The following is a 56,264-nucleotide window of genomic DNA, read 5'->3' on the forward strand; positions in this document are numbered from 1 at the left end:
CCTGGAGCCTCACGAAGAACGACAAGACCTACTCGGTCTGACGCCAGCCGGGCACTGTCGACCGCGGCGAGAGGCCGCGGTTTCTTTTTGGCGTCGCGCCCGTGCGCGACGCCTTGCCCGCTGCCCGATGCGAGAGAGGGAGTGACCCATGACCGGATTCGAACCGGGCCTGCTCGACAAGCTGTTCGATGACGACTGGCGCGGTCCGGCTTCGCCCGTGCTGCGGCACTTGTCGCTGGACGAGGTCAAGAACATGGTCGCGCGCGACCTCGAATCCCTGCTCAACACGCGCATGGCCTTCAACGACGCCAAGCTCGAGGCCTACCCCGAGTGCCGGCGTTCCGTCATGACCTACGGCCTGAGCGATTTCTCGGGCCTGAGCCTGGCAAGCCACTACGACCGTTCGTTCATCTGCCGCTCGCTGGAGCAGGCCATCGCCCGCCACGAGTCGCGCCTGCGCGATGTCTCGGTGACGCTCGAGGTCGACGGCCAGACCAGCACCAACATGCTTTTCTTCGGAATCACCGCCTTGCTCGTGCTGCCGGAGTTGGCCGAGCCGGTGAACTTCGACGCCATGCTGCAGCCCACGACGCTGCAGTACTCCATCACCCGCGGCACCGGCAAGAGCCGGTACGCCTAGCGCAACGACCCGCGCCGCACCCACGTACGCACGCACCACACCATGGACGAGTTGCTGCCCTTCTACGAACGCGAGCTGGCCTTCCTGCGCGGCTACTCGCAGGAGTTCGCCAAGGGCTACCCGAAGATCGCCGCGCGCCTGGCCATCTCCGCCGACAGCAGTGAAGACCCGCACGTCGAGCGCATGATCCAGTCGTTCGCGCTGCTCACGGCCCGCATCAGCAAGAAGCTCGACGACGACTATCCCGAGCTGACCGAAGCGCTGCTCGAGGTGATGTACCCGCACTACCTGCGGCCCTTTCCTTCGTGCTCCATTGCGCAGTTCGACGCCGGCGGCGCGGCGCTTGCCAAGCTCAGCAAGCCCGTCACCATCGCGCGCGGCACCGAGCTCACCTCGCAGCCGGTGCGCGGCGGCGCCTGCCGTTTTCGCAGCGTGTATGACGTCACGCTGGCGGCGGTGCAGGTGTCCAACGTCGTGTACCACTCGGTGGTCAACGCGCCCGCGCAGGCCTCGTTGCCGCGCAACGCCACGGGCTGCCTTTCGGTCACGCTCGAGGCCACCGGCGAGCAGAAGTCGCTCGGCACCCTGGCCCTCACGCTGGCGCGCCTGCGCACCTTCATCGACGCCGAGCCTTCGCTGGCCACGGCGCTGGCCGACGCGATCTTCCTGAAGACCGCCGCCGTCTTCGTGGAGCCCGAGCGCAGCGGAAAGTGGACGCTGGTGCAGGGCGAGGCGCTGCACCCCGTCGGTTTCGACGAGGCCGATGCGCTCATCGAACTGCCGGCGCGCTCGCACCCGGCCTACCGGCTGCTGAGCGAGTATTTCGCGTTCCCCGAGAAGTTCAATTTCGTCGACATCGACCTGGCGAACGCGATGCGCCACATCGGCTCGTGCCGCTCGATCACGCTGCACCTCGTGATGACCGGCGTGCGCGCCGACTCGCCCACGGCGCGGCTGCTCGAAGGCGTGTCCAGCCGCAACCTGCGGCTGGGCTGCACGCCCGTCATCAATCTCTTCAAGCAGCGCAGCGACCCGATCCGCGTCACGCACGCTGCGGCCGCGTACCCGGTGGTGGCCGACGCGCGCCGCGCCTTCGGCTTCGAGGTCTACAGCATCGACTCGGTGAAGCTCGTGAAGCAGACCGCCGAGGGCGATGCCTACATCGAGTTCCGCCCCTTCTACTCGCTGCACCACGGCGAGCATCCGAAGGAGGCCGAGCACTACTGGTTCGCGCGCCGCAATGAACTCGTGGCGCAGCGCAGCCCGGGCTACGAGACCGAACTCTCGATCGTCGACATCGACTTCCAGCCCTCGCTGCCGCAAACGGAAACGCTGAGCATCGACCTCACCTGCACCAACCGCGACCTGCCGCATTCGCTGGCCTTCGGTCTGCCCGGCGGTGACCTGTTCATCGAAGGCAATTCGGTGGCGCGCTCGATCCGCATGCTGCGTCGCCCGACGCAGACGCTGCGCATGCCGCGCGGCAAGGGCGTGCAGTGGCGGCTGGTGTCGCACCTGTCGCTCAATCATCTGTCGCTGGCCACCAGCGGGCTGCCGGCGTTGAAGGAAATGCTGCGGTTGTACGACCTGGGCCGCTCGGCCGTATCGGCGCGGCAGATCGAGGCCATCACCGCCATCGAGCAGCAGGCCACCACGCAGTGGTTGCCCGGCAAGCCCTTCGCGACCTTCGTGCGCGGCATCGAGCTTCGGCTCACGGTCGACGAGACCGGCTTCGTGGGCAGCAGCCTGCAGGCCTTTGCCCGCGTGATGGACCATTTCTTCGGACTCTATGTGCACCTGAACAGCTTCACCCAGCTGGTGATCGTTTCGGCGCGCGACAAGGAGGAGCTGGTGCGATGCAAGCCCCGCAGCGGCGAATCGATCCTCCTGTAGCCGAGAGGCTGCTGAACGAACCGTACCGCTTCGAGTTCTTCCAGGCGGTGCGGCTGATCGAGCTCATGCTGCTCAAGCGGCAGGAGCGCGATGTGCATCAGCGCCTGGTGCCCGGCGAACGCATGGTGCCGCGCTGGGTGCGCTTTCGCAGCTCCACGAGCCTGAACTTCCCACCCAGCGAGATCGAGGCGCTGGCGGTGCGCGACGCCATGGGCGAGCTGATGTCGGGCACGCAGCTGTGCGATCCCCCGGTGACGGCCGAGGACGACCACGGCCTGGGCCGCATCGAACTCACGCCCGCGTCCTTCGGCATGCTGGGCGTGTCGGGCGCCTTGCCCATCGTCTACACCGAGATGCTGATGCGCCGCGAGCAGCATCTGCGTGACAGCTCGGCGCGCGCGTTCCTCGACGTGTTCAGCAACCGCGCCGCCGCGCTCTTCTACGCGGCCTGGCGCAAGTACCGCCTGCCGCTGCACTACGAGCATGAGCGCAGCCGCGCCTACCTGCCGGTGCTGCTGTCGATGGCCGGGCTGGAGCACACGGCCCAGCGCGATCCGCTGACCGACGGCACGGGCACCGTGTTCGACGAAACCGTGGCCGGCTACGCGGCGGCCGTGCGGCACCGGCCGATGTCGGCCGCCTACCTGCAGCGCGTGCTGTCCGACTACTTCCGCAGCCACATCCGCATCGAGCAGTTCCTGGGCAAGTGGTACGACATGCCCGTGCAGCAGCGCTCCAGGCTGGGCGAGGGCAACGTGAGCCTCGGCCAGAACGCGATGGCGGGCGAGCGCATCTGGCAGCGCGACCTGCGCATCCGCCTGTGGATCGGCCCGCTCAAGCGCAGCGCGCTGCGCGAATTCTTTCCGGGCCGCGCGCATGCGAAGGCCCTCGAAAAAATGCTGGCCCTGCTGGCCGGCGTGACCTGCGAGTACGAGGTGCGCCTGATCCTGGCGCGCGAGGAAGTGACCGCCGTGCAACTGAGCGACAGCGGCGGCAGCCACCTCGGCTGGGACAGCTTCATCACCACGAGCGAGGCCGAGGCCGATCGCAGCGACACGCAGTACGAGCTTCAGCCCCTGCAGTGACCTTTCAACGAAGAAGACCGACAGACCACCACCACCGTTCATGAGCACATCGCTGAAAACACTGATCACCAAGCTCAACGGCAGCGCACGCATGGCCACGCAGCGCGCCGCCAACCTGTGCCTGGCCCACGGCCATTACGAGGTGGACCTGGAGCACCTGTTCCTGGCGCTGCTCGAGCAGACCGACAACGACCTGGCGCGCGTGCTGCGCGCCAACCGCATCAGCGCCACTGCGATCCAGTCGGACCTCGAGCGCGAGATCCAGACCTTCAAGAACGGCAACACGCGCACGCCGGTGTTCTCGCAGCACCTGCAGCAGCTGTTCCAGCAGGCGTGGCTGCTGGCCTCGCTCGACGCGCACGCGGCGCAGATCCGCTCGGGCCACCTGCTGCTCGCGCTGCTGACCCAGCCCGACCTCGCACAGCTCGCGCAGCGCGGCTCGCCGCTGTTCGCCAAGATCCGCCTCGAAGACCTGAAGCACGACTTCGACAAGCTCACCGACGGTTCGAGCGAAGCGGCCGAAGCCGGTGCTTCGGGCGCCGCCGCCGAGGGCGACGCGCAGCAGCCCGCGGCCGACCCGCTGGCCGCGGGCGTGCCCGGCAAGACGCCCGCGCTCGACCAGTTCACCACCAACCTCACACAGCGCGCAAAGGACGGCGCGCTCGATCCCGTGATCGGCCGCGACACCGAGATCCGCCAGGTCATCGACATCCTGATGCGCCGTCGCCAGAACAACCCCATCCTCACCGGCGAGGCCGGCGTCGGCAAGACGGCCGTGGTCGAAGGGCTGGCGCTGCGCATCGCCGCGCAGGACGTACCCGAGTCGCTGCGCGCCGTGGCGCTGCACACGCTCGACATGGGCCTCTTGCAGGCCGGCGCCAGCGTGAAGGGCGAGTTCGAGAACCGCCTGAAGAACGTGATCGCCGAAGTGAAGAAGAGCCCGCACCCGATCGTGCTCTTCATCGACGAGGCCCACACCATGATTGGCGCGGGCGGACAGGCCGGGCAGAGCGATGCGGCCAACCTGCTCAAGCCCGCGCTCGCGCGCGGCGAGCTGCGCACCATCGCCGCCACCACCTGGGGCGAGTACAAGAAATACTTCGAGAAGGATGCGGCGCTTGCGCGGCGCTTCCAGGTCGTGAAGGTCGAGGAGCCCAGCGAAACGCTGGCCGCCGCCATGCTGCGCGGCATGGTGCCGCTGATGGAGAAGCACTTCAACATCCGCGTGCTCGACGAAGCCATCACCGAGGCCGTGCGCCTGTCGCACCGCTACATCAGCGGACGGCAACTGCCCGACAAGGCGGTGAGCGTGCTCGACACCGCGTGCGCGAAGGTGGCGCTTGGCCAGAGCGCGACACCGGCGCTGATCGAAGAAGCGCATCGCGGCCTCGAACGCATCGAAGCGGAGAGTGCCGCGCTGGTGCGCGACACCGCAGCCGGTGGGCGCCATGAAGCGCGCCTGGCCGAACTGGCGGAAAAGAAGAGCGCGCTGCAGGCCGAGCTGGCCGCGAGCCAGCAGCGCCTGGCCGAAGAGAACGCGCTGGTCGAGCGCATCCGCGCACTGCGTGCGCAGCGCGACGAGTCGACTGCACAGCCCGAGGCCGCGCCCGCCGCTGCGGAGAAGGCCCCCGCCCGCACCGCAAGCCGCAAGAAAGCCGTTGCCGCCGCAGATCCCGCACGCGACGAGCTCGATGCGCTGCTCGCCGAACTGCGCGCATTGCAAGGCACCACGCCGATGGTGCCGCTGCAGGTCGACGGCCATGTGGTCGCCGAGATCGTTTCCGCATGGACCGGCGTGCCGCTGGGCCGCATGGTCAAGGACGAGATCAAGACCGTGCGCAGCCTCGACACGCTGCTGGCCGAACGCGTGATCGGCCAGGACCATGCACTCGCCGCAGTGGCCCAGCGCGTGCGCACCGCGAGCGCGCGCCTGGAAGATCCCAACAAGCCGCGCGGCGTGTTCATGTTCGTCGGCCCGTCGGGCGTCGGCAAGACCGAGACCGCGCTCGCGCTCGCCGACATCCTCTACGGCGGCGAGAAGAAGCTCATCACCATCAACATGAGCGAGTACCAAGAGGCGCACAGCGTCTCGGGCCTGAAGGGCTCACCGCCCGGCTACGTGGGCTATGGCGAAGGCGGCGTGCTCACCGAGGCCGTACGCCGCCAGCCCTACAGCGTGGTGCTGCTGGACGAGGTCGAGAAGGCGCACCCCGACGTGCTCGAGATGTTCTTCCAGGTGTTCGACAAGGGCATGATGGACGACGCCGAGGGCCGCGAGATCGACTTTCGCAACACGCTGATCATCCTCACCTCGAACATCGGCTCGTCGCAGATCATGCAGGCCTGCCTCAACAAGGCCGACGACGAGCGCCCCGCGCCCGACGCACTGGCCGAGGCACTGCGCCCCGCGCTCATGAAGGCCTTCAAGCCGGCCTTCCTGGGCCGTATGAAGGTGGCGCCGTTCTATCCGATCACCGATGCGGTGCTGGAGCAGATCATCGCGCTCAAGCTCGGCCGCATCCGCGACCGCATCGCGACCAATCACAAGGCCGTGTTCGAGTGGGACGACGCGCTGGTCGAGGCCGTGCTCGCGCGCTGCACCGAGGTCGACTCGGGCGCGCGCAACGTCGACCACATCCTCAACGGCACCTTGCTGCCCGAGATCGCCGAGGCCGTGCTCACGCGCATGGCCGACGAGACGCCGCTGGCGAAGATCAAGGCCAGCTGCGGCAAGGGCGGCGAGTTCCGCTACCGGATCACCTAGGCGCGGCGGCAACGCATCGGCGCGTGTCCACGGGAGAACCAGAACAATGACGACGACCCTCACATCGGCTTCGCTCGGCGGGCTCCTGCGCGCGGGCACCACACAGCGCGAGCGCCTGCTGGTGCTGCACACACCGCTGGGCGAGAACAAGCTGCTGGCCGAGCGCCTGGAAGGCGTGGAGTGCATCGACGACGGCGGCTTTCGCTTCGAACTCACCGCACTGAGCGACGACGCGCACATCGAACTCAAGACCCTCATCGGCCAGGGCGTGCGCCTGGACCTGCAGACCGCGCAAAGCCGCACCGAGCTGCGCCCCTTCCACGGCCATGTGAGCCAGGCCGAGTGCGTGGCCAGCAACGGCGGCATGGCGCGCTACCGGCTCGTCATCGAACCCTGGATGGCCTTCCTGCGCTACCGCCAGGACAGCTGCCTGTTCCAGCACCAGAGCGTGTTCGACATCGTCGATGCCGTGTTCGGGCGCTACCAGGGCCAAGGGCAACTCGCGCCGCAATGGCGCTGGGAGATCGCCCAGCGCGACATCTACCCCGTGCGCGGCATCACCACCCAGTACCAGGAGAGCGACTTCGACTTCGTCGCGCGCCTGCTCGCCGAGGAAGGCCTGTACTACTGGTTCGAACATGCCACGGGCAAGGAAGGGGCACTCGGTAGCCACACCCTCGTCATCGCCGACCACGCCGGCGCCTTCCGCGCCAACGCACAAGCCACCATCCGCTTTCACCGCGCCGATGCCAGCGAGCGCGAAGACACCATCCAGCAGTGGCGCGGCCACCGCCAGCTGCACACCAACAGCCTGGCGCAGCAAAGCTGGGACTACAAGAGCGTGAGCGCGCGCCCCGTGCAACAGCAAAGCCGCGCCGCCGGCCAGCGCACGTTGCACTGGAGCGACGACCCCGGCGCCTATGGCTGGGAGACCTCCGCGCAGGGCGAGCGCCTGCTGGCCAACGCCCTGCAGGCCCTGGAGCTGCGCAACAAGCGCTTCGAAGGCCGCAGCGCCGTGCGCACCCTGGCGCCCGCCACCACCTTCACCCTGAGCGGACACGACCAGCACGACAAGGACAGCGAGCAGGACCGCCGCTTCGCCGTGCTCTCTGTGCGCCACATTGCGCGCAACAACTTCGACGAAGACCTGAAGGCCGGCATCGGCGAGCGACTGGGCCTACCCGACATCGCCACTGTGTTCGATGCGGAAGCTCGCAGCGGCAATGCCGACGCGAAAGCAGACACCGTCACCCACTACCGCAACGAGTTCACCACCGTGCGCGCGGCCATTTCCTACCGCCCCCTGAGCCTGGACGGCCACGGCCAGCGCATCCACCCCAAGCCCAGCGTGCACGGCAGCCAGAGCGCCATCGTCATCGGCGTGGGTGGCGCCGATGCACCCGTGCACACCGAGCGCGACCACCGCATCAAGGTGCAGTTCCACTGGCAGCGCGGCAGTGCGTCCAGCGCACGCCAGTCGCGCACCGACGGCCAGGACAACGCCCCCGCTTCCGATCGCCTGGGCGCCTGGGTGCGCGTGGCCGCCAGCGCCGCCGGCGACAACTGGGGCCACATGAGCCTGCCGCGCGTGGGCCAGGAAGTGCTGGTCGAGTTCCACCACGGCGACATCGACCGCCCCGTGGTCGTCGCCGCGCTGTACAACGGCGCCGGCCAGGTCGACGCCCCCCACAACCAGAAGTCGGCGGGCGCCGCCCAATCCACCGGCAATGCGCCCGCGTGGTTCGCCGGCGAAGGCAAGGGCGCCAAGGAGCAGGCCCACAACGCCGTCTTCAGCGGCATCAAGACCCAGGAACTGAGCGCCAGCCAGAGCGGCGACGGCGGCTACAACCAGCTCGTCTTCGACGACACCCCGGGCCAGGGCAGCACCAGCCTGGCCACCACCCAGGCCAGCAGCAGGCTGCACCTGGGCCACCACAAGCAGCAGGACGACAACGCGCGCGGCACCGGCCGCGGCCACGGCGCCGAGCTGGCCACCACCGCGCAAGGCGCCATCCGCGCCGGCGCCGGATTGCTCGTGAGCGCCTATGCCCAGCCGAACGCCAAGGGCGCGTTCATGGCCAGCCGCGAGGCGCAGCAGCAGACGAAGCAGGCCGAAGAGCTCGCCACTTCATTGGCCCAGAGTGCGCAGACGCAGAAGGCGCAGATTCAGGGGGAAGGTGCTCCTGGCGAACTGCCGGCGATCGCAGCGTTGAAGCATGTGGCTGAAGTGTTGGAGGCGAAGCAGGAAGGCGGTGCAGCCAGCACGGGCAATGGATCAGGCGGAGACATCAAAGCCACCGAAGGCGGCCACGGCAGCGTCACCGCGTACAGCGAGCCGCACCTGCAGTTCAGCGCGCCGATGGGCATCGGCTTCGTCACGCCCAGGGAAGTGATCGCCGTGAGCGGCCAGCACACCGCCATCGTCGCTAGCCAGGACATAGATGTACCCGCGCAGGGCCAGATCGCACTGAGCGTGGCCAAGGGCGTGAGCCTGTACACGCTGGGTGCGAAGGCAGGAGAAGGCAGCGAGCCCAACCAGGAGCGCGGCATCGCGCTGCATGCGGCCAGCGGCAAGGTGAGCGTGCAGAGCCAGACCGGCCCAACGAAGATCGCGGCGGACAAGAAGGTGACGATCGCCAGCACGGTCAAGGACGTGGCCGTGGAAGCGCCCAAGCACGTGCTGCTGACCAGCGCCGGGGCGTACGTCAAGCTGGAGGGCTCGAGCATCAAGATCCATGCGCCGGGGAAGGTGACGTTCAGGGGGATGCATAACTTTGTGGGGCCAATGGGGGACAAAGCGACCAACAGCGTGGGCAAGGCGGAACTCGAAGGGTGCGCATTGCGCATGAGCGCCGCATCGGCAGGTGGCGGTGCCGTCGTTGCACGATGAACATGGCCAGTGATTTGTCCGTTGATGCGCTGCGCCGTCTGTCGGAACGGTTGTTCTCGCTTGGCAAGGGCCATGGCCATGTCCTTGCCCTGATCGATCGCTTCAATCCCGTCCCGGAGGAGATCGCCGCTTCAATACAAGAAGCCCCGCTTGGTGACGAGGAACAGTCCGCGTTGCACGACCCGATCTTTGGGGAAGCCGGGCAACTGGCCCCGCAACTGCTGCGTTTGACGGTGCAGCACATGGCACTTTTAGACGTATTGGCGGGTGCCGCCGTGCGGGCTGCGATGGATCCGGAGCAGCCTGAGGCTTGCATGTGCGGATTTCTCGTGGCGCCGGCACAGCCTGTTGGGCGTGTAGCTGCGCACCTCAGTCGTCAATTCGATCCAGTGACGCACGACGGGCGCAAGATATTCCTGCGGTTTCATGACCCGCGCGTTCTTCCCCGGCTGTGGGATGTGTTGGACGCCGAGCAGCAAGGCAACCTGCTCGGCCCTATCGCTCGGTGGATTCTGGTCCGCAGGGATGGAGAGATCGCGGAATTGCAGGCATCGGGCGCGAAGGTTGACGGCCGACGTGTTCGCCTCTCGCTTACAGAACGCGTACTGAACGATGCACTTCGTATTGAAGCGCTGAACCTTTCCCTCCGGTCGCTCCGCATGGGGGGGCATGTGGTCCCTCTCGGTGATGACGACAAGATCGTTCGTGCAATCGCGCAAGCTCAAGACTTGGGGTTGGTCACGATCGAAGATTTGGCCGCCTACGCGGCGTTGGCTTGGCTGTGGCCGGAAGGGCCCGAGGCCATGAAGGCTCACGGGCAGGTCATTGCGGGTGTCTCACTGGCACAGAAGGGCGTGCCATTTCGGGACTACGCCAGCGAGCGCCTCTTGCCGATCATTCCATCAGATTCGAAGCTATGACGACACCCAAGAAGGATTGCAAGTTTTGCGACAAGCAGGGCGTTTGGATCTATCCGTTGCGCTATGCCGTGGCAGTAGCCGCCAATCCGGCCAACCTGAATCCCATTCCGGGAGGGCTGCCGGCCTCACTTGGCCAGAACGTGACGGATATCGCATTGGGTGCCAATGCGAGGTATACCGCGCGTGTCGTCCGAGGTGGCTACATCTATGCCCTGATCGAGCGCAGTGGGGTCCGGTATTGGCAGGCCTATCTCGTGGTGGAAGACAGTCTCCTCTACCAGTTCGATCCCGAGAATCCACCCAAGCAACCTGTCGAGTTCAGCTGCGAGCGAACCAGTTGCGGTATCGGCGCCAGCGTGATCTCCATCGACAAGGTCACCGACGTTGCGGCTGTGTGGTTGATGTTTTCGCCCAGCCTCCTTACGAAGGCCAAGCTCGACGAATACAAGACGAATGCCGATGAGTATGCGGCCAAGGGCAAGATGCAGGTCTTCGACGTCAAGGCGTGGGCAACTGTGGGAACGATGCAAACGCACATGCTGACGCCCGCGCATCTCAAGACAGATGTCCCGGAGTTCATCCTGTATGCGCAGGGAAAGGAAGCACTGACGAGCCCCTTGGGGTTGGTCATGAAGGAACAGATGTTTCCTGCGATCAGCGCAGCATATGCAGGAACGCCTCCGAAACCAGATGGTGCAGAAAACGGCTACCTGGGTGTCCTGGCGCAGCGGCTTGCCGCGCAAAAGGCCATGGTTTGCGTGCTCTTCGATCACATCGGGATCGCACAAGAACTCAACGATTTCCGCAACGCGCCAATGGAGGGTGTGGAGCACTATCTCTCGATGGTCGACAAGTACGGCGCCAGCAATCTGCAGCGTTTGCAGGTGTATGAGGCCATCCGCGAGATTGAAAACGGGATGAAGACGGGGGTGGTCACCAGTACCCAGAAATTCCAGGATGACCACCGGCAGTGGAGTGACGGTCGGATGAATCAGCAGCTGGAGTTCGCCAAGCGCCTCCGTGCGGAAGGACGGGTCGAGGATGCGGTGGCCATCGAGAAAGACGTGGAAAGCAAACGCGCGGTGCGAGAGCTGAACTACAAGCAGCATCTCGAAGCTGCGCGAAGGGATGCCCAGGAAAAATGGGAGAAAGACTACGCAAATCGCCTCGATCTCGAGGAGATGTCGCTGTTTGACAGGACGCTCAAAAGGCACACGCAGGCGGCGTCCGATGCAGCCGTTGCGCGGGCAGGCGATCACCTGAAATGGTTCGAATCGGATCGCTTGGTGAGTGCATTCGACATGTTCGATCCAGCGAATTCACCGTCGGGCTACGACTTTGCCGTTCAATCGGCCATCTGTACCTTGGGGCTCTCCGGATGCAAGGTGGGCGAGGACAAGATTGATGCGTGGTTGAAAGCATCGTCAATCGAACGCAAGAACCTGTACTCGCGTGGGATCTACTACAACCAGGACACGTTGATCGCCGAAGTGGCGACTGCGAACCAGCAGATCAAGGAGGCTGTCGGTCAGGTCGACTATGCCTCGGCCTTGACGACGGCGGTCATGCTCAAGGCAACCAAGGGCTTGGTCGACGGTTTCAAAAAAATTGACTCCGCCTTTGATGAGTGGGCCCGAAATCAAACCCAGGGCGACACGTCGACCAAGGAGGGGTTCTCGAAGAAATGGGCCAAAGGCCTTGAGATTGTGCTTTACCACAAGGCCTCCGACATGACCCGTGCGGTGTTTCGAGCCGGCCTTGGCGGCGCTTTCGACAAAGTGTTGACTGCTGTCTTGAGCGGCCAGTTGTATGCGCGCTTGCGCGCGACCGTTGGAACGTTGGCCTACGAAGAGCTGATGCTGTCGCTCCCGAAGGAATCCCTCGCGGCGAACGCAAGAGCCCGGGCACATCGCCGTGCCGAAGGCAGAAGGGCCGACAAAGCCGCGGCAGGCGCGGCCAAGGTCGTGGGCCAAGTAGATGGCTCCTTGGAAGCCCTGGTGGCTGATGCGCAGGAGAAAGCCCGTGCCAAGGTGCAGCTTTCCCTGAAGGAGATTGAAGGCAACAAGAACCTGCCGACCAACAACTATCACCAAGCGCGTATTGGGGTGCTGCTGGGCTGCATCGAAATGATTGCCCTTGGCGAGAAGCTCACCCACTTTGAATGGGGAACAAAGGGCGCACTTGAGGTAGGTGGCTCCGTGATGGCGGTAGGAAGCATCGTGTTGGACACTTACTACTCAAGTGCCAAGTCGATCAGAGAAATAAAGCCGTACAGCTCTATCAGTGCCATCAAGGATGGAGCAGATATTGTGCGCGGCGGGTTCAAGTTTGGCGCAGCGTTTTTCGGATTTGGTGCGGGGCTTTGCAGTGCATACCTCGATTGGATGAAGTTCAAGGATGAACGAGACCATGTCATGAAAGCACTTTACGCTATTCGCTCCGGGACTGGCTTCATTAGTGCTGGATTAACGATTGTGGCAGGAGTTTCATACACCCAGCCAATTCTTGGGCGCATGGCCAAGGGCTATGCAGAGCATACGATTCGCTACCGATTTCTTGCCGCCGCTGGCAGGGCCGTAGGCGTGTTGGCTGCTCGTGTTCGATTGCTCGTATGGGTCGCCCGCATCAATCTTGTGGGATTGATTTTGACAGGAATTGAGATCGGTTATTTGCTGCTAAGGGACGACGATCTTCAAAACTGGTGTGAGAAGTGCGTCTTTAGAAAGGAAAAAACTTCACGGAACTGGCTAGGCCGCCAAGTGACGGGTGAGTACTTCCAAGAGGGCGCAGTACAAGAGTTGACCGAGCTTGAGAAGGCCGTACAGGCTATTGGTGCTGGAGGCTAACTGTGACCAAGAGAGATCAGAAGAACGATGACATCGAGTCAAGGATGATCCTCCTTGAGGGGGTTCTTCGTGAACTTCATCTTGGAGAAGGCCGCGAGAACTTATTGCAGAAAATTGACAACCACTATCGAGGGAAAAGCGCTCTTGCCGGGGCGGCCGTAGCGGCTGGGGATCTTTTCGGCCAAGCTGCAAATGCGGCCATGCTGGCGATGTACGACGGGGAGGCCACGCAGAATTTTGCGTGTCTTATTGACGGGCAAGTCGTTTGTGGCCAGTTCGCGGGAGCTCAGTTGTTGAAAGAGGGAAATTGCGTACGGATTGCGGCAGAGCGGAATGGCGATGTGATCGTGGCGCGCGGCATCTTGGATGAAAAGCAGGGGCTGGTCTGGGTTGAGCATTCTTGGGGAGGTGCTGCAGAGATGCTCGCAAATTGGAAAATTTCTCTATGGTGCTTCGGCCTTGCGTATGTGCCCTTGACGCTTTTGAGTTGGTTTCAGGGGGCGGGAAGTTGGAGTTTTTTGGAGTTCCAACTCTTTATCGTCGCGGCTCTCGTATTGCTTTGCGGTGGCCTCGCCCTTTGGGCGAATAAGGACATGCAAACACTTTCTGCTCCTTCAACAGAGGTTTTCCGCCTGCTCGGTTTTGCCTTGCCAGAGAGAGTGAATCTAAACAAATATCAGATCTCGCTTGTGGAGTCACGAAAGCGTATGAGGCTGATTTCTGCGAAGCGGAAGGCGTTGCGCGAAGGAACCTTCACGTTGCCACCAAAGGCCCCCATTTTGAACGTGTCATCCGAGCAACTCAGAAATACACACGACTACAAGCAAGCCATTGAGGATGGCAAGCTTTCAATGGCATCGACGGGGTCATGAGATTCGCGGCCCAGGAAGCCTGTTGCCCAAGGCCAAGAAGCCCGGTTGTGAAGTTGACTGGGTTCGACACAAGCAGCGACCGGCCCTGCCGGCACTGATACCAGGGAGGTGGATCACCATGTCATCAGGTACGTCAAACAGCGTCATGCAGACCTACGGCGCCACGCCATGGAAGCTCGAAGGCCTGAACGTCGCGCGGCTGTCGGAGCAGGCGCGGCTCATCAAGCTGCAGCTGCCCGCATCGGCACCGCAGAACGCGGTCGTCGTCGAGCGCTTCACCGGCACCGAAGGCATCAACGAACTCTTCGACTTCTCCATCGACACCCTCGCCACATCGAGCGAGTTCGATCCCTTCGCGCTGATCGGCGAAGAGCTGAGCCTGCGCCTGCTGCTGGCCAATGGCAGCTTTCGCACCTGGCACGGCTACCTCACGACGGTCGATGCGCTGGGAGGTGACGGTGGCCTGGCGCGCTACCGGCTGCACCTGCAACCGTGGCTCGCCGCGCTCGGCCTGCGCCGCGACAGCTTCGTGTACGCTGCCAAGAACGTGCAGGACATCGTCAGCGAGGTGTTCGCCGACCACACCACCGCCAGCTTCACTTTCGAAGTCACGCAAGAGATGCCTGTGCGGCCCACCTGCGTGCAGTACCGCGAGTCGGACCTGGCCTTCGTGCTGCGCCTGCTGGCCGAAGAAGGCCTGAGCTTTCGTTTCGAACATGAGCAGTCGACAGGGAGTGAGGGAGACGCAGGCTCTGCGAACAACAGCGCACCTTCGCACCACCGCCTGGTGATCTTCGACCGTGCGGCAACCCCGCCCGACTGCGCCTTGTCGCAGATCCGCTTCCACCGCGTCGACGCCACCGAATCGACCGACACCATCACCGCGTGGAGCAGCCGACGCCAGGTCGCCACCAATGCCGTCATGCGCAACGCGTGGGACGCCAGCATGCTGCAAGCCCCTACCGGCGCGGTGCAAAGCGCACTCGCCATGGGCGACGTGCCCGTGCTGGAGCACTACGACGGCGCCGGCGCCCAACGCTATGCCGACAGCGCCGCCGCCGCCCGACGTGCCGAGCAACAGCTGGTGGCGTTCGAGTCGCGCATCAAGCGCTACGGCGCGGCAGGCAGCGTGCGGCAACTCGGCGCGGGCGAGCGCTTCACGCTCACACAGCACGACCGCTACGAAGGCAACCAGTTCCTCGCACTGCGCGTGCGCCACGAAGCGGCCAACAACCTCGGCTCGCAGGCTGCGCAGGTGCTCGAGGCTGGCGAACTCGAGAAGGGCAGCTACCGCAACAGCTTCGAAGCCCAGCCGGCCGAGGCGCAGGTCGTGCCGCTGTGGCAGCCCAAGCCCACAGCGCCTGAGGCCATGGTCGCGCTCGTGGTCGGCGCAGATGACGACGAAGCCCCCACCGCCGTGCACACGCAGCGCGACCATCGCGTGCAGGTGCGTTTCCATTGGCAGGCCCAGCGTACGGCGCAGCAACAACAAGGACCGGGGCAAGGCCAAGGCCAAGGCAGCCTGGTGGCCGCCGGTCGCCATGCGAGCAACCGCCAGTCGGTCTGGTTGCGCGTGGCCGCCCCCGTGGCCGGCCCGAACTGGGGCGCGCACCACCTGCCGCGTGTGGGTTCCGAAGTGCTCGTGTCCTTCATCGAAGGCGACATCGATCGACCAGTCGTCGCCCAGCAGCTGTACAACGGCCAGGACCTGCCGCCCTGGTCGGCCGGCACCGATTCGTCGGCCAACCATGCGGGCGTGCTCTCAGGCTGGCACAGCCGCGCGCTCGATGGCAGCGGCTACAACCAGTGGATCGCCGACGACGCCCCCGGCCAGGTGCGCACCCGCCTGGCCAGCTCGCACGCGGCGAGCCAGTTGAACCTGGGTCACCTCAACGCCCAGTCGCCCGACGAGAGCAGCCGCGGCGCCTGGCGCGGCAGCGGCGCCGAGCTGCGCTCCGACGCCTGGGTCGCCACGCGCGCCGGCGAAGGCCTGCTGATCTCCACGTTGGCCCAGGAACGCGCGGCGGGCAGCGTGCAGGACACCACCAGCGTGCGCGGGCAGCTCGCGGGCGCGCTGCGCGAGGCGCAGAAGCTGTCTGATGCGGCCGGTGGCGCCAAGGCGCTGGCGTTGAATGCCACGGCGCTGCTGCAGCCGCTGATCGACGACATCGATCCGCAGAAGAACGGCCATTACCCGGGCAACGTCAACGGACAGGATGCGCGTGAGCCGAAGGGTGGGAACGGCGGCGATGGTGCAGGAGCGCGTGAAGGGCAAGACCCCGTGCCTGCCTTCGCGCGCCCACTCATGGTGCTCGATGCGGCCATGAGCCTGAACATGGCCACGCCTGCCAGCGCCACCGTGTTCGCGGGCGAGGCCATTCACTGGACCGCGCAAGCGCAGGCTCATCTGGCGGCGGGCAAGACCGTGGGTTTGGCGGCTGGCAAATCGGTGGGCCTGTACAGCCACGAAGGCGGCATCCAGGTCATTGCGCAAGAGGGGCCGGTGAGCGTGCAGGCGCACACCAACGAACTCGAATGGCTGGCCAAGGAAGGCTTCACGGTCACCAGCAGCAACGACGAGATCCATGTGCTGGCACAGCAGAAGATCACGCTCAAGGGGGGGCAGACGAGCATCGAGCTGGACGGGGCGAACATCACTTTGAAGATGCCGGCACTGCTGGATATCAAGGGGACGAGCAAGAGCTTTGTGGGGCCGAAGGGGAGCCCGGCGGAGTTGCCCTACCTGCCCGTCGGCGCACTGACGGAAACATCGCCTGACCTCGAACTGCACTACACCTACGACGACCTGACACCGGTGGTGCAGGCCACCTACAAGGTGACCTTCGATAGCGGTGCCGTGCTGCAAGGCATGCTCGATCAGGACGGCTACAAACTGCTGCGCGGGGTGCCCAAGGGCGGTTATCGCGTCGAATATGGGGAAGACGCGCGAGACTGGAAAGCGCCTCCGCTGACCAGGAACGATGCAGAGTTTCAAAAGCAGGACGTGAAGGACCAGGGCGTTGCCCTGATCGAAAAGGCGCTGGCCACAGAACCTCCGATCGGCGGCTGGACATCGGGAGAGGGAGAAAGCGCATGAGCGGAACGCGTGGCGAAATCGAGCGCTTCTTTCGTACGCTGCTGCTGGGCGACTTCGAGGAAGACCAGCACTTCGGTGCCCAGATCGTCGGCGGGCTGATCTCGCTGATTCCGATCCTCGACCAGGTGATGGATGCGCGCGACATCACGGGCACCCTGTTCAAGATCAATCAACGCGGAGGGTTCGACAAGGCCAGCTCGGATCAGCTGGTCAACCTGGGCTTTGCAGCGTTCGGCGCCATCCCTGAAGTGGGCAGTGCGTTCAAGACCGTTTTCAAGCCGCTGTGGAGAGAGCGTCGGGCCGTCAAGGGCGCGGTTCACAGCGGCCTGCAAGCCGTGGAAGGCCTGCTGGGATTGGGCAAGGGCGGCGCGATCAAATGGATACGAAAGGAGCTCCTCGGCAAGTGGGTGGCGCGCAGCAATGAGGCGATCCAGAAAGTCGATCTTGCGATGAACTCCTGCATCGAACTGCTCGAGTTCATTGCGACTGCGAGCGGCTGGAAAGACTGGATGATTCCCGACCCCGTGCAAAAGCTTGCCAGGGAACTGTTGCCCAGCCTGAAGAAGATGCGCGGCCAGATTCGGGCCCCGCTGCAGCGCGCCAGCAAGGAGATCTACGAATTCCTGGAAGACCTGCTGGGTGAGCAGGCCGCAGCCATCGTCATGGCGGCGGGGCAGCGCGCGGTGACCGCATCAGCCAATCCGGGCACGCGAGCCAGGGCCGGGCACAACGCGGCCGAGCTTCATCCGCGTGGCAAGGTGCCGCCGCGGCAGACAAAGCAGACTGTGGGGGGGCGCGCAGAGACTGATACCAGGAGGGGAGGTGGGCCGGTTCATACCGCGAAGCAGCTCTTGCGCAAGACGTTCAAGAATCTGGCCAGCCAGGAGAAGGGTCTGGTGGGCGAGCATATGGCCGATTACCACGAGGCGAAGCGGTTGCGCGGGAGTTGGCCGCACGACAAGCTCAAGGGGCAGTGGTCGCCCGCGACCGTCCGAAAGCTCAACGTAGACAAGAGGCCGGTCAATCTGCGGCTGATCGACCTCCCGAAGGTGAATCATGCGGGGCTGGATGCGGTATGGCAGCACGGCGCGAACTACACCGTGACCGAAGCCAAGGCCCGAGAGAGCATCGGGGCGGCCTACGGGCTAGGAAAGTTCCTCGTCAGCAAGGGCAAGATGCCCAAGGTCACAGGCCTGAGTCCCGATCATGAGCTGCTGCACTATCTGTTGAGCGACAGTCAAGATAAGCGAGGGGTGGAATTCAAGATGGTGCAGATGTCCAAGGAGTGGGTGACCGACAGAGCCCCTGCTGAAGGCCTTGATCGCGCAGCCGGGAATGCGATCAAGGCGTATGCGGCCGCGCGTCGTGTCGTGCTTATCACTTTCGAGTCAGAGGGGGCTCTCGACCACGCCGAAGCTCTGACGGACATCCATATGGGGAAGCCGGATGCTCAGGTTCATCCGCACACCCAGCACGGCATCACACGTGAGTGGGAGGCCACTGCAATTGACGCAGTGGTGAAGGCTCGTGAGCGTGCGCGGCAGGCCAAAACCGGGACATCGCAACGCGATGGAACTGCAGGCAACAAGCCCGCAAAACCCACCAAGCCCACCAAACCTCGCAAATGACGAGAAATATCGCCAACTTTAGAAATTGATAACTCCGCGTCATGACCGCTCACCAATTCCGCGCCAAGAGAAGACAGAAATTCCTGACGGAGCAGTACTACCTCCTCAATATCTTCGATCTCGCAGAGAGTTCAAAAGCTTATGCGCAGGGAGTCGTCAACCTTCGTGCACGAGGCGACCTCGAGCCTGCTGGTCAAGGCGGCATATTCAAGGATCAACTCAATCTCTTGAAGCTTCGCTACACCGCGGGTGATGCCATCGATGAGCTGAAGCCGGTCTATGCAGATGTATTGAAGGCGCTGGGCGAGTGGAACGATGCCTACCGTGTCTATATCAAGGCATTGGCGGTTGAGTCGGGCGAGGAGCTGAGCGACTACGGAACGCCTTTGGATTTTGACGACTTGTCTCACTTCCAACTGGCGATGGATGTGGTCAGCCTCGGAGTCCTCCTGGGTGATGGGGATGCGCTGCGCCAGATCGCGAAGTGGCTCCAGCAACATCGCGGCACCGACCTGCTATTCGAGTCCTTGATCGAGCCAGCTGTCTCGGACCCGCGAGACAACACGGACTTCTTTCATGTCAGCCCTTACGATCCGCTGATCGATGCCTTCTACACGGTTGAGACGCCTGACGAAGCGAGTGCAAAGGTCAAGGAATATCTCGACGACTGGTACAAAAGCTTCGAAGGTGCGCCTTGGCATGACGGGCACTTGCATGCTGTCGAAGGCGAGTACATGCCGTACTACGGCTACTGGTCCTTCGAAGCTGCCGCCGTTTGTGTGATTCACGATATCGACGACAGCACATTTCGAAATCACCTTCTGTACCCGAAGGATCTTGCCGACTGGGCACGCACGAATCACTCGCTGGCCCGCCTCAAGCCGGGCGCGTCGAAGGCGGAAGGTTCGGACTCGCGTTCGAACCGCGTGCCCGGTGGCGAGCCTTGTCCCAAAGCAGGCTGGTGGCTGACGCCTGCCAAGGTTGGAAGTCGTCGCTACTTCAAGGTTGGTGAAGTCATGCCCAACGTCAAAGGGAGCAGCTATGGCTCCACTTTCTGGCAGTGGGACATCGACCAGTCTTCCCCGAAGCTTTGACGGTTGGATCGGGGTGACAAAGAATTCGATGCCACGCGGGCAGTTCGGCTCAAAAATTGGGACTGAGTTGCGTGATGAGCGAACCGCGAGGTCTGTCGTGAGAGAATTTCGCGTCAAGAGCAGGCAAGCTTTTCTGAAAGAGCAGGACTACACACTGAATTTGAAGGTGTTCAGTTTCCTGATGTCTGAGTCGGAAAAATCGCTCTTGCAGCGGAAAGCTGCAGGTGATCTCGAACCATTCGGAGAGGCGGGAAGATTCAAGGACGTCCTGGATATTCTCAAGCTCAACTACACCGCTGGCTGTTCCATCGAAGAGTTGATCCCCCTGTATGGGGAGGTGATGACAGCCTTGGGTGAGTGGCATACAGCCGAGCAAGAGTATTCCGAATGGCTCGCAAAAAAGCGCGAAGAGGACCTTCGCCTTGATATGACGCCATTCGAATTCGAGGATCTCTATCACTTCCAAATCGCCATCGATGTCGTGAGCTTGGGGGTGCTGCTGGGTGATGGCGATGCACTTCGCCAAAGCGCCCTTTGGATGCAAAGTGCACGAGGGACCGATTTGCTTTTTGAGTCGCTCATCGAGCCAGCAGTCCCTGACCCACGAGACAACGCGGATTTCTTCCATGTCAGCCCCTACGATCCGCTGATCGATGCCTTCTACACGGTAGAGACGCCTGACGAAGCGAGTGCAAAGGTCAAGGAGTATCTCGACGGCTGGTACAAGAGCTTCGAAGGTGCGCCTTGGCATGACGGGCATTTGCATGCTGTCGAAGGCGAGTACATGCCCTACTACGGCTACTGGTCGTTTGAAGCCGCTGCTGTCTGCGTGATCCACGGCATCGACGACAGCACATTTCGCAATCACCTTCTGTACCCGAAAGACCTTGCCGACTGGGCACGCACCCACCACTCGCTGGCCCATCTCAAGCCGGGCGCGCCGAAGGCGGAAGGCGCTGACTCGCGCCCGAACCGGGTGCCTGGTGGCGAGGTTCGGATGGTCAAGTGCCGCAGTATTTCGTGCAAAGCAAGGGCAAGAGCTTCTATCAGCGCAGTACTACAAGCTCAATATTCGATGGCTCAATCTCTTGATCGAGGAGAACAACAAGCTTGATTCGAGCGGAATCACTGTGGATGACGTCGAGTTCGCCGGAGTTTTGGGGAGCACGTTCATAGAGCGACTCAACATCTTGAAGCTCAAATACACCGGTGGGTGCACTGTTGAGGAACTGAACTCTCTATACGCAGATGCAGTCAATGCCTTGGTTCAATGGCACGACGCATATCGCAGCCATATCAAAGCGTTGGCCCTTGAGTCAGGTGATGATCTGCGCGAAGACGGAACCCCTCTTCATTTTGAAGACCTTTACCACTTTCAATTGGCGATCGATGTCATCAGTATTGGGGTGCTCCTGGGTGCCGGTGATGCCATCCGGCAAGTTGCCCATTGGACGGAGCGCTATCGGGGAACCGATCTGCTTTTCGAATCCTTGATCGAGCCAGCCATCTCGGACCCGCGAGACAACACAGACTTCTTTCATGTCAGCCCGTACGACCCGTTGATCGATGCCTTCTACACGGTTGAGACACCTGACGAGGCAAGTGCAAAGGTCAAGGAGTATCTCGACGGCTGGTACAAGAGCTTCGAAGGAGCGCCTTGGCATGATGGGCATTTGCATGCTGTCGAAGGCGAGTACATGCCTTACTACGGCTACTGGTCGTTCGAAGCTGCCGCTGTCTGCTTGATCCACGGTATCGACGACAGCAGCTTTCGTGATCACCTTCTGTACCCCAAGGACCTTGCAGACTGGGCGCGGGCCAATCGCTCGCTGGAGCGTCTCGAGTCAGGTGCCTAGACTGAGACAAGGATAGGTCCCATTGGGCTGTATCGAGAGCCGAGCAAAGAAACAGTCCCATGTGGCTCTACCTCCATCACACCGCCTCCGACCTCATCGACCTGGACCCCGCAACCGGCCATTGGCGCCCGATCGACGACGCCGAAAAGCCGCCGGGTGCCGCGGTGCTCGCCGATCTCCCTGTCAAAGGCGGCTACACGATCGAGAACGACAAGCGCTACTACAGCTACTGGACGCCCGACGAGAAATTCGTTTTTCGCAGTGACGACGGCGCCGTGTTCGAGATCTGCCAGAAGCGCGGCGATGGCTCGGTGGTCATGCTCCCGCCGGTCCTTCGGTGCGAGATCGCGCCTTCGCGGTATGGCGATGGGCGCTTGCGGCAGGGCTTCAGCCAATTCCGGCTGATGGATGCCGCGACAGGCCAGGTTCTCTTCGAACTGGACTACAACGCCGAGCGCTATCAACGTCTGTACCAGTCCGACTTCACTGCCGCTGCGGCGGAGCAGGATCTGTCCGATTGGGATTTCTTCATCGCCTTGCAAGGTGCCATCGAGATCTTCGCGGAGCGCGCCGCGTCCGGTCGCATCGCGTTCGCCGCGGAGGCCGATGGTTCGGCGCAGGTCCAAGGGCAGCGCATGCGCCGCGATGAGCTGCTGTTTGCGGACACCGGCCAGAAGTGCCCGCGGTCGGGCATCTGGGCCTGCCTGACGGATCTGCGGGTGAGCGTGGCTGTCACGCAGGGCGAGCCGATGCCCTCGAACGGGGGGCGGCCGGAGCAATGGGTCTGGAGTCGCTCCGACTGATTGGAGTCCTGCCCGCGTCGCCCGCGACTTTTAACCCCGCCTCAGCCGGGTCACATGCCCTTGCGCATAATTGACGCAAGCTATGACTCTCACCGAACTCAAATACATCGTCGCAGTCGCCCGTGAGCGGCATTTCGGCAAGGCGGCCGAGGCCTGTTACGTGTCCCAGCCGACGCTTTCGGTGGCCATCAAGAAGCTCGAGGACGAACTCGAGGTCAAGCTCTTCGAGCGCAGCGCCGGTGAAGTGACCGTGACGCCGCTCGGCGAGCAGATCGTCCAGCAGGCGCAGAGCGTGCTCGACCAGGCCGCCAGCATCAAGGAGATCGCCAAGCGCGGCAAGGACCCGCTGGCCGGTCCGCTGAACCTGGGCGTGATCTACACGATCGGCCCGTACCTGCTGCCCGACCTGGTGCGCCAGGTGATCGCGCGCACGCCGCAGATGCCGCTGGTGCTGCAGGAGAACTTCACGGTCAAGCTGCTCGAGATGCTGCGCGCCGGCGAGATCGATTGCGCGATCATGGCCGAGCCCTTTCCCGACACGGGCCTGGCGATGGCGCCGCTGTACGACGAGCCCTTCATGGCGGCGCTGCCCGCGAAGCACAAGTTCGCCGACCGCGAGTCGATCACCTCCGAAGAACTGCAGAGCGAGACCATGCTGCTGCTGGGCACGGGCCACTGTTTCCGCGACCACGTGCTGGAGGTGTGCCCCGAGTTCGCGCGCTTCTCGAGCAACGCCGAGGGCATCCGCAAGAGCTTCGAAGGCTCGTCGCTGGAGACCATCAAGCACATGGTGGCCTCGGGCATGGGCGTGACGCTGGTGCCGCGCCTGTCGGTGCCGGCCGAAGCGCTCAAGCCAAAGGTCAAGGGTCGCAAGGAGCCCGAGCAGATGGTGTGCTACCTGCCCGTGCGCGATGCGCAGGACCGCGACCCGCCGATGCGCCGCGTGGTGCTGGCCTGGCGCCGCACCTTCACGCGCTACGAGGCGATCGCGGCGCTGCGCAACGCGATCTACGCGTGCGAGCTGCCGGGCGTCAAGCGACTCTCCTAGAGTGCTGTCCGCGATTCGGGGCCTCGGCCTACGTGCGGGCTGTTTGGGATCGCTGATCGCTGGGATAGAGTGAAGCTGTTGCGAAGCCGCCTGCCGGCTTTCAGAATTTCGGTGTCGTTCACCCAACTTCAAGAAAGACCTCTCCGCCATGGCCAAACCCTCGAAGAAGACCAAGTCCCCGTCGCCCGCTGCTTCCGCCGGCAAGGTGCCCAAGAAGGGCGGCGCCGTCGTCGCGCAGGAGTCGGGCAGCCGCAACGCGCCGCTGATCAACATCGGCATCGAGCGGCAGGACCGCGCAGCGATTGCCGAAGGCCTGAGCCGCGTGCTGGCCGACACCTACACGCTGTACCTCACGACCCACAACTTCCACTGGAACGTGACGGGGCCGCACTTCAACTCGCTGCATGCGATGTTCATGACGCAGTACACGGAATTGTGGGGCTCGACGGACGTGATCGCCGAGCGCATCCGCGCGCTGGGCCACTACGCGCCGGGCTCGTACGCCGAGTTCAGCAAGATCGCCACCGTGCCCGACGTGCCGCAGAACCCGCCGAAGGCGATGGAGATGGTGCGCATCCTCGTGAAGGGCCACGAAACGGTGTCGCGCATCGCGCGCGAGTTCATCCCGGTGGCCGAAGAGGCCGGCGACGACCCGACCGCCGACATGCTGACCGCACGCTGCACGGTGCACGACCAGACGGCCTGGATGCTGCGCTCGCTGCTCGAGGACTGACGTCGTCCCGATCTCCCGGCACCTGATGATGTGCCGGGAGCCCCTTCAAGAGCGGCACAATGGCCGCTCTTTTGACGTCTGCCGCCTTGTTGTTCGCATGCCTCTCGCCCGCCGTTTTGCGCTCTACCTCGATCTCATCCGCTGGAACCGGCCGGCCGGCTGGCTGCTGTTGCTGTGGCCCACGCTGGGCGCACTCTGGTTCGCGGCCGACGGCTGGCCCGGCTGGCATCTGCTCGTGGTGTTCACGCTCGGCACGTTCCTGATGCGCAGCGCGGGCTGCTGCATCAACGATGTGGCCGACCGCGATTTCGATCGCCATGTGAAGCGCACGGCCCAGCGGCCCGTGACCAGCGGTGCGATGTCGGTCAAGGAGGCGCTGGGTCTGGGGGCGGTGCTGGCGCTGATGTCTTTCGGGCTGGTGCTCACCACCAATCGCACGACGGTGCTGTGGTCGTTCGCGGCCCTGGCGATCACGCTGATCTATCCGTTTGCCAAGCGCTTCGTGTCGATCCCTCAGGCGGTGCTGGGCATCGCCTTCAGCTTCGGCATCCCGATGGCCTTTGCCGCGGTGCAGTCGACGGTGCCGGCATTTGCCTGGTGGCTGCTGGCGGGCAACCTGTTCTGGGTGCTGGCCTATGACACCGAGTACGCGATGGTGGACCGCGACGACGACCTGAAGATCGGCATGAAGACCTCGGCCATCACCTTCGGCCGCCTGGATGTGGCGGCGGTGATGGCGAGCTATGCGATCTTCCTGGCGGTCTGGATCTGGGCCGGTACCAGCCGTTCGCTGGGGGTGCTCTTCTATCTGGGGATCGCCGCGGCGGCGGCTCAGGCGCTCTGGCATTGGCGCCTGATCCATGACCGCACGCGCGAGGGCTGCTTCAAGGCTTTCCGCGAAAACCACTGGCTGGGCTTCACGGTGTTTGTGGGCATCGTGGCTGGCTACACCGTCCGGTAACCAGCCGGCTCACCGGCTCAGCCGCGCCCGAATTCCTCGCCCAGCTCGGCCGCGCGCTTCTGCGCGGCGCGGATCGCGGTCTTGAACTGCCCTTTCACGTCGGCGGCTTCGAGTGCGCTCAGGGCCGCGTAGGTCGTGCCGCCCTTGGAGGTCACGCGTTCGCGCAGGACCGACGGCGGCTCGGTCGCGCTGTGGGCCAGCGCCGAGGCGCCGGTGAAGGTGCCGATGGCCAGTCGCTGGGCCTGGTCGGGGCTGAGGCCCATCTCGACACCGGCTTCGGTCATCGCCTCGATGAAATAGAACACGTAGGCCGGGCCCGAGCCCGACAGGGCGGTCACGGCATCGAGCGCGGGTTCGGTGTCGACCCAGATCAGCTCGCCGGTCGGCGCCAGCAACTGGCCGACGCGCGCACGGTCGGCGCCTTCGACACCCGGCCGCGCGAACAGCCCGGTCATGCCCTTGCCCACCAGGGCCGGCGTGTTGGGCATGGCGCGCACCACGCGCTCGGTGCCGAGCCAGCGGGCGATGCTGTCCGACGGAATGCCCGCCGCCACGCTCAGGTGCAGGGCGTCACCGGCGAAGGCGCGCACGGGGCGGGCGGCTTCCGCGAAGGTCTGTGGCTTGACCGCCCACACCACCACGGCGCAGCGCGAGAGGGCCTCCGTGGCCTCGGCCTGGGCCACGATGCCGAAGGACTGGGTCAGCTTGGTGCGGGCGTCCTCGAAGGGCTCGACCACCTCGAAGTTATCGGCCGCGGCGCCTTGCTGGATCAGGCCGCCGATGATGGCGCTGGCCATGTTGCCGCCGCCGATGAAGGCGATGGGGGGCAGGGGGCCCGGCGCGGTGCGGGGCAGGAAGGTCACGGCGATGGTCATGGTCGGTCGGTGTAGGCGAAGGCGGCGAACTGCGTCACTTGCAGCGGGTTGAAATTGTCGTCGCTCACGACCACCAGCAGGCGGCGGCCGTCGGGCAGCAGCGGGCCCCAGCACATGCCTTCGCTGTTGTCGAGGCGCGACAGGCCGAGGGTGGCGAAATCGGCCACGAGCGTCTTGGCGGCGGGGCGGTGGTTGCCGGGCGAGAGGGCGTCGATGGCGAGCACGTCGTCGGCGGCCCGGGTGTCGATCTCGTACAGGCGCAGCGAATTGCCGGCGCCCGTGGCGTAGGCGCGCTCCAGCACCAGCATGCGGTGGGCGTCGAGCATCAGGACCTCGCTCACGCCGTTGTCGGCGTAGGTGCCCGGCACGAGCGGGCGCAGCGGGATGGCGTCGGGCACGTAGGCGATCTGGCGCACGGCGTGGCCGGTCGACAGGTCGACCTGGGTGAAGCGGCAGGGGCCGCCGGGGGTGGAGGTGGTCGGGACCGGGCCGTCCTGGATGAGGGCGTTTTCCATCGCGATCCAGGCCGAACGGTCGTCGGGCGTGAGGGCCAGGCCTTCGAAGCTCAGGTTGTCGCGCGGGCCGCGGCGCTGGGTCGGGTCCGGTGCGAACATCGCCGGCAGCGCGAATTCGCGCAGGAAGCGGCCGTCGCGGCCTGATTCATGCAGCGCAGGGCCGAAACCGCGGGCGATGTCGCCTTCGCTCGTCCAGAGCAGGGTGCCGGTCGAGGGGCGCAGCCGCAGGGCTTCGGGGTCGGGAACTGGCAGGCCGGTGACCGCCTGGCGCCGCCCCGGCCACGGGCCGCCGCCTGGGCGTTGCAGCTGAACAACGCCGGTCGGCTCGGGGGCGACGTCGGTCGGAAGGAGCCATTGCGCGGTGTAGCAGCGCACAGGCGCCAGGTCCGACCGATCATCGCTGAGAAGCAGGTACTCACCTTTGATCGGGTCGTAGTCGATGCCTGACAGGCCGCCCGCCGTGGTGTTCTCTATGGAGCGTCGATGTGCCCAGCGGGCTTCCGCCAGGCGCTGCAGCCGGCCGGTGTCCGGAGCCGGCGGTGCCGCACTGCGGCATCCGCCGAGGCCGAATCCCAGCCCCAACAGGCCCGCGCCGCCCACCAGCACGCGTCGGCGCAGCGGCGAAGACGGCGGAACGGGGGGGTGAATAGGGGCGCGCACGCCACAAAGTCTAGCGGCAGCCGGTGATGGTGTAGTAGGGCAGTTGACATCCCTTGAGTTGGGTGCCACAATCGCGGGCTTCGCTTTCAAAAGGCGAAGCTTTCAGCCCAAAGCGGAAGCGTCTCGAGTGGTTCGAGGCGTGGACGACGGGCCCAAGACTGACCGCGGCGTTTCCCTCCTGGAGGCGCATCGGTACAAGTTGGGAATATCAAGAAATGATCCAAACTGAATCCCGGCTCGAAGTGGCCGACAACACGGGCGCGAAATCCGTCCTGTGTATCAAGGTGCTCGGTGGCTCCAAGCGGCGTTACGCCAGCGTGGGCGACGTCATCAAGGTCAGCATCAAGGAAGCCGCTCCGCGTGGTCGCGTCAAGAAGGGCGAGATCTACAGCGCAGTGGTGGTCCGCACCGCCAAGGGCATCCGTCGCGCCGACGGCTCGCTCGTCAAGTTCGACGGCAATGCCGCCGTTCTGCTCAACGCCAAGCTGGAGCCCATCGGCACCCGCATCTTCGGACCGGTCACGCGCGAACTGCGCACCGAGAAGTTCATGAAGATCGTGTCGCTGGCCCCCGAAGTTCTCTAAGGACACAACGCCATGAACAAGATTCGCAAAGGCGACCAGGTCATCGTGTTGGCCGGTCGTGACAAGGGCAAGCGCGGCACCGTGTCGCTGCGCGCAGACGACTCGCATGTGATCGTCGACGGCATCAACCTCGTCAAGAAGCACACCAAGCCGAACCCCCTCAAGGGCACGACCGGTGGCATCGTCGAGAAGGCCATGCCGATTCACCAATCCAACGTGGCGATCTTCAATGCCGCGACCGGCAAGGCCGATCGCGTGGGCATCAAGATCTCCGAAGGTGCTGACGGCAAGCGCGTCGCGGTTCGCGTCTTCAAGTCCAGCGGCGACGAAATCAAGTTCGCCTAAGAGGTACTCACATGGCACGTCTCCAACAACACTATCGCGAAAAGATCGCGAAAGACCTGACGGAAAAGTTCGGCTACACGTCGCCGATGCAAGTTCCGCGTCTCACCAAGATCACCCTGAACATGGGTGTGGGTGAAGCAGTCGCCGACAAGAAGGTCCTCGACAACGCCGTCGCCGACCTGACCAAGATCGCTGGCCAGAAGCCCGTGGTCACCAAGTCGAAGAAGGCTATTGCCGGCTTCAAGATCCGCGAAAACCAGCCGATCGGCTGCATGGTCACGCTGCGTGGCGTGCACATGTACGAGTTCCTGGACCGTTTCGTCACCGTGGCCCTGCCCCGCGTGCGTGACTTCCGTGGTATCTCGGGTCGCGCATTCGACGGCCGCGGCAACTACAACATCGGCGTCAAAGAGCAGATCATTTTCCCTGAGATCGAATACGACAAGGTCGACGCCCTGCGCGGTCTCAATATCAGCATCACGACGACGGCCAAGACCGACGAAGAAGCCAAGGCGCTTCTCGCTGGCTTCCGTTTCCCGTTCAAGAACTGAGGTGATCTGTGGCTAAAGCATCTTTGATCCAGCGCGAACTCAAGCGCGACAAGCTGGTTGCCAAGTTCGCTGCGAAGCACGCAGAACTGAAGGCAGCTTCCAACGACGCGAAGAAGAGCGACGAAGAGCGCGCAGCGGCCCGCCTGGCCCTGCAGAAGCTCCCGCGCAACGCGAACCCCACGCGCCAGCGCAACCGTTGCGAAATCACCGGTCGCCCCCGTGGCACCTTCCGTCAATTCGGTCTGGCTCGCGCCAAGATCCGCGAACTGGCTTTCAATGGCGACATCCCCGGTGTCACCAAGGCCAGCTGGTAAGCCAGGCAGGAGCAAACAACATGAGCATGAGTGATCCCATTGCCGACCTGCTGACGCGTATCCGTAACGCGCAGATGGTGGCGAAGCCCACCGTGTCGGTCCCGTCTTCGAAAGTGAAGATCGCGATCGCACAAGTCCTGAAGGACGAGGGTTACATCGACGGTTTCCAGGTCAAGACCGAAGCCGGCAAGAGCGAACTTGAAATCTCGCTGAAGTACTACGCTGGCCGTCCGGTCATCGAGCGCATTGAGCGCGTGAGCCGTCCTGGCCTGCGCGTCTACAAGGCCAGCACTTCCATTCCGCAAGTCCAGAACGGCCTCGGCGTTGCGATCGTCACGACCCCCAAGGGCGTGATGACCGACCGCAAGGCGCGCGCCACCGGTGTCGGCGGCGAAGTTCTGTGCTACGTCGCCTAACCGAGACATCGAGGAGTTACTGAAATGTCCCGAGTAGGAAAAATGCCGGTCACCATCCCCGCAGGCGTGGATGTGTCGATCAAGGAAGACCAGATCAGCGTCAAGGGCACGGGCGGTACGCTCAGCCTGGCTCGCAATGCGCTGGTGAATGTCGTCAACAAGGACGGCAAGCTGAGCTTCGAGCCCGCCAACGAATCGCGTGAAGCCAACGCGATGAGCGGCACGGTTCGCCAGCTGGTGAACAACATGGTGGTTGGCGTGACCAAGGGCTTCGAGAAGAAGCTCAGTCTGGTCGGCGTCGGCTACAAGGCTGCAGCGTCCGGCGCCAAGCTGAACCTGCAAGTCGGTTACTCGCACCCGGTCAACATCGACATGCCGCAAGGCATCACGGTGACCACCGCGACCCCGACCGAAGTCGTGATCAAGGGTGCCGATCGCCAACGCGTCGGCCAGATCGCTGCTGAGATCCGCGCTGTTCGTCCGCCAGAGCCCTACAAGGGCAAGGGCATCCGCTATGCGGACGAGAAGATCGTGATCAAAGAGACCAAGAAGAAGTAAGGGGCAGCAAAATGATGTTGACCAAAAAAGCACAGCGTCTTCGCCGCTCGCGCCAGACCCGCATCCGCATCGCGACGCAGGGCGTGGCCCGCCTCACGGTGAACCGCACCAACCTGCACATCTATGCCACCGTCATTTCCGACGACGGCACCAAGGTGATCGCAACCGCATCGACCGCCGAAGCCGAAGTGCGCGCAGCACTCGGCGCCTCGGGCAAGGGTGGCAATGCCGCCGCTGCCACCGCCATCGGCAAGCGCATCGCTGAAAAGGCGAAGGCTGCCGGCGTCGAGAAGGTCGCTTTCGATCGCGCAGGTTTCGCCTACCACGGCCGCGTCAAGGCGCTGGCCGAGGCAGCCCGCGAAGCCGGTCTGCAGTTCTAATCGGACACGAGATTCAAAATGGCAAAGATTCAAGCAAGAACGCAGAACGAAGGTCCTGAGGACGGTTTGCGCGAGAAGATGATCGCGATCAACCGCGTCACCAAGGTGGTGAAGGGTGGTCGTATCCTCGGTTTCGCAGCGCTGACCGTGGTCGGTGACGGCGATGGCCGCGTCGGCATGGGCAAGGGCAAGTCGAAGGAAGTGCCGGCTGCCGTGCAGAAGGCAATGGAAGAAGCCCGTCGCAACCTGTTCAAGGCTCCGATCAAGAACGGTACGCTGCACCACCAGGTGCAAGGTCACCACGGTGCTGCCACCGTCGTGATGTACCCGGCTCCCAAGGGTACCGGCATCATCGCCGGCGGCCCGATGCGCGCCGTGTTCGAAGTCATGGGCATCACCGACATCGTGGCCAAGAGCCATGGTTCGTCGAACCCCTACAACATGGTTCGCGCCACGCTCGACGGGTTGAAGAACTCGACGACCGCCGGCCAGGTGGCTGCCAAGCGCGGCCTCACCGTCGAAGAAATCTTCGCCTGAGCGCAAGCTCTCGCAAGGCTGAAGGAAGCATTCAAATGACGCAACAACAAACCCTCAAGGTGCAGCTGGTGAAGAGCCCGATCGGCACCAAGGAATCGCATCGCGCGACCGTGCGTGGCCTCGGCCTGCGCAAGCTCAACAGCGTGAGCGAGCTGCAAGACACGCCCGCAGTGCGCGGCATGATCAACAAGATCAGTTATCTGGTCAAAGTTCTGTAAGAGAGACTGATATGGAACTCAATGGCATCAAGCCGGCAGCTGGCGCCAAGCACGCCAAGCGTCGCGTCGGCCGCGGTATCGGTTCCGGCCTGGGCAAAACCTCGGGTCGCGGTCACAAGGGCCAGAAGTCGCGCGCAGGCGGTTTCCACAAGGTCGGCTTCGAAGGCGGTCAAATGCCGCTGCAGCGTCGTCTGCCGAAGCGTGGCTTCAAGTCGCAACTGCTGAAGTACAACGCCGAAGTCACGCTGACTGCTCTCGAGCAGCTCGGCCTGGCCGAAGTCGATGTCCTGGCACTGAAGCAAGCCGGCCTCGTGGGCCAGCTCGCCAAGGTCGTCAAGATCATCAAGACCGGCGAACTCACCAAGGCCGTCAAGCTGACGGGCGTGGGTGCGACCGCTGGTGCCAAGGCTGCGATCGAAGCAGCCGGCGGCAGCCTCGCCTGATCACCATCGGACTGAAAGAAGTTCTTCGTGGCAACTAACGCGGCAACGATCGCAAAAACAGGCAAGTTCGGCGACCTTCGTCGTCGGCTGGTCTTTTTGCTGCTCGCGCTCGTGGTCTATCGGATTGGCGCGCACATTCCTGTGCCGGGTATCAACCCGGACCAGCTGGCAGCGTTGTTCCAGGGCCAACAGGGCGGCATTCTGAGCCTGTTCAACATGTTCTCGGGCGGAGCGCTGTCGCGTTTCACCGTGTTCGCGTTGGGGATCATGCCGTACATCTCGGCGTCGATCATCATGCAGCTGATGACCTACGTGCTTCCCAGCTTCGAGCAATTGAAGAAGGAAGGCGAGGCCGGTCGCCGCAAGATCACGCAGTACACGCGCTATGGCGCGCTTGGCCTGGCTCTGTTCCAGTCGTTCAGCATCGCAGTGGCCCTCGAATCGTCGGCCGGTCTGGTGATCGCCCCCGGTTTCGGCTTCCGCCTGACCGCCATGGTGAGCCTGACTGCTGGTTCGATGTTCCTGATGTGGCTCGGCGAACAGATCACCGAACGCGGCCTGGGCAACGGCATCTCGATCCTGATCTTTGCAGGTATCGCGGCTGGTCTTCCGGGCGCCATCGGTGGCTTGGCTTCGCTGGTGACGACCGGTGCGATGAACCCCATCGTCGCGCTCTTCATCATCGCTGTCGTGGTGCTGGTCACCTACTTCGTGGTGTTCGTGGAACGCGGTCAGCGCAAGATCCTCGTGAACTATGCGCGACGCCAGGTTGGCAACAAGGTCTACGGCGGTCAGTCGTCGCACCTGCCCCTGAAGCTGAACATGGCTGGTGTGATTCCTCCGATCTTCGCGTCGTCGATCATTCTGCTGCCGGCAACGGTGGTGGGCTGGTTCAGCGCCGGTGACGGTGGTTTCCGCTGGATCAAGGACATCGCCAGCGCACTGCGCCCGGGCGAGCCGATCTATGTGCTGCTGTACGCTGCCGCGATCGTTTTCTTCTGCTTCTTCTACACGGCACTCGTGTTCAACAGCAAGGAAACGGCCGACAACCTGAAGAAGAGTGGTGCGTTCATTCCAGGCATTCGCCCGGGTGACCAGACCGCTCGCTATATCGACAAGATTCTGGTTCGCCTGACGTTGGCCGGCGCGGTGTACATCACCTTCGTTTGCCTGCTGCCCGAGTTCCTGATCCTGAAGTACAACGTCCCGTTCTACTTCGGTGGTACCTCCCTGCTGATCATCGTGGTCGTCACGATGGACTTCATGGCCCAGGTGCAAAACTACATGATGTCCCAGCAGTACGAATCGCTGCTGAAGAAGGCGAACTTCAAGACATCGTAGGGCCGTGAGTTTCAGTATTGAGAATTTGGGTGTGGGCGGTGTACCGCCACGTTAAACAGTTTTAGGAGAATGAAATGAGAGTTTCGGCTTCGGTCAAAACCATCTGCCGTAATTGCAAGGTCATCCGCCGTAAAGGTGTGGTGCGTGTGATTTGCACCGACCCGCGCCACAAGCAGCGCCAGGGTTGATTGAAGAGTATTAGAGGACGCACATGGCACGTATTGCTGGCATCAACATCCCGCCGCACAAGCACGCTGAAATCGGCCTGACCGCCATTTTCGGTATCGGTCGCACCCGCGCCCGTCAGATCTGCGAAGCGAGCGGCATCGAATATTCGAAGAAGATCAAGGATCTGACCGACGCCGATCTCGAGAAGATCCGCGACCAGATCGCTCTGTTCACGATCGAAGGCGATCTGCGTCGCGAGACGACGATGAACATCAAGCGTTTGATGGACATCGGCTGCTATCGCGGCTTCCGTCACCGTCGCGGCCTGCCGATGCGCGGCCAGCGCACGCGCACCAACGCCCGCACCCGCAAGGGTCCGCGCAAGGCTGCGCAGTCCCTGAAGAAATAAGGATAGACAAGCATGGCTAAAGCACCTGCAAACAACGCCGCACAGCGCGTTCGCAAGAAGGTTCGCAAGAACGTTGCGGACGGTATCGCCCACGTGCATGCCTCGTTCAACAACACCATCATCACGATCACCGATCGCCAGGGCAACGCCCTGTCGTGGGCTTCGTCGGGTGGCCAGGGCTTCAAGGGCTCGCGCAAGTCGACCCCCTTCGCTGCGCAGGTCGCTTCCGAAGTGGCCGGCCGTGCTGCTGTCGAACAAGGTATCAAGAACCTCGACGTCGAGATCAAGGGCCCTGGCCCCGGTCGCGAGTCGTCGGTGCGCGCACTGGCTGCGCTCGGCATCCGGATCAATTCCATTGCCGACGTGACGCCCGTTCCGCACAACGGCTGCCGTCCCCAGAAGCGTCGCCGCATCTGATCGTCAGTCCGCAAGGCGCAGCCAGCTTTCGAGCGGCTGCGCATTTGTTTTTTCACTAAGCCCACCGCCATCGGCACCTCCGCCGACGGCTCCCGCAGGCAACTGCGGCAGATGACACCAAGGAAATACCGTGGCACGTTACCTCGGCCCCAAGGCCAAACTTTCCCGCCGTGAAGGCACCGACCTGTTCCTGAAGAGCGCCCGCCGTTCGATCCAGGACAAGGCCAAGTTCGACTCCAAGCCCGGCCAGCACGGTCGCACCTCGGGTCAGCGCACCTCCGACTACGGTCTGCAGCTGCGTGAGAAGCAGAAGGTCAAGCGCATGTACGGCGTGCTCGAGAAGCAATTCCGCCGCTACTTCGAAGAAGCCGATCGCCGCCGTGGCAACACCGGCGCCAACCTGCTGTTCATCCTCGAGTCGCGCCTGGACAACGTGGTCTATCGCATGGGCTTCGGCTCGACGCGCGCCGAAGCACGCCAGCTCGTGTCGCACAAGGCGATCACCGTGAACGGCCAGTCGGTCAACATCCCGTCGTACCTGGTCAAGACCGGTGACGTGATCGCCGTGCGCGAAAAGTCGAAGAAGCAGAACCGCATTGTCGAAGCGCTGCAACTCGCCCAACAAGTCGGCATGCCGGCCTGGGTCGATGTGAACGCCGACAAGGCCGAAGGCACCTTCAAGAAGGTCCCGGATCGCGACGAATTCGCAGCCGACATCAACGAATCGCTGATCGTCGAACTGTATTCGCGTTGATTTTCTCTACCCGCCTGCGCGTCCTTGCGCCGGCGGGAGATTGATATTGTTGTTCACGTTCCTGTTCCGCACTCTGTTGCGGATCAGGCGCTTCACCAGCCTTACCGGTGTAACGAGCCGGGGGTATTGAGAGGAAGTCTGCATGCAAACCACCCTGCTGAAACCCAAGACCATCCAGGTCGAGCAACTTGCCGCCAACAAGGCCAAGGTCACGCTCGAGCCTTTCGAGCGCGGCTACGGCCACACGCTCGGCAACGCGCTGCGTCGCGTTCTGCTGTCGTCCATGGTCGGCTACTCGGCCACCGAAGTCACGATCGCTGGCGTTCTGCATGAGTACTCGTCGATCGACGGCGTGCAAGAAGATGTCGTCAACATCCTGCTGAATCTCAAGGGTGTGGTGTTCAAGCTCCACAACCGCGACGAAGTCACGCTGAGCCTGCGCAAGGACGGCGAAGGCCCGGTCCTCGCATCGGACATCCAGACCCCGCACGACGTCGAGATCATCAACCCTGACCACGTGATCGCGCACCTGTCGCAAGGCGGCAAGCTCGACATGCAGATCAAGGTCGAAAAGGGTCGCGGCTACGTGCCCGGCACGATGCGCCGCTATGCGGACGAGCCGACCAAGTCGATCGGCCGTATCGTTCTCGATGCGTCGTTCTCGCCCGTGAAGCGCGTGAGCTACACCGTCGAAAGCGCCCGTGTCGAACAGCGTACCGACCTGGACAAGCTGCTGGTCGAGATCGAAACCAACGGTGCCATCAGCGCCGAAGATGCGGTTCGCGCATCGGCTAAAATTCTGGTTGAACAGCTCGCCGTGTTTGCGCAGCTCGAAGGCGGCGAACTCGCTGCATTCGATGCACCCGCCCCGCGCAGCGCCCAGCAATTCGATCCGATCCTGCTGCGCCCTGTCGACGAACTCGAACTGACGGTGCGTTCGGCCAACTGCCTGAAGGCCGAAAACATCTACTACATCGGTGATCTGATCCAGCGCACCGAGAACGAACTGCTCAAGACCCCGAACCTGGGTCGCAAGTCGCTCAACGAAATCAAGGAAGTGCTCGCCTCGCGCGGTCTCACCCTTGGCATGAAGCTCGAAAGCTGGCCGCCGGCTGGTCTCGACAAGCGTTGATTTGAATTTTTGAAAAATCGGCCCCCTGAAAAGGGCCAGTGCACCGGACAGTACCTGATACGGCTGTCTGTTTTTATAAAGTAAAGGAAAGCACCATGCGTCACGGACACGGACTCCGCAAACTCAACCGCACCAGCTCGCACCGCCTCGCGATGCTGCAGAACATGATGAACTCGCTCATCGAGCACGAAGTCATCAAGACCACGGTCCCCAAGGCCAAGGAACTGCGCCGCGTCATCGAGCCGATGATCACCCTGGCCAAGAAGCCCACGCTCGCCAACAAGCGCCTGGCTTTCGACCGCCTGCGTAACCGCGACGCCGTCGTGAAGCTCTTCGGCGAACTCGGCCCGCGTTTCGCAGCGCGTCCGGGCGGCTACACCCGCATCCTGAAGATGGGCTTCCGCGTGGGCGACAACGCCCCGATGGCGCTCGTCGAGCTGGTCGACCGTGCTGAAATTAAAGATGCAGCCGCCGAGCAAAACGCTGCTGAATAAGCTATAATTTAAGTCTGCCGCGCGATGGAGCAGCCTGGTAGCTCGTTGGGCTCATAACCCAAAGGTCGCAAGTTCAAATCTTGCTCGCGCAACCAAATTAAAGGCCCTTTGAGAAATCAAAGGGCCTTTTTCTTTGGCCAAATTCTTTTGGTAATTTCCGGTCGAAATTCGATCAAGAAAAAGCCCTCGCGAAGAGGGCTTTTCCGTTTCTGGGCCGGCCTCGCAAGAGACCGGCTCGAGACCGTGCGCAGCAGTAGCGCGTGAGGAGCCGGATCAGTCCGGAATGACCGCCGTCACCTCGATCTCCACCTTCGCACGGTGCTCCACCAGCGCCGCGACCTGCACGCAGGTCATCGCCGGGAAGTTGCGGCCCAGTGCGTCGCGGTAGACCGGGCCGAGCTCGGACAGGCGACGGCTGTATTCGTCGCGGTCCGTCACGTACCAGGTCATGCGCACCATGTGTTCAGGGGCAGCACCGGCTTCGCGCAGCACCTCGGCGATGTTGCGCAGCGCCTGGCCGCACTGGTCGATAAAGTCGTCGGACTCGAATTGCTGCTGGGCATTCCAGCCGATCTGGCCGCCGACGAACACTTGCGTGCCGCGCGCGGCGATGCCGTTTGCATAGCCCTTCGGGGGCAACCAGCCCGGGGGCTGAATGATCTTGTTCGTCATGATGGTGTCTCGCTGTTGAGTTGTCTCAATTTGAAGCGCTGGAGTTTGCCGGTTTCGGTGCGCGGCAGCGCCGTCACGAACTCGATCTCCCGCGGGTACTTGAAGGGGGCGATGGTGGCTTTCACGTGGTCCTGGAGGGCCTTCACCATCGCGGCGTCGCCGGTGTTGCCGGGCTTGAGCACGCAGAAGGCCTTCACGATCATGCCGCGGTCGGTGTCAGGCTTGCCGATCACGCCGCACTCGGCCACGGCCGGGTGCTTGAGCAGCGCGTCCTCGACCTCCGGGCCGCCGACGTTGTAGCCGGCGGTGATGATCATGTCGTCCGCACGCGCCTGGTAGAAGAAGTAGCCGTCGTCGTCCTGCACGAAGGAATCGCCGGGGTAGTTCCAGCCGTTCTTCACGTAGGCCGCCTGGCGCGGATCGTCGAGGTAGCGGCAGCCGACCGGCCCTTGCAGGGCGAGCTTGCCGACCGTGCCGCGCGGCACTTCGTTGCCGTCGTCGTCGACCACCTTGGCCGTGAAGCCTGGCACGGCCTTGCCGACGGCACCGCGGCGCACGTCGTCGCCGGCGGCCGAGATGTAGATGTGGAACACCTCGGTGCCGCCGATGCCGTCGAGCATCTCGATGCCGGTGGTCTCCTTCCAGAGTTGGCGCGTGGCGTCGGGAAGCGCCTCGCCTGCGCTCACGCAGATGCGCAGGCTCGGCGCCCCGTGCTGCCGGACGAAGGGCGCCATCTGGCGATAGAAGGTGGGCGCGGTGTAGCAGATGGTCGCGCCGACCTCGTTGATGAGCTTCACGAGCGCCTCGGGCGAGAACGCTCCCTCGGGAAAGTACACCGACGCGCCGGCCCACATCGGGAAGATCAGCAGGCCGCCGAGCCCGAAGGTGAAGGCCAGCGGCGGTGTGCCGACCACGATGTCGTCGCTGCGCGCGCGCAGCACGTGGCGTGGCCAGGTCTGGCACATGGCGACGACGTCGCGATGCGTGGTGACGGGCGCCTTGGGCTTGCCCGTGGTGCCTGAGGTGAACGCGAGCAGCGCGATGTCGTCGGCCGCCGTGGGGCAGGCCCGGAACACGCCGCTCTTGCCTGCGGCGCGCGCCGACAGCGAATCGGGTGCGTCGGGCTGGTTGAAGGCGATCACCGTCGCGAGCACGGGGTGCGCCTGTTGTGCCGTCACCAGCTCTTCGAGCAGGCGGCCTTCGCACAGCGCGGCCACAGGCTGCGATTTCTCGATGATCTCGCCCAGCTCCTTGGCGCGCAGCAGCGGCATCGTCGCCACGGCGATCAGTCCGGCCTTGACCACGGCGAGCCACGACAGCGCCATCCACACCGAGTTGCCGCCGCGCAGCAGCACGCGGTTGCCGGGCACCAGCCCGAGATCCTCGATGAGCACCTGGGCGATGCGGTTCACCTCGACGCCCGCCTGGGCGTAGGTGAGCACGCCGGCGGGCGAGCGCAGCATCGGCTTGTCGCCGAAGCCCTTGGCGACCGCCTTGTCCAGCAGCTCCTCGACCAGGTTCAGCTGGTCGGGAAACTGCAGCTCGGGCAGGTCGTAGCGAAAGACCGGCAGCTGCTCGGGTGGCGGCAGGCGGTCGTGAACGAAGCGATCGACTTGGGCAGACACGGTTTCACCCCCGCAGAACGGATTTGCCGATGATCAGTTGCTGGACTTCCGTCGCGCCTTCGTAGATGCGCAGCGAGCGGATGTCCCGGTACAGGCTTTCGATCTTGGTGCCGACCTTCACGCCGAGGCCGCCGTGCATCTGCAGCGCCATGTCGATCACGCGGCTCGCGTTTTCGGTGGCGCACATCTTGGCCATGGCGGCGGCAGCCGACACGTCGCCGACCGCCGGGGCACCACGGCGCTCGGCGTCGTCGCGCATCCAGGCGGCGCGATAGGTCAGCAGCGCGGCGCTGTCGATCAGCGCGGCCATCTCGCCGAGCTTGGCCTGCGTGAGCTGGAAGTCGGCGAGCGTCTGGCCGAACATGCGGCGGCCCTTGGCGTGCGCGATGGCTTCGGCGAGCGCGCGACGGCCCATGCCGAGCGCGGCCGCGGCGACCGATGCGCGGAAGATGTCGAGCGTGCGCATGGCGAGCTTGAAGCCACCGTTCAGCGTGCCCAGCTGCGCTGTGCGCGGCACGATGCAGTTGTCGAAGCGCAAGGTGGCCAGCGGGTGCGGCGCCATCACGTCGATGTGCGCAGAGGTGTCGAGCCCCGGCGTCGTCGCGTCGACGATGAACACAGTGATGCCGCGCGTGCCGGCCGTGGGATCGGTCTTCGCGAACACGCAGTAGAAGTCGGCGATGCCGCCGTTGCTGATCCAGGTCTTCTCGCCGTTCAGACGCCAGCCGTCGGCGGTGGGCTCGGCGCGCATCGCCATGGCTGCGACGTCGGAGCCGGCCTCGGGTTCGCTGAGCGCGAAGGCCGCGATCTTCGCGCCCTTGCCGACGGCCGTGAGGTACTGCGACTGCTGCTCGGGCGTGCCGTCGAGCGTGATCGCGCCGCTGCCCAGGCCCTGCATCGCAAACGCGAAGTCGGCCAGTGGCGAGTGGTAGCCGAGCGTTTCGCGCAGCAGCACGAGTGCGCGCGAATCGAGGCGCTCCAGCGCGCCGCCGGCACTGCCGGGCACGGCATAGCGCAGCCAGCCGCCGTCACCGAGGCGGCGCACCCATTCGCGGCAGGCGGCGCGGTCGTCGCGCTCGTCGATCTCCTGGGCGGCGCACCAGGCCAGCAGGTCGTTGGCGAGCGCGCGGTGCGCGTCGTCGAAGAACGGCAGCGCGAGGTGCGCGGTCGAAGGTGGGGCGGGGATCTTGGTCATCATGCGCGTCAATCTCCGCCGAACACCGGCTTGCGTTTGGCCGCGAAGGCCTCGTAGGCGCGCTTGAAGTCCTCGGTCTGCATGCAGATGGCTTGTGCCTGCGCTTCGGCCTCGATGGCCTGGTCGATGGTCATCGACCATTCCTGCGACAGCATCGTCTTGGTCATGCCGTGCGCGAAGCTCGGGCCTTCGGCCAGGTCGCGCGCGACCTTGGTGGCGGCGTCGAGCAGCGAGGCGCTGTCGTGCAGGCCGTTGAAGAAGCCCCAGGCCTGGCCTTCTTCGGCGGTCATGGCGCGGCCGGTGAACAGCAGCTCCGAAGCGCGGCCCTGGCCGATGACGCGGGGCAGCAGCGCGCAGGCGCCCATGTCGGCGCCGGCCAGGCCCACGCGGGTGAACAGGAACGCGGTGCGCGTGGCGGGCGTGCCGTAGCGCAGGTCGCAGGCCAGCGCGATCATCGCGCCGGCACCGGCGCACACGCCGTCGATTGCGCCGACGATGGGCTGCGGGCAGTTGCGAATGGCTTTGACGAGGTCGCCCGTCATGCGCGTGAACTCGAGCAGCTCCGGCATGCGCATGCCGGTCAGCGGGCCGATGATCTCGTGCACGTCGCCGCCCGAGCAGAAGTTGCCGCCCGCGCCGGTGACGACGATGACCTTCACGTCGGTCGCGTAGGTCAGCGCGCGGAACAGGTCGCGCAGCTCGGCGTACGAGTCGAAGGTGAGCGGGTTCTTGCGCTCGGGGCGGTTCAGCGTGATGGTGCCGACGCCGGCTTCGTAGCGCCAGGCAAAGTGCTCGGCCTGGTAGTCGGCCTTGGGTTCGAATTGCGCGCGCATGGGATTGCTTGCGCCGATGTAGTGCTTCATGCGGTCTCCGCCAATTGGCTGCTGTGTGAATGTTGCTTGACCTTGCCGAGCAGCTTGTGAAGCTGCGCGATCTCCTTGGGGTTGAGGCTCGAGAAAGCCTCGACGATCCAGTCTTCGTGCTGCTGCGCCATCTCGTGGAAGAGCTTGCGCCCGCGCGGCGTGAGGCGCACGCGCCAGGCGCGACGGTCGCCTTCGACGTTGATGCGCTCCACCAGCCCTTCGGTCACGAGTTGGTCGGTGATGCCGGTGACGTTGCCGCCCGTGACCATCATGCGGCGCGAGAGCTCGTTCATCTTCAGCCCGTCGGGCGAGCGTTCGAGCTGCGACATGAGATCGAAGCGCGGCAGCGTGGTGGCGAACTGCGCACGCAATCCGTTGCGCACCTGCTTTTCCACCAGCTGCGTGCAGGTGAGCATGCGCAGCCAGAGGCGCAGCTCCTCCGGGTGCTCGCTGTGGGCGCGTGCTTCGAGGTCCATGTCAGTGTGTCTCTTCGGTGTCGGGCGCACGGCCTGCGGCGGCGGTGGCCGCGGCGATCTGCTGCTGCTTCGCGATCTCGCGATACATCTGGTCGCGGCCGCTCAGGTATTGCTTGGGCCAGTCGACGTCGCGGCTTTGCAGCTTGGCGGCTTCGTGCAGCGTCCAGGCCGGATCGGCCAGGTGCGGGCGTGCCACGGCGCACAGGTCGGCGCGGCCGGCCGCGATGATGCTGTTGGCCTGGTCGGCGTCGGTGATGGCACCCACCGCGATGGTCGAGATGCCGACTTCGTTGCGGATGCGGTCGGCGAACGGCGTCTGGTACATGCGGCCGTAGACGGGCTTGGCGTCGCGCGTGGTCTGGCCCGACGACACGTCGATGAAGTCTGCGCCGGCGTCCTTGAACAGGCGCGCGATCACGATCGCGTCGGCGTCGGTGTTGCCGCCGGGTGCCCAGTCGTGCGCCGAGATGCGCACGCTCATCGGCTTGTCGGTCGGCCACACGGCGCGCATGGCGCGGAACACTTCGAGCGGATAGCGGCAGCGCGCCTCGATGTCGCCGCCGTACTCGTCGGTGCGCTGGTTGGTGAGCGGGCTGATGAAGGCCGACAGCAGGTAGCCGTGCGCGCAGTGCAGTTCGAGCCAGTCGAAGCCGCATTCGATGGCGCGGCGCGTCGAGTCGACGAACTGGTCGCGCAGCGTGTCCATCTCGGCGCGCGTGATCGCGGCCGGCAGCTGGTTCTGTTCGCCGTAGGGCAGGGCGCTCGCAGCGAGCAGCGGCCAGTTGCCGCTTTCCAGCGGCTCGTCGGTGCCTTCCCAGCCCACGCGCGTCGAGCCCTTGGGGCCGCTGTGGCCGATCTGGATCGCGATCTTCGCGCTCGACTGCGTGTGCACGAAGTCGACGATGCGCTTGAACGCAGCCTGCTGCGTGTCGTTGTACAGGCCCGTGCAGGCCGGCGTGATGCGACCTTCGGGCGTCGGGCTCGTCATTTCGACGCACACCATCGCGGCGCCGCCGAGTGCGCGCGCACCCAGGTGCACCAGCAGGAAGTCCTGCGGCACGCCATCGACCGCACTGTAGGTGGCCATCGGCGAGACCACGATGCGGTTCTTGAGTTCGAGGCTGCGCACCTTCAGCGGCATCAGCATCGGCGCCATCGCCTTGCCGCCCGCGAGCCATTGCTCGTAGCCGCCGAGCCATTGCGTGTCGCGCACGCGCAGGTTCTCGTGGCTGATGCGCTGCGAGCGCGTGAGCAGCGAGTAGGCGAACTGCTCGATCTTCATGCCCGTGTAGCGCGGCACGTTCTCGAACCATTCGGTGGAGTTGCGCGCGGCGTTCTGGATCTTCAGCACCTCGACGCTGCGGCGTGCTTCATAGCCTTCGAGCACGTGGTCGACGGTGCCGCCTTGCGCGAACTCGTTGGCCAGGTCGATCGCATCTTCGAGTGCGAGCTTGGTGCCCGAACCGATCGAGAAGTGCGCCGTGTGCGCAGCGTCGCCCATGAGCACGACGGGCACCGAGCGGCCTTCGACATCGATGCGGTGCGTCCAGCGCTCGCACACCACGCGCGGAAAGCGGATCCAGTTGGCCGAGCCCCGCAGGTGCGTGGCGTTGCTGATGAGCGAGTGGCCGCCGAGGTACTTGGCGAACAGCTTCTCGCAGAAGGCGATGGCTTCCGGCTGCTCCATCTGGTCGAGGCCGTGGGCCTTCCACACGGCTTCGGGCGTCTCGACGATGAAGGTCGAAGTCTTGTCGTCGAACTGGTAGGCGTGCGCCTGGAACCAGCCGTGCTCGGTCTGTTCGAAGGCGAAGGTGAAGGCGTCGAAGGTCTGGTGCGTGCCCAGCCACACGAAGCGGCAGTTGCGCAGGTCGACGTCGGGCTTGAACACGTCGGCGTAGCGCTGGCGGATGCGGCTGTTGAGGCCGTCGCTGGCAATGACGAGGTCGGCCTTGTACTGCGCGGCAATCGCCTGGTCGTCGGTGGCGTCGGTTTCGAACACCAGCTCCACGCCGAGTTCGAGGCAGCGCTCCTGCAGGATGTTCAGCAGGCGCTTGCGGCCGATGCCGCAGAAGCCGTGGCCGCCCGAGCGCACCTGGCGGTCCTTGAAGAAGACCTGGATGTCGTCCCAGTGGTGGAACTCGTTGCCGATGAGCGCGGCGGTGGGGGCGTCGGCCGCGCGCAGGTTGCCCAGCGTCTGGTCGCTGAGCACCACGCCCCAGCCGAAGGTGTCGAAGGGGCGGTTGCGTTCGACCACGGTGATCTGCAGCGCGGGGTTGCGGGCCTTCATCAGCAGGGCGAAATACAGGCCGGCCGGACCCCCACCGATGCACAGGATGCGCTGGAGGTCCGAGGCGGGCGCGAGGCGGGGGGAGGTCAAGCTGTTCATGGTTGAATAGTTTAGGCATAAACGATTTGTTGTCAACGAGGGTTCTCTGCAGGGCCTGCGGACCCTGCGGCGCGCGATGTCATGCAAATCCTTGGAAAAATCAATACCATGGCCCCATGCAACACTTGATACCCAAGATCGAGTCGCAGCTGGCCTCGCTGCCCGTGCCCATCGCACTGGAGTTGCCCGACGGGCGCCGGGTCGCCCAGGCGGGTTCCCGCGTGACGCTGGCCTTCAAGGAGTGGTCGGTGCTGGCCAAGCTGGCCGGCCGGCAGGTCGGGGCCATCGGCGAGGCCTACGTCGAGGGCAAGGTGCAGATCGAGGGCGCCATGCGCGACCTGATCGATGCCACCGTCGGCCTGTTGCCCGGCAACCCGGCCGAGACCGACACCAGCTGGTGGAGCCGCCTGCAGCACCGTGCCAAGTCGCGCGGTTCGCACTCGCTGCGCAAGGACGCCGCGCAGATCGAGTTCCACTACGACGTCTCCGACGATTTCTACGCGCTGTGGCTCGACCCGCGCCGCGTCTATTCATGCGCCTACTTCCGCACGCCCGACCTCACGCTGGCGCAGGCGCAGGAAGCCAAGCTCGACCACATCTGCCGCAAGCTCATGCTGAAGCCCGGCGAGCGCTACCTCGACGTCGGTTCCGGCTGGGGCGCGCTGCTGCTGTGGGCGGCCGAGCACTACGGCGTGGACGCCACCGGCATCACGCTGTCGAAGAACCAGCACGCGCACGTGCAGCGGCTCATCGAGGAAAAAGGTTTGCAGGGCCGCGTGCGCGTGGAGCTGCGCGACTACCGCGATGTGCCCGAAGACCAGCCCTTCGACAAGATCTCGTCGGTGGGCATGTTCGAGCACGTGGGGGCGGCCAACATGCCCACCTACTTCCGCAAGATCCACGCGCTGCTCAAGCCGGGCGGGCTGGTGCTCAACCACGGCATCACCTCGGGCGAGCTGAACTACCGCCAGCTTGGCGCGGGCATGGGCGACTTCATCGAGAAGTACATCTTCCCGGGCGGCGAGCTGCTGCACGTGACGCACGTGCTGCGCGAGACCGCGGCGGCCGGGCTGGAGATGGTCGACACCGAGAGCCTGCGCCCGCACTACGCGCGCACGCTGTGGGCGTGGTCCGATGCGCTCGAGGCGCAGCTCGACACCGCACGCGAGGTGCTGAGCCAGGGCAGCGGCCGCCAGGGCGAAAACGCCGAGCGCATTCTTCGCGCCTACCGGCTGTACCTCGCGGGTTCGGCGATGAGTTTCGAGCAGGGGTGGATCTCGCTGCACCAGATGCTGTCGACAAAACCTGACGGCGATGTAGGGCGCGCAGGGGTCTTGCGCGGCGCGCAATCGGTGTACCCTTTTGCCCGTGACTACATCTACAAATAAGTGAGGACACCGACACCATGCTCTACCGCTTCAAATCCCGGGCTGCTCCTGATTTCGTGATGCTCGAAACGCACGCGCGCCAGTTGCTCGACATCGTTGGCAAGCCGGCTGCGCCGCAGGGCATCATCACGGTCGAGCAGATCCCCGGCGCCATCGCCGCCCTCGAAGCTGCGCTCGCACGCGAGGACAGCAAACCCGCCCCGCACAATCACGACGATCACGCCGTCGAGGGCCACGACGCCGAGGCGGAGAACCAGCATGTCGGCCTCCACCAGCGCGCCACGCCGCTGCTTCACATGCTCAAGGACTCGCAAGCCGAGAGCAAGGACGTAACCTGGGGCACCTGAGCCCCCACTCCTTCCCAGTCGCCTCTTCTCTTTTCGAGAAACACCGAGGAACCGGCTCCGCCGGGCCTCAGGTGTTGCCCCCGGAAGGGGGTTGGCGTAGCGACACGAAGTGCGCGAAGCCTGGGGGAGAGCCAATCCTTTGGGGTTAGTCCACTTTCGCGCCGGATTCTTTGACCACCTTCGCCCACTTCACATGCTCGCTCGCAATGAGCTTCGTGAAGTCCGCCGGCGAATTGCCGCTCGGGATCGCACCCTGGGCCAGCATTTTTTCCTTGATGGCCGGCGTGCCCAGCGACTTCGCCACTTCCTGCTGGATGCGGTTCACGATCTCGGGCGACGTGCCGGCCGGTGCCAGCAGCCCGAACCATGAACTCGCCTCATAGCCCTTGAGCGAGGGGCCGCCGGCTTCCTCCACCGTCGGAACGTCGGGCAGCGCGGGCGAGCGCTGCGCGCTGGTCACGGCCAGCGGCGTGAGCTTGCCGCCCTTGATCTGCGCCATCGACGAAGGCAGGTTGTCGAACATCACCTCGGCGTTGCCGCCCACGAGGTCCAGCAGCGCCGGGCCCGATCCCTTGTACGGGATGTGCGTCATGAAGGTGCCCGTCATGCTCTTGAACAGCTCACCCGCCAGGTGGATCGAGGTGCCGCTGCCGCTGGAGGCCATGTTCAGCTTGCCGGGGTTGGCCTTGGCGTACTTGATGAAGTCCTGCACGTTGCGGATGTTCAGCGCCTTGGCCTTCTCGGCGTTCATTTCCATCACGTTCGGCACGGCGGCCACCAGCGTGACCGGCGCGAAGTCCTTGATCGGGTCGAAGGGCAGCTTCGGGTACAGCGCGCGGTTGATGCCGTGCGTGCCCACCGTGCCCATCAGCAGCGTGTAGCCGTCGTTGGGCGAGCGCGCGACGATCTCAGCGCCCACGTTGCCGCCGGCGCCCGCGCGGTTGTCCACGATGAACTGCTGGCCGAAGGCTTTCGAGAGCTCGGGCGCCACGGCGCGCGCCAGGATGTCGGTGGTGCCGCCGGCGGCGAAAGGCACGACGATGCGCACCGGCTTGGTCGGCCAGGTGGCCTGCGCGTGTGCGGTGCCGCCCAGCAAGGCGAGGGTGGCCGCCGCGGTGGCGGCCAGCGCGAGGCGACGGGTGCGGGACCGGGGGGCGATGGAGTGGGAGATGGAAGTCATGCGCGTTTGTACAGGCGGGCGTGACGGGCGTCGCGAGTAAAAACCCCGGGCCGTTCGGGGCCGTTGAGGGGGCGATGTGGCTCAGTCCACCTGCATCCGCTGTGCGAAGCGCGCCTCGCGAAAGCGCGCCAGCACGAAGTCGACGAACACCCGCGTCTTCGGCGGCAGCAGCTTCTTGCTCGGGTAGTAGATCCACACGGCGCCCGAATCCTGGTGCCACTCGGGCAGCAGCCGCACCAGCGCGCCGCTGCGCAGGCCGCGTTCCACGAAGGGCATCGGCAGCATGGCCACGCCGAGCCCCAGCAGCGCCGCCTGCGCGATCGCCTCGGGGTCGTTGAAGATCGCGCGCGGGCGCTGCGGCAGGTCGACCATCGTTTCGTCGCCGCTCGCGTGCCGCAGCGTCCACGGGCGCAGCCGGCCCGTGGGCGAGGAGCGGCGCAGCAGCACGTCGAACCCCGCCAGTTCGGCCGGATGCACAGGCAGCGCGCGCCCCGCCAGATAGGCTGGCGCCGCCACCGCGACCACATGGATGCGCGCCAGCTCGCGCGCCACCACGCCGGGCGACAGCGCAATGCCGCCGCCGATGGCTGCGTCGAAGCCTTCGCCGATCAGGTCCACCTGCTGGTTGTCGAAATGCCAGTCGGGCACGATGCCCGGATAGCGCGCCAGGAAGTCGCCCATGAACGGCAGCACATGCTCGCGCCCGAAGGCCTGGCCCATGCTCACTTTGAGCGTGCCCGAGGGTTGGCCGTCGTCCTGCGCGAGGCCGGCCACCGCCTCCTGCAGCGTGGCCAGGGCGCCGCCGACCTGCGCCAGGAAGCGCTCACCGGCCTCGGTCAGCGTGAGCCGGCGCGTGCTGCGCTGGAACAGCCGAACGCCCAGTCGCGCCTCGAGCCGCGCCACGTTCTTGCTGACCGCCGCGGGCGTCAGCCCCAGGCGGCGCGCGGCGGCCGAGAAGCTGCCGCCTTCGGCGCTCTGCACGAAGGATTCGAGGTGATTGAGCGGTTCCATGCCGCGATTCTGGCGCGCATCTTCAACCTTGGGTTGAATCTGATGGGGCTGATTGATGACTACCGCAAAGGGAATGGAATTCCGACACTGAAGGCCTTCCTCCTCCAACTGATCGGAAAAATCATGGCTTCCACCTCTGTTTCTTCTTCCCCCGTGCTGGCCGGCAAGGTCGCCTTCGTCACCGGCGGCTCGCGCGGCATCGGCGCCGCCATCGTGCGCCGGCTGGCGCGCGACGGCGCGGTCGTGGCCTTCACCTACGTCAGCGCACAGGCCGAGGCCGATAAGCTCGCCGGCGAGATCCAGTCCGCCGGCGGCCGCGCGCTGGCCATCCGCGCCGATGCCGGCGACGCCGCCGCACTGACGGCCGCCATTGCCCAGGCCGCGCGCGCCTTCGAGCGGCTCGACATCCTGGTGAACAACGCGGGCGTGTACCTCGGTGGCGAGCTCGACAGCTTCTCGCTCGCGGACTTCGACCGCACCATCGACGTCAACGTGCGCGCCACCTTCGTGGCCGTCCAGGCCGCCGCGCGCCACATGGGCGATGGCACGGGTCGCATCGTCAACATCGGCAGCATCAACGCCGAGCGCGTGCTGGACGCGGGCGCCAGCGTCTACGCGATGAGCAAGGCCGCCATCGTCGGCCTCACGCGCGGCCTTGCGCGCGACCTCGGCCCGCGCGGCATCACGGTGAACAACGTGCAGCCCGGCCCCGTCGACACCGCCATGAACCCCGCCACCGGCCCGCGCGCGGCGTCGATGCACGACGTGATGGTGCTGCCGCGCCACGGCCGCGCCGAGGAAATCGCCGGCATGGTCGCCTACCTCGTGGGCCCGGACGGCGGCTTCGTCACCGGCGCCAACCTGAGCGTGGACGGCGGCTACACGGTCTGATCGGCGGCGCCGTGGTCGGGCGCGCGTTCGACGGCGCGGATCAGCGTGTCGAGCGTGGCGCTCAGGCGGGCGAGTTCGTCGGCATCGACGCCCGCGAACAGCTCGGCCTCGCGCTGCCGGCCGAGCGCACCGACCGTCGCATGCAGCGCCTTGCCGGCAGCCGTGAGGTACAGCCGGCTGCAGCGTTGGTCGGTCGGGTCGCCGCGGCGCTGCACGCGCTGGTGGCGTTTCAGGCCCGCGAGCGCGCGGCTCACGGCCATCTTGTCGAGGCCGGTCAGATCAGCCACCTGCGTCGCGGTGAGCCCCGGCTGCGTGGCGAGCACCGCCATCGCCCGCCACTCGTTCAGCGTGAGCTGGTGCTCCCGACCCACGCGCTCATGAAACGGCCGCGCCGTCAGGTTGACCACCCGCACCAGCTTGAAGAAGAGCGGGTCCATGGCCGTTGGCGTCCTTGCGCGTCAGCCTGCCAGCTTCTTCGCCGCCGCCACGATCGCGTCGACGCTCACGCGCGATTGCGCCTCCAGCACCGGCGCGTAGCCGACCGGAATGCGCGGGGCGCCCAGCCGCGCGACGCGGCAGCCCGTGGCCTCGGCCGCGCTCGCGGCGATCTCGGCGCCGAAGCCCGCGGCCTGCACCGCTTCGTGCACCACCAGCAGCCGCCCCGTGCGCGCGCACGACGACAGCACCGTCTCGCGGTCCCAGGGCCACAGCGTGCGCAGGTCGATCAGGTCGACTGCGATGCCTTCGGCTGCCAGCGTCTCGCAGGCGGCGGCGCAGGACTGCATCTGCCTGCTCCAGCTCACGAGGGTGAGCGCGTTGCCCTCGCGCACGCGCGCCGCCTTGCCCAGCGGCACGGCCAGTGCGTCGTCGACTTCGCCGCGCACGCCCCACAGCGTCTTGTGCTCGATGTAGACCACCGGGTCGCCGCACTGCAGCGCGGCGCGCAGCAGGCCGTGGTTGTCCTGCGGCGTCGACGGGCTCACCACCACCACGCCCGGCAGGTGCGCGAACCAGGCTTCGAGCGATTGCGAATGCTGCGCCGCCGAGGCGTCCCAGATGCCGCCCGGCATGCGCGCCACCAGCGGCACGCGGCCCTGGCCGCCGAACATGAAGCGGTTCTTCGCCGCCTGGTTCACCAGCTCGTCCATGCCGCACAGCGCGAAGTCGACCACGCGCATCTCGACCACCGGACGCAGCCCCGCGAGCGCCATGCCCACGCCGGCGCCCATGATCGCGGCCTCGCTGATCGGCGTGTCGATCACGCGCCCGGCGCCGTACTGCTGCTGCAGCCCCTTGTACTGGCCGAAGATGCCGCCGCGGCCCACGTCTTCGCCGAGCACGACCACGCGCGGGTCGGCGTCCATCTCCTGCTGCAGCGCGCGCACGGCGGCTTCGGAATAACTCAGCGTCGTCACAGCCATTGGCCTGCTCCCGTGGTCTGCACGTCGGTGAAGGCGGCGCTGGCCTCGGGCCAGGGCGCCGCATCGGCCACGGCGAGGGCGGTGTCCACCTCGTCGCGCGCGGCGTTCTCGATGGCGTCGAGCGTCGCGGCGGCCACGCCGATGTCCAGCAGGTGGCCGCGGGCGCGCGCGATCGGGTCGGTCTCCAGCGCGGCCGCCAGTTCGGCCGGGTCGCGGTAGGCCGCGAGGTCGACCGACACGTGGCCCTTCACGCGGTACGTCAGCGCGTGCAGCAGGCGCGGCCCCGCGCCGCTGCGCACCTCGGCCACCAGGCCGGCGGCGGCCTCGTGCACCGCGAACACGTCGTTGCCATCGACCTGCGTGGCCGCGATGTCCATCGACGCGGCGCGCGCCGAGGCGCCGTCGCCCGCCGTCATCGGGCCGCTCGCGGTGGTCGCGCTCCAGCGGTTGTCCTCGCAGACGAAGAGCACGGGCAGGTCGTACACGCGCGCCCAGTTCAGCGCTTCGAGAAAGGGGCCGCGATTGATCGCGCCGTCGCCGAAAAAGCAGACCGTGATGCCGTCGCCTTGCTTCAAGAGCTTCTGCGCATGCGCCGCCCCCACTGCGATCGGCAAGCCGGCCGCGACCACGCCGTTGGCACCGAGCATGCCGACCGAGAAGTCCGCGATGTGCATCGAGCCGCCCTTGCCGCCGTTGAAGCCCGTGGCCTTGCCGAACAGCTCGCACATCATCCGCGTGAGGTCCGCGCCCTTGGCCAGCGTGTGGCCGTGGCCGCGGTGCGTGGAGGTGAGGTAGTCGCTCGCGCGCAGATGGGCGCACACGCCGGCCGGCACGGCCTCCTGCCCGGTCGACAGGTGCAGCGGCCCGCGCACCTTGGCGGCGCCGCCCGCCTGCTGGCCGTAGGCGCTGACGCCGCCCTGGCTGGCCGTCTCGGCAGCGTTCTCGAAGGCACGGATGCGCACCATGACGCGATACAGCGCCTCGCCGGCGCCAGTGGGGTTGCTCGGGTCCATCTTGTCTCCAGCGCCCTGAGGATGGTCGCTTTGAGAAAAATCGTATCAAGCGAGACGGAATCGACGTACCGGGCTAACCCTCCGCCCCTCGCTGCGCCTCCTTTTCGGACGCAGGCTCATCGCTCTCTTCTCTATTTATTCTTCTTATTTAAGTTAGTAGTAGTAGATAAGGGTAAACCCCTGCTGTGGACAGTGCGCTTTTTCCCTTGCCTGACAACAACTTGTCACACCCGAACCACTGTGTGCTCCTGTGCTTTCGTGGTGCTATCAAAAAAGGAACAACTCGGGCCCGGTCGCTGCCGCTGTGGATAACAGGGGGCTTGTCCGGAAACTGTCCCCAGAGTTTTCCATTTGTATCGGCTTGAATGGAGAGCCGCTTGGCCGTCGCCATCCGCCTGCGGGAATTCCCGGGTGCCCATCACCCAGAGGGGATGGGATAGTTAGTTCGCCACTCAAACTAACTACCCGGCGCGCGAGCCCCAAGCCCGGCAAACCACCCAGAGGAGAGACACCCATGCAACTGATGACGAAACACACCCTCGCCGCCATGGCCTTCGGCCTCTCGGCCGTGGGCGCGATGGCGCAGACCGTGGTCGGCGTGAGCTGGTCCAATTTCCAGGAGGAGCGCTGGAAGACCGACGAGGCCGCGATCAAGGCGCAGCTGGAGAAGCTGGGCGCGAAGTACATCAGCGCCGACGCGGGTGGCTCGCCCGAGAAGCAGCTGGGCGACATCGAGGGTCTGATGTCCAAGGGCGCGAAGGCGTTGATCGTGCTGGCGATGGACAAGGACGCGATCCTGCCCGCCGTCACGAAGGCCACGCGGCAGAAGGTGCCGGTGGTGGCGTACGACCGTCTGATCGAAGCGCCGGGCGTGTTCTACATCACCTTCGACAACGTCGAGGTCGGTCGCATGGAGGCGCGCGAGGTCTTCAAGGTCAAGCCCAAGGGCAACTACGTGATCATCAAGGGCTCGCCGAGCGACCCGAACGCCGACTTCCTGCGTGCGGGCCAGCAGGAGGTGCTCGATGCTGCCGTGAAGAAGGGCGACATCAAGATCGTCGGCGACGAGTACACCGAGGGCTGGAAGCCCGAGGTGGCGCAGAAGAACATGGAGCAGATCCTCACCAAGGTCGGCGGCAAGGTCGATGCGGTGGTGGCGGCCAACGACGGCACGGCGGGCGGTGCGGTGGCGGCGCTCACGGCCAAGGGCCTGCGCGGCATTCCGGTGTCGGGCCAGGATGCGGACTTCGCCGCGCTCAACCGCATCGCACTCGGCACGCAGACCGCCACGATCTGGAAGGACTCGCGCGAGCTCGGGCGCGAAGCCGCCACGGCTGCCGTCGCGCTCGCGGCAGGCAAGCCGGTCGACAAGGCCGCGCCGTGGGCCGGCGGCGCGAAGAAGCTCTCGCTGTCCTCGCGCCTGCTGACGCCGGTGCCGATCACGCGCGACAACCTCGACGTGATCGTCAAGGCCGGCTGGATCAAGAAGGACGAGCTCTGCAAGGGCGTCTCGGGCGCGAACGCGCCCGCGGCCTGCAAGTAACGCAGCAACCACGGCGCACCGACCTCTCGCCGTCGGGTGCGCCTCTCCAATCCCGCAACACAGCTTCCGACAGGCCCGCAAGGACCTGCCGCTGGGCGGTTGCGCACCCGCAGTCCTGAAGGGGTTTGAAAAATGAGCGATCCAACACCCGGCTGGTGGCGCCGCACCGGCATCGACCTGCGCCTGATCCTGATGTGCGTGCTGCTGGCCGTGATGGCGGTGGCGTTCAGCGTGATGTCGGGCGGCGTGTTCCTCTCGCCCGAGAACCTCTACAACGTCGCGCAGCAGACGGCGGTGGTCGGCATCGTCTCCACCGTGATGGTGCTGATCATCGTGGCGCGCCATATCGACCTGTCGGTGGGTTCGGTGATGGGTTTCGTCGGCGTGCTCATCGCCTACCTGCAGTACACCTCGGGCTGGTCGTGGCCCACGGCCTGCCTTGCGGGGCTCGCGGTGGCGCTGCTGGTGTCGATCTACCAGGGTTGGCTCACGGCGGTGCTGGGCGTGCCGTCGTTCGTGGTCACGCTGGGTGGGCTGATGTCGTTCCGCGGTGCGGCCTTCCTGGTGGCCGACGGCAAGACGCAGCCGGTGAACGACGAGTTCTTCCAGCGCCTGGGCGGCGGCTATGACGGCGGCATCGGCGCCACGGCGAGCTGGGTGCTCGCGGGGCTGGTGGCGCTGGCGCTGTTCGGGCGCATGGTGCAAAAGCGCCGCGCGCGCCAGCGCTACGACATGCCGACCGAGGCGCTGTGGCTCGACGTGCTGCTCACGGCGGTGCCGGTGGCGGTGGTGGTCGGCTTTGCATGGGTGATGAACAGCTACCAGATCTCGTCCAAGAGCGAGCCGCAAGGCATCCCGATCCCGGTGCTGATCTGGGCGGCGGTGGCGATCGTGCTGTCGTTCATCGTGCACCGCACGCGCTTCGGGCGCTATGTGTTCGCGATGGGCGGCAACCCCGACGCGGCGGCGCTGGTGGGCATTCCGGTCAAGCGCGTCACGCTGATGCTGTTCGCGCTGCTGGCGGTGCTGGTGACGGTGGCGGCCATCGTGTCGATCGCGCGGCTCAACGCGGGCACGAACTCGCTGGGAACGGGCATGGAGCTGTACGTGATTGCAGCCGCAGTCATCGGCGGCACGGCGCTGGCGGGCGGCAGCGGCTCGATCTTCGGCTCGGTGCTGGGCGCGCTGATCATGCAGTCGCTCGACAGCGGCATGCTGCTGCTGGACGTGCCGATCGGCAAGCGCATGGTGATCATCGGCCAGGTGCTGATCGTCGCGGTGGTGTTCGACGTGCTGTACCGCCGCAAGTTCGGGGAGAACTGACATGGCCGACATCGACAAGACGAAACCCCTCGTCGAGCTGCGCGAGATCCGCAAGGCCTTCGGCGGCGTGAAGGCCGTGGACGGCGTGAGCATCAACCTCTACCCCGGCGAAGTGGTCGCGCTGCTGGGTCACAACGGCGCGGGCAAGTCCACGTTGATGAAGATGCTCGCGGGCGCTTACCCGATCGACTCGGGCGACACGCTCATCGCGGGCGAGAAGGTGCACATCCGAACGCCCGCCGAAGCGCAGGCGCAGGGCATCGAGACCATCTACCAGACGCTCGCGCTGGCCGACAACCTCGACTCGGTGGCGAACCTCTTCCTGGGCCGCGAGAAGATGACGGCGTGGAACACGCTGGACGACCACTTCATGGAAGTGCAGGCGCGCAAGGTGTTCCAGCGCCTGAACAAGAACTTCACCAACATCCGCATCCCGGTGCGGCGCCTGTCGGGCGGTCAGCGGCAGGTGGTGGCGATCTCGCGCGCGCTGTACTTCAACGCGCGCATCCTCATCATGGACGAGCCCTGCGCCGCGCTCGGCCCTGAAGAAACCGCGATGGTCGGGCGGCTCGTGAAACAGCTGAAGGACGACGGCGTCGGCATCTTCCTCATCACGCACGACATGCCCGACGTGTTCTCGCTGAGCGACCGGCTCGCAGTGATGAAGAACGGCAAGCTCGTGGGCACCTACCGCACGGCCGATGTCACCGAGGACGAGGTGCTCGGAATGATCATTGCCGGCAAGCGGCCCGAGGGAAAAGAACAGGCTCACAGGTGATGGTGGGCGCGCGATCCATTCGGGAAACACCGCGGAACCGGCTTTGCCGGGCCGCTGGTGTTGCCCCCTGCAAGGGGGTTGGCGAAGCGACACGAAGTGCGCGAAGCCTGGGGGTGTGCCTGTGACCACCATCGGCGATCAGCAGCTGCTCAAGCGCATGAACCGCAGCGTGCTGCTGCGGCTGCTGCGCGCGCAGCCGGACCTGTCGCGCGCGCGGCTCGCCAGTGAAAGCGGGCTCACCAAGTCGACCGTGAGCCTGCTGGTGCGCGAGCTGCTCGACGAGAGCTGGCTGAGCGAGTCGGGCGCGGCCGTGGCCGACGGGCTGGGGCGGCCCTCGACGCCGCTGCGCATCAACGTCGATGTGCGCGCGCTGATGGGCGTGGAGATCGCCGTCGACACCGTGCGCCTTGTCTGCGTGTCGCTGCAGGGCGATGTGCTGCATGCCGACACCCGGCCGCTCGACGACGGCGAACCCGCACGCGTGTGCGCGCAGGTCGCGCGCATGGCGACGGCGGCCCATGCCTTCCTGGATTCGCGCGGCCTGCGCCTGTCGGGCCTGGGTGTGTGCGTGCCCGGTGCGGTGGACGACTGCACGGGCGTCGTTCGCTTCGCACCCAACCTCGGCTGGCGCAACGTGAGCCTGCTGCCGCTGCTTGAAAAGGCCTTGGCCCAGGCTGGCCTGCCGGGCGTCACCGTGCAGCTGCAGAACGATGCCGATGCCGCCGCGCTCGGCGAGTACGAGTTCGCGGCGGGCGAAGGCGAAGACCCACTCATCTTCGTCAACTGCGACGTGGGCGTGGGCGCGGGCGTGGTGCTGAACGACCGCCTCTTCACCGGCGCGCAGGGCATGGCCGGCGAGATCGGCCACACCATCCTCCAGCTCGACGGGCCGTTGTGCTCGTGCGGCCGGCGTGGTTGCGCCGAGGCCTTCTTCGGCTCGCGCGTGCTGGCGCGCGAAGGCGCGGACATGGCGCGCGCCGCTGCGTTCTTCGGCGTACTGCTGCAGAACCTGTGGGTCACCTTCAACCCACGTGCGATCGTGTTGGGGGGCAAGGTGTGTGCCGAGCATCCGGCGTTCGCGCAGGCCGCGTTCGAGGGTGTGAAGGGCCACGCGGAGCGCGCCGGCATGCCCGCGCCGGAACTGCGCACCGCGCGCTATGAAGCGCTGGCGCCGGCGGTGGGCGCGGCGGCGCTCGCGCTGCACGATTACCTGCGACCGCTTCAGCCGGATGCGAAGGCGCGCCGCGCCCGCGCACTGGCGCGCGCCGGCGCCTGAACCGTCGCCGTCAGTCCGACGGGGGTGTCGCGCCGAGGTCGTCGTCCTGCCAGCCGCGCAGCCGCCGGTACAGCGTGCCGCGCGACACGCGCAGTTGCCGCGCCGCCTGCGACACGTTGCCGCCGTGCGCGGCGAGCGTGTCCTCGATCAGCTTGCGGCTGTGCTCGCGCAGCGTTTCCGTGGGCGGTGTGGGGCCGGTGTCGCTGACAGCGGGTGATGTCTCGGGCGGTTGCGGCTGCACTTCAAGCGCCACGGGTGCATCGACCCGCGTGTTCGTCATGTCGGGCATCGCCACGGCGTGCCGGAAGTCCGCGCCGTCCGTGCCCTTGAGCTGCGCCTGCATCCACACGCCGAGCCCGCTGGCCAGCCGCAGCGGCTGCGCGGCCTCGCGACGGCCCAGCCGCAGCAGGCTCGCGAGGTCGTGGCCCAGCAGGCATTCGACATCACGGTCGTCGGGTGCTTCGGGCAAGCGCCCCAGCAGCCGCGCGCCGGCGTTGTTGAGCCAGGCGATGGTGCCGTCGGGCGCGATGCCGGCGAGCGCCTCGAGCGGCGTGCCCAGCAGCGTGGGGCTGGCCTGGAAGCGCAGGATGAGGTGGTCGCGCGACTGTGCCTGCAGCAGCCGGTTCTCGATGATG

Annotated in this window: 56 protein-coding genes and 1 tRNA gene (2 of these 57 only partly in view); 43 read left to right on the plus strand and 14 right to left on the minus strand. The window is 65.3% G+C overall.

The genetic code is table 11. The features are described 5' to 3' along the window. The 18 genes from D3H34_RS16790 to ubiA form a co-directional block, all read left to right on the plus strand. A protein-coding gene (locus D3H34_RS16790; protein WP_062474768.1) for an Hcp family type VI secretion system effector crosses the window boundary here: on the plus strand, positions 1–41 show its 3' portion. Its footprint begins 472 nt before the window's first position; only the last 41 of its 513 coding nucleotides appear in the window; its start codon lies off the left edge, out of view; it ends in the stop codon at positions 39–41. Between the two features lie 107 nt (positions 42–148). Further along, complete coding sequence (tssE, locus tag D3H34_RS16795; protein ID WP_119554957.1) at positions 149–640, plus strand: type VI secretion system baseplate subunit TssE; 492 nt, start codon at positions 149–151, stop codon at positions 638–640. Positions 641–682: 42 nt separating this feature from the next. Further along, entirely contained in the window at positions 683–2,533 is a 1,851-nt protein-coding gene (gene tssF, locus D3H34_RS16800) for a type VI secretion system baseplate subunit TssF (RefSeq protein ID WP_119554959.1), read from the plus strand. Then, positions 2,497–3,618 carry a type VI secretion system baseplate subunit TssG gene (gene tssG, locus D3H34_RS16805; RefSeq protein WP_119554961.1) on the plus strand — a complete coding sequence of 374 codons (1,122 nt, stop codon included), beginning with the start codon at positions 2,497–2,499 and terminating at the stop codon, positions 3,616–3,618. Before tssF ends, tssG begins: the two co-directional genes overlap by 37 nt. A 40-nt stretch (positions 3,619–3,658) precedes the next feature. Next, positions 3,659–6,382, plus strand: coding sequence for a type VI secretion system ATPase TssH (gene tssH / locus D3H34_RS16810; RefSeq protein WP_119554963.1), 2,724 nt, complete (start codon positions 3,659–3,661; stop codon positions 6,380–6,382). A gap of 46 nt (positions 6,383–6,428) precedes the next feature. Next, positions 6,429–9,272 (plus strand): type VI secretion system Vgr family protein, encoded by a 2,844-nt coding sequence (locus tag D3H34_RS16815; protein ID WP_119554965.1) that lies wholly within the window; start codon positions 6,429–6,431, stop codon positions 9,270–9,272. Further along, entirely contained in the window at positions 9,269–10,192 is a 924-nt protein-coding gene (locus D3H34_RS16820; RefSeq protein WP_119554967.1) for a DUF4123 domain-containing protein, read from the plus strand. Before D3H34_RS16815 ends, D3H34_RS16820 begins: the two co-directional genes overlap by 4 nt. Next, complete coding sequence (locus tag D3H34_RS16825) at positions 10,189–13,038, plus strand: T6SS effector BTH_I2691 family protein (RefSeq protein WP_119554969.1); 2,850 nt, start codon at positions 10,189–10,191, stop codon at positions 13,036–13,038. Before D3H34_RS16820 ends, D3H34_RS16825 begins: the two co-directional genes overlap by 4 nt. Positions 13,039–13,082: 44 nt before the next feature. Further along, positions 13,083–13,910 (plus strand): hypothetical protein, encoded by an 828-nt coding sequence (locus tag D3H34_RS34000; protein ID WP_147400457.1) that lies wholly within the window; start codon positions 13,083–13,085, stop codon positions 13,908–13,910. Positions 13,911–14,055: 145 nt separating this feature from the next. Then, complete coding sequence (locus tag D3H34_RS16830) at positions 14,056–17,007, plus strand: type VI secretion system Vgr family protein (RefSeq protein ID WP_167481226.1); 2,952 nt, start codon at positions 14,056–14,058, stop codon at positions 17,005–17,007. Next, positions 17,004–18,635 (plus strand): hypothetical protein, encoded by a 1,632-nt coding sequence (locus tag D3H34_RS16835; RefSeq protein WP_119554986.1) that lies wholly within the window; start codon positions 17,004–17,006, stop codon positions 18,633–18,635. The genes D3H34_RS16830 and D3H34_RS16835 overlap by 4 nt, the downstream gene beginning before the upstream one ends. Before the next feature lie 41 nt (positions 18,636–18,676). Beyond that, positions 18,677–19,729 (plus strand): PoNe immunity protein domain-containing protein, encoded by a 1,053-nt coding sequence (locus tag D3H34_RS16840; protein ID WP_119554988.1) that lies wholly within the window; start codon positions 18,677–18,679, stop codon positions 19,727–19,729. Continuing rightward, a complete protein-coding gene (locus D3H34_RS16845) occupies positions 19,677–20,843 on the plus strand; it encodes a PoNe immunity protein domain-containing protein (RefSeq protein ID WP_119554990.1) in 1,167 nt (388 codons plus the stop codon). Before D3H34_RS16840 ends, D3H34_RS16845 begins: the two co-directional genes overlap by 53 nt. After that, positions 20,818–21,585, plus strand: coding sequence for a PoNe immunity protein domain-containing protein (locus tag D3H34_RS16850; RefSeq protein ID WP_147400458.1), 768 nt, complete (start codon positions 20,818–20,820; stop codon positions 21,583–21,585). The genes D3H34_RS16845 and D3H34_RS16850 overlap by 26 nt, the downstream gene beginning before the upstream one ends. Before the next feature lie 59 nt (positions 21,586–21,644). Next, entirely contained in the window at positions 21,645–22,388 is a 744-nt protein-coding gene (locus D3H34_RS16855) for a hypothetical protein (protein WP_119554994.1), read from the plus strand. Between the two features lie 82 nt (positions 22,389–22,470). Then, entirely contained in the window at positions 22,471–23,436 is a 966-nt protein-coding gene (locus D3H34_RS16860; RefSeq protein ID WP_119554996.1) for a LysR substrate-binding domain-containing protein, read from the plus strand. A gap of 148 nt (positions 23,437–23,584) precedes the next feature. Continuing rightward, the gene (locus D3H34_RS16865; protein WP_119554998.1) at positions 23,585–24,169 is read left to right on the plus strand and encodes a Dps family protein; all 585 of its coding nucleotides are present in this window, start codon (positions 23,585–23,587) and stop codon (positions 24,167–24,169) included. Between the two features lie 97 nt (positions 24,170–24,266). Beyond that, positions 24,267–25,130 carry a 4-hydroxybenzoate octaprenyltransferase gene (gene ubiA, locus D3H34_RS16870; RefSeq protein ID WP_119555000.1) on the plus strand — a complete coding sequence of 288 codons (864 nt, stop codon included), beginning with the start codon at positions 24,267–24,269 and terminating at the stop codon, positions 25,128–25,130. A 17-nt stretch (positions 25,131–25,147) separates the two neighbouring features. On the opposite strand, the gene proC is transcribed toward ubiA, so the two are convergent. After that, the gene (proC, locus tag D3H34_RS16875) at positions 25,148–26,005 is read right to left on the minus strand and encodes a pyrroline-5-carboxylate reductase (RefSeq protein ID WP_119555002.1); all 858 of its coding nucleotides are present in this window, start codon (positions 26,003–26,005) and stop codon (positions 25,148–25,150) included. Then, positions 26,002–27,180 carry an esterase-like activity of phytase family protein gene (locus D3H34_RS16880; protein WP_286185828.1) on the minus strand — a complete coding sequence of 393 codons (1,179 nt, stop codon included), beginning with the start codon at positions 27,178–27,180 and terminating at the stop codon, positions 26,002–26,004. The genes proC and D3H34_RS16880 overlap by 4 nt, the downstream gene beginning before the upstream one ends. 215 nt (positions 27,181–27,395) lie before the next feature. Here D3H34_RS16880 and rplN point away from each other — a divergent pair, with 215 nt between their 5' ends. The 18 genes from rplN (at position 27,396) to D3H34_RS16970 (ending at position 36,336) form a co-directional block, all read left to right on the plus strand. Then, on the plus strand, positions 27,396–27,764 hold the full coding sequence (gene rplN / locus D3H34_RS16885; RefSeq protein ID WP_009124801.1) for a 50S ribosomal protein L14: 369 nt from the start codon (positions 27,396–27,398) through the stop codon (positions 27,762–27,764). Positions 27,765–27,776: 12 nt separating this feature from the next. Beyond that, positions 27,777–28,109, plus strand: coding sequence for a 50S ribosomal protein L24 (gene rplX, locus D3H34_RS16890; protein WP_119555004.1), 333 nt, complete (start codon positions 27,777–27,779; stop codon positions 28,107–28,109). A gap of 11 nt (positions 28,110–28,120) precedes the next feature. Beyond that, positions 28,121–28,660, plus strand: a complete 540-nt coding sequence (gene rplE / locus D3H34_RS16895; RefSeq protein WP_057593145.1) for a 50S ribosomal protein L5 — start codon at positions 28,121–28,123, stop codon at positions 28,658–28,660. 8 nt (positions 28,661–28,668) lie between these two features. Next, positions 28,669–28,974 carry a 30S ribosomal protein S14 gene (rpsN, locus tag D3H34_RS16900; RefSeq protein ID WP_119555006.1) on the plus strand — a complete coding sequence of 102 codons (306 nt, stop codon included), beginning with the start codon at positions 28,669–28,671 and terminating at the stop codon, positions 28,972–28,974. 20 nt (positions 28,975–28,994) lie between these two features. Then, positions 28,995–29,390, plus strand: coding sequence for a 30S ribosomal protein S8 (rpsH, locus tag D3H34_RS16905; RefSeq protein ID WP_062474816.1), 396 nt, complete (start codon positions 28,995–28,997; stop codon positions 29,388–29,390). Between the two features lie 24 nt (positions 29,391–29,414). Continuing rightward, positions 29,415–29,948, plus strand: a complete 534-nt coding sequence (gene rplF / locus D3H34_RS16910; protein ID WP_119555008.1) for a 50S ribosomal protein L6 — start codon at positions 29,415–29,417, stop codon at positions 29,946–29,948. 14 nt (positions 29,949–29,962) lie between these two features. Then, entirely contained in the window at positions 29,963–30,328 is a 366-nt protein-coding gene (rplR, locus tag D3H34_RS16915; protein WP_056577252.1) for a 50S ribosomal protein L18, read from the plus strand. Between the two features lie 18 nt (positions 30,329–30,346). Continuing rightward, positions 30,347–30,865, plus strand: coding sequence for a 30S ribosomal protein S5 (rpsE, locus tag D3H34_RS16920; RefSeq protein WP_056576983.1), 519 nt, complete (start codon positions 30,347–30,349; stop codon positions 30,863–30,865). A 35-nt stretch (positions 30,866–30,900) separates the two neighbouring features. Further along, positions 30,901–31,083, plus strand: a complete 183-nt coding sequence (rpmD, locus tag D3H34_RS16925) for a 50S ribosomal protein L30 (RefSeq protein ID WP_019653974.1) — start codon at positions 30,901–30,903, stop codon at positions 31,081–31,083. A gap of 11 nt (positions 31,084–31,094) precedes the next feature. After that, on the plus strand, positions 31,095–31,526 hold the full coding sequence (gene rplO / locus D3H34_RS16930) for a 50S ribosomal protein L15 (protein WP_119555010.1): 432 nt from the start codon (positions 31,095–31,097) through the stop codon (positions 31,524–31,526). A 27-nt stretch (positions 31,527–31,553) separates the two neighbouring features. Further along, on the plus strand, positions 31,554–32,867 hold the full coding sequence (secY, locus tag D3H34_RS16935) for a preprotein translocase subunit SecY (protein WP_119555012.1): 1,314 nt from the start codon (positions 31,554–31,556) through the stop codon (positions 32,865–32,867). 74 nt (positions 32,868–32,941) lie between these two features. Beyond that, positions 32,942–33,055 carry a 50S ribosomal protein L36 gene (gene rpmJ, locus D3H34_RS16940; protein ID WP_013544106.1) on the plus strand — a complete coding sequence of 38 codons (114 nt, stop codon included), beginning with the start codon at positions 32,942–32,944 and terminating at the stop codon, positions 33,053–33,055. Positions 33,056–33,078: 23 nt separating this feature from the next. After that, on the plus strand, positions 33,079–33,444 hold the full coding sequence (gene rpsM / locus D3H34_RS16945; protein WP_013544105.1) for a 30S ribosomal protein S13: 366 nt from the start codon (positions 33,079–33,081) through the stop codon (positions 33,442–33,444). 12 nt (positions 33,445–33,456) lie between these two features. Beyond that, positions 33,457–33,861 (plus strand): 30S ribosomal protein S11, encoded by a 405-nt coding sequence (gene rpsK / locus D3H34_RS16950; RefSeq protein ID WP_009124825.1) that lies wholly within the window; start codon positions 33,457–33,459, stop codon positions 33,859–33,861. 130 nt (positions 33,862–33,991) lie between these two features. Then, positions 33,992–34,615, plus strand: a complete 624-nt coding sequence (gene rpsD, locus D3H34_RS16955; RefSeq protein ID WP_056576976.1) for a 30S ribosomal protein S4 — start codon at positions 33,992–33,994, stop codon at positions 34,613–34,615. Between the two features lie 142 nt (positions 34,616–34,757). Further along, positions 34,758–35,747: a DNA-directed RNA polymerase subunit alpha gene (locus D3H34_RS16960; protein ID WP_056576973.1), complete on the plus strand. Its 990-nt coding sequence runs from the start codon at positions 34,758–34,760 to the stop codon at positions 35,745–35,747. Between the two features lie 95 nt (positions 35,748–35,842). Beyond that, a complete protein-coding gene (gene rplQ, locus D3H34_RS16965; protein WP_119555014.1) occupies positions 35,843–36,241 on the plus strand; it encodes a 50S ribosomal protein L17 in 399 nt (132 codons plus the stop codon). Between the two features lie 18 nt (positions 36,242–36,259). After that, positions 36,260–36,336, plus strand: a tRNA-Met gene (locus D3H34_RS16970). 178 nt (positions 36,337–36,514) lie between these two features. Here the strand turns inward: D3H34_RS16970 and D3H34_RS16975 are convergent. The 6 genes from D3H34_RS16975 to D3H34_RS17000 are packed head-to-tail and all read right to left on the minus strand — an operon-like array spanning position 36,515 to position 43,458. After that, positions 36,515–36,913, minus strand: a complete 399-nt coding sequence (locus D3H34_RS16975; protein WP_119555016.1) for a RidA family protein — start codon at positions 36,911–36,913, stop codon at positions 36,515–36,517. Next, on the minus strand, positions 36,910–38,538 hold the full coding sequence (locus tag D3H34_RS16980; RefSeq protein ID WP_119555018.1) for an AMP-binding protein: 1,629 nt from the start codon (positions 38,536–38,538) through the stop codon (positions 36,910–36,912). The genes D3H34_RS16975 and D3H34_RS16980 overlap by 4 nt, the downstream gene beginning before the upstream one ends. A 4-nt stretch (positions 38,539–38,542) precedes the next feature. Continuing rightward, on the minus strand, positions 38,543–39,736 hold the full coding sequence (locus D3H34_RS16985; protein ID WP_119555020.1) for an acyl-CoA dehydrogenase family protein: 1,194 nt from the start codon (positions 39,734–39,736) through the stop codon (positions 38,543–38,545). A 5-nt stretch (positions 39,737–39,741) separates the two neighbouring features. After that, positions 39,742–40,596: an enoyl-CoA hydratase family protein gene (locus D3H34_RS16990; RefSeq protein WP_119555022.1), complete on the minus strand. Its 855-nt coding sequence runs from the start codon at positions 40,594–40,596 to the stop codon at positions 39,742–39,744. Beyond that, the gene (locus D3H34_RS16995; protein ID WP_119555024.1) at positions 40,593–41,072 is read right to left on the minus strand and encodes a MarR family winged helix-turn-helix transcriptional regulator; all 480 of its coding nucleotides are present in this window, start codon (positions 41,070–41,072) and stop codon (positions 40,593–40,595) included. The genes D3H34_RS16990 and D3H34_RS16995 overlap by 4 nt, the downstream gene beginning before the upstream one ends. 1 nt (position 41,073) lies before the next feature. Next, complete coding sequence (locus D3H34_RS17000; protein WP_119555026.1) at positions 41,074–43,458, minus strand: bifunctional salicylyl-CoA 5-hydroxylase/oxidoreductase; 2,385 nt, start codon at positions 43,456–43,458, stop codon at positions 41,074–41,076. 116 nt (positions 43,459–43,574) lie between these two features. Here D3H34_RS17000 and D3H34_RS17005 point away from each other — a divergent pair, with 116 nt between their 5' ends. Then, complete coding sequence (locus D3H34_RS17005) at positions 43,575–44,846, plus strand: SAM-dependent methyltransferase (RefSeq protein WP_119555028.1); 1,272 nt, start codon at positions 43,575–43,577, stop codon at positions 44,844–44,846. A 17-nt stretch (positions 44,847–44,863) separates the two neighbouring features. Beyond that, the gene (locus D3H34_RS17010) at positions 44,864–45,193 is read left to right on the plus strand and encodes a DUF1840 domain-containing protein (RefSeq protein WP_119555030.1); all 330 of its coding nucleotides are present in this window, start codon (positions 44,864–44,866) and stop codon (positions 45,191–45,193) included. A gap of 145 nt (positions 45,194–45,338) precedes the next feature. Here D3H34_RS17010 and D3H34_RS17020 read toward each other — a convergent pair whose 3' ends face one another. Beyond that, complete coding sequence (locus tag D3H34_RS17020) at positions 45,339–46,373, minus strand: Bug family tripartite tricarboxylate transporter substrate binding protein (RefSeq protein ID WP_119555032.1); 1,035 nt, start codon at positions 46,371–46,373, stop codon at positions 45,339–45,341. Positions 46,374–46,454: 81 nt separating this feature from the next. Beyond that, a complete protein-coding gene (locus D3H34_RS17025) occupies positions 46,455–47,384 on the minus strand; it encodes a LysR family transcriptional regulator (RefSeq protein WP_119555034.1) in 930 nt (309 codons plus the stop codon). Between the two features lie 123 nt (positions 47,385–47,507). Here D3H34_RS17025 and D3H34_RS17030 point away from each other — a divergent pair, with 123 nt between their 5' ends. After that, a complete protein-coding gene (locus tag D3H34_RS17030) occupies positions 47,508–48,275 on the plus strand; it encodes an SDR family oxidoreductase (protein WP_119555069.1) in 768 nt (255 codons plus the stop codon). Here D3H34_RS17030 and D3H34_RS17035 read toward each other — a convergent pair. Genes D3H34_RS17035 through D3H34_RS17045 form a run of 3 tightly spaced genes read right to left on the minus strand, consistent with a single transcriptional unit; the run spans position 48,263 to position 50,709 of the window. Then, on the minus strand, positions 48,263–48,712 hold the full coding sequence (locus D3H34_RS17035) for a MarR family winged helix-turn-helix transcriptional regulator (protein ID WP_119555036.1): 450 nt from the start codon (positions 48,710–48,712) through the stop codon (positions 48,263–48,265). The two genes, D3H34_RS17030 and D3H34_RS17035, sit on opposite strands and share 13 nt — an antisense overlap. 21 nt (positions 48,713–48,733) lie before the next feature. Next, positions 48,734–49,696: an alpha-ketoacid dehydrogenase subunit beta gene (locus D3H34_RS17040; RefSeq protein WP_119555038.1), complete on the minus strand. Its 963-nt coding sequence runs from the start codon at positions 49,694–49,696 to the stop codon at positions 48,734–48,736. After that, positions 49,687–50,709 (minus strand): thiamine pyrophosphate-dependent dehydrogenase E1 component subunit alpha, encoded by a 1,023-nt coding sequence (locus D3H34_RS17045; RefSeq protein ID WP_119555040.1) that lies wholly within the window; start codon positions 50,707–50,709, stop codon positions 49,687–49,689. Before D3H34_RS17045 ends, D3H34_RS17040 begins: the two co-directional genes overlap by 10 nt. A 520-nt stretch (positions 50,710–51,229) precedes the next feature. Between D3H34_RS17045 and xylF the strand changes: the two genes are divergently transcribed. The 4 genes from xylF to D3H34_RS17070 all read left to right on the plus strand — a co-directional run bounded on the left by xylF (position 51,230) and on the right by D3H34_RS17070 (position 55,629). Further along, positions 51,230–52,252: a D-xylose ABC transporter substrate-binding protein gene (gene xylF, locus D3H34_RS17050; protein ID WP_434057697.1), complete on the plus strand. Its 1,023-nt coding sequence runs from the start codon at positions 51,230–51,232 to the stop codon at positions 52,250–52,252. 132 nt (positions 52,253–52,384) lie between these two features. Next, on the plus strand, positions 52,385–53,575 hold the full coding sequence (locus D3H34_RS17055; protein WP_119555044.1) for a sugar ABC transporter permease: 1,191 nt from the start codon (positions 52,385–52,387) through the stop codon (positions 53,573–53,575). Between the two features lies 1 nt (position 53,576). After that, on the plus strand, positions 53,577–54,353 hold the full coding sequence (locus D3H34_RS17060) for an ATP-binding cassette domain-containing protein (protein WP_119555046.1): 777 nt from the start codon (positions 53,577–53,579) through the stop codon (positions 54,351–54,353). Positions 54,354–54,474: 121 nt separating this feature from the next. Continuing rightward, positions 54,475–55,629, plus strand: a complete 1,155-nt coding sequence (locus tag D3H34_RS17070; protein WP_119555048.1) for an ROK family transcriptional regulator — start codon at positions 54,475–54,477, stop codon at positions 55,627–55,629. 10 nt (positions 55,630–55,639) lie between these two features. On the opposite strand, the gene D3H34_RS17075 is transcribed toward D3H34_RS17070, so the two are convergent. Continuing rightward, positions 55,640–56,264, minus strand: partial view of a helix-turn-helix domain-containing protein gene (locus D3H34_RS17075; RefSeq protein WP_119555050.1) — the 3' end only. It continues 644 nt past the right edge of the window; only the last 625 of its 1,269 coding nucleotides appear in the window; its start codon lies off the right edge, out of view; its stop codon occupies positions 55,640–55,642.

Source organism: Acidovorax cavernicola, assembly GCF_003581445.1.

Bases quoted from the DNA above. Each gene is read 5' to 3' on its own strand.
- tssE (WP_119554957.1), top strand. From the start codon at position 149: ATGACCGGATTCGAACCGGGCCTGCTCGACAAGCTGTTCGATGACGAC.
- tssF (WP_119554959.1), top strand. From the start codon at position 683: ATGGACGAGTTGCTGCCCTTCTACGAACGCGAGCTGGCCTTCCTGCGC.
- tssG (WP_119554961.1), top strand. From the start codon at position 2,497: ATGCAAGCCCCGCAGCGGCGAATCGATCCTCCTGTAGCCGAGAGGCTG.
- tssH (WP_119554963.1), top strand. From the start codon at position 3,659: ATGAGCACATCGCTGAAAACACTGATCACCAAGCTCAACGGCAGCGCA.
- D3H34_RS16815 (WP_119554965.1), top strand. From the start codon at position 6,429: ATGACGACGACCCTCACATCGGCTTCGCTCGGCGGGCTCCTGCGCGCG.
- D3H34_RS16820 (WP_119554967.1), top strand. From the start codon at position 9,269: ATGAACATGGCCAGTGATTTGTCCGTTGATGCGCTGCGCCGTCTGTCG.
- D3H34_RS16825 (WP_119554969.1), top strand. From the start codon at position 10,189: ATGACGACACCCAAGAAGGATTGCAAGTTTTGCGACAAGCAGGGCGTT.
- D3H34_RS34000 (WP_147400457.1), top strand. From the start codon at position 13,083: ATGATCCTCCTTGAGGGGGTTCTTCGTGAACTTCATCTTGGAGAAGGC.
- D3H34_RS16830 (WP_167481226.1), top strand. From the start codon at position 14,056: ATGCAGACCTACGGCGCCACGCCATGGAAGCTCGAAGGCCTGAACGTC.
- D3H34_RS16835 (WP_119554986.1), top strand. From the start codon at position 17,004: ATGAGCGGAACGCGTGGCGAAATCGAGCGCTTCTTTCGTACGCTGCTG.
- D3H34_RS16840 (WP_119554988.1), top strand. From the start codon at position 18,677: ATGACCGCTCACCAATTCCGCGCCAAGAGAAGACAGAAATTCCTGACG.
- D3H34_RS16845 (WP_119554990.1), top strand. From the start codon at position 19,677: ATGGCTCCACTTTCTGGCAGTGGGACATCGACCAGTCTTCCCCGAAGC.
- D3H34_RS16855 (WP_119554994.1), top strand. From the start codon at position 21,645: ATGTGGCTCTACCTCCATCACACCGCCTCCGACCTCATCGACCTGGAC.
- D3H34_RS16860 (WP_119554996.1), top strand. From the start codon at position 22,471: ATGACTCTCACCGAACTCAAATACATCGTCGCAGTCGCCCGTGAGCGG.
- D3H34_RS16865 (WP_119554998.1), top strand. From the start codon at position 23,585: ATGGCCAAACCCTCGAAGAAGACCAAGTCCCCGTCGCCCGCTGCTTCC.
- ubiA (WP_119555000.1), top strand. From the start codon at position 24,267: ATGCCTCTCGCCCGCCGTTTTGCGCTCTACCTCGATCTCATCCGCTGG.
- proC (WP_119555002.1), bottom strand. From the start codon at position 26,005: ATGACCATCGCCGTGACCTTCCTGCCCCGCACCGCGCCGGGCCCCCTG.
- rplN (WP_009124801.1), top strand. From the start codon at position 27,396: ATGATCCAAACTGAATCCCGGCTCGAAGTGGCCGACAACACGGGCGCG.
- rplX (WP_119555004.1), top strand. From the start codon at position 27,777: ATGAACAAGATTCGCAAAGGCGACCAGGTCATCGTGTTGGCCGGTCGT.
- rplE (WP_057593145.1), top strand. From the start codon at position 28,121: ATGGCACGTCTCCAACAACACTATCGCGAAAAGATCGCGAAAGACCTG.
- rpsH (WP_062474816.1), top strand. From the start codon at position 28,995: ATGAGCATGAGTGATCCCATTGCCGACCTGCTGACGCGTATCCGTAAC.
- rplF (WP_119555008.1), top strand. From the start codon at position 29,415: ATGTCCCGAGTAGGAAAAATGCCGGTCACCATCCCCGCAGGCGTGGAT.
- rplR (WP_056577252.1), top strand. From the start codon at position 29,963: ATGTTGACCAAAAAAGCACAGCGTCTTCGCCGCTCGCGCCAGACCCGC.
- rpsE (WP_056576983.1), top strand. From the start codon at position 30,347: ATGGCAAAGATTCAAGCAAGAACGCAGAACGAAGGTCCTGAGGACGGT.
- rpmD (WP_019653974.1), top strand. From the start codon at position 30,901: ATGACGCAACAACAAACCCTCAAGGTGCAGCTGGTGAAGAGCCCGATC.
- rplO (WP_119555010.1), top strand. From the start codon at position 31,095: ATGGAACTCAATGGCATCAAGCCGGCAGCTGGCGCCAAGCACGCCAAG.
- rpmJ (WP_013544106.1), top strand. From the start codon at position 32,942: ATGAGAGTTTCGGCTTCGGTCAAAACCATCTGCCGTAATTGCAAGGTC.
- rpsM (WP_013544105.1), top strand. From the start codon at position 33,079: ATGGCACGTATTGCTGGCATCAACATCCCGCCGCACAAGCACGCTGAA.
- rpsK (WP_009124825.1), top strand. From the start codon at position 33,457: ATGGCTAAAGCACCTGCAAACAACGCCGCACAGCGCGTTCGCAAGAAG.
- D3H34_RS16960 (WP_056576973.1), top strand. From the start codon at position 34,758: ATGCAAACCACCCTGCTGAAACCCAAGACCATCCAGGTCGAGCAACTT.
- rplQ (WP_119555014.1), top strand. From the start codon at position 35,843: ATGCGTCACGGACACGGACTCCGCAAACTCAACCGCACCAGCTCGCAC.
- D3H34_RS16975 (WP_119555016.1), bottom strand. From the start codon at position 36,913: ATGACGAACAAGATCATTCAGCCCCCGGGCTGGTTGCCCCCGAAGGGC.
- D3H34_RS16985 (WP_119555020.1), bottom strand. From the start codon at position 39,736: ATGATGACCAAGATCCCCGCCCCACCTTCGACCGCGCACCTCGCGCTG.
- D3H34_RS16990 (WP_119555022.1), bottom strand. From the start codon at position 40,596: ATGAAGCACTACATCGGCGCAAGCAATCCCATGCGCGCGCAATTCGAA.
- D3H34_RS16995 (WP_119555024.1), bottom strand. From the start codon at position 41,072: ATGGACCTCGAAGCACGCGCCCACAGCGAGCACCCGGAGGAGCTGCGC.
- D3H34_RS17000 (WP_119555026.1), bottom strand. From the start codon at position 43,458: ATGAACAGCTTGACCTCCCCCCGCCTCGCGCCCGCCTCGGACCTCCAG.
- D3H34_RS17005 (WP_119555028.1), top strand. From the start codon at position 43,575: ATGCAACACTTGATACCCAAGATCGAGTCGCAGCTGGCCTCGCTGCCC.
- D3H34_RS17010 (WP_119555030.1), top strand. From the start codon at position 44,864: ATGCTCTACCGCTTCAAATCCCGGGCTGCTCCTGATTTCGTGATGCTC.
- D3H34_RS17020 (WP_119555032.1), bottom strand. From the start codon at position 46,373: ATGACTTCCATCTCCCACTCCATCGCCCCCCGGTCCCGCACCCGTCGC.
- D3H34_RS17025 (WP_119555034.1), bottom strand. From the start codon at position 47,384: ATGGAACCGCTCAATCACCTCGAATCCTTCGTGCAGAGCGCCGAAGGC.
- D3H34_RS17030 (WP_119555069.1), top strand. From the start codon at position 47,508: ATGGCTTCCACCTCTGTTTCTTCTTCCCCCGTGCTGGCCGGCAAGGTC.
- D3H34_RS17035 (WP_119555036.1), bottom strand. From the start codon at position 48,712: ATGGACCCGCTCTTCTTCAAGCTGGTGCGGGTGGTCAACCTGACGGCG.
- D3H34_RS17040 (WP_119555038.1), bottom strand. From the start codon at position 49,696: ATGGCTGTGACGACGCTGAGTTATTCCGAAGCCGCCGTGCGCGCGCTG.
- D3H34_RS17045 (WP_119555040.1), bottom strand. From the start codon at position 50,709: ATGGACCCGAGCAACCCCACTGGCGCCGGCGAGGCGCTGTATCGCGTC.
- D3H34_RS17055 (WP_119555044.1), top strand. From the start codon at position 52,385: ATGAGCGATCCAACACCCGGCTGGTGGCGCCGCACCGGCATCGACCTG.
- D3H34_RS17060 (WP_119555046.1), top strand. From the start codon at position 53,577: ATGGCCGACATCGACAAGACGAAACCCCTCGTCGAGCTGCGCGAGATC.